The following is a 54,534-nucleotide window of genomic DNA, read 5'->3' as shown; positions in this document are numbered from 1 at the left end:
TGCGAGGGCGCGGCGTCCGCGAACCAGCGCCACTTGGCCATACCCTTTCAAGGGTTACGTTCGAGGGCGCCGGGCAGCCTTCTTCAATGTCGGTTTCGAATGACTACCTCTACGCCGTGAGTTGATCTGGCGCGAGGCTTTGGACCCATGAACGATCGATCCGGGTGCGATGCCGGTCCTGCTGTCGCGGGCGCGCGTGATCCGTCAGAAGGCCGAGCGGGCGACCGATGACCGAGACGATCGAAGCCTATATCTTCTACGAGATCGCGGCGCTGCTGGTCCTCGCCGCAGCTGCGGGCTTCGTGGGTCTTCTCCTGCGCCAGCCGCTGATCGTAAGTTTCATCGCGGTGGGTATCCTCGCCGGGCCGTCGGTTCTCGATATCGCGCAGTCGGATGAACAGATCGATCTCTTGGCGGAGCTCGGCATCGCACTCTTGCTGTTCCTGGTCGGGCTGAAACTCGATTTCGCGCTGGTGCGCACGCTGGGTCCCGTCGCGCTGATGACGGGGCTGGGGCAGGTGCTTTTCACCACCGTGTTCGGCTTCCTGATCGGGCTCGCGCTCGGCCTCGATCCGGTGACGAGCATCTATGTCGCCATCGCGCTCACCTTCTCATCCACGATCATCATCGTGAAGCTGCTGTCGGACAAGCGCGAGATCGACTCGCTGCACGGGCGGATCGCGCTGGGTTTCCTGATCGTGCAGGACATCGTCGTGGTGCTCGCCATGATCGTGCTGTCGGGGCTTGGGGCCGGGACGGCGGGCGGTGGCGGGGTCGCGGACGTACTGCTGGTCTTCGCGTACGGTATTGCGATGCTGATTGCCGTGGCGTTCTTCATCCGCTATGTCGCGAACCCGCTGGTGGAGCAGCTGTCGCGCGCGCCGGAGCTTCTGGTGTCCTTCGCCATCGGCTGGGCGGCGCTGCTCGCCGCGGTCGGGCATTATCTCGGTTTCGGCAAGGAACTGGGCGGGCTGCTCGCCGGTGTCTCCCTCGCGTCGACCCCGTTTCGGGAGGCGATCGCGGCGCGGCTTGCGTCGCTACGGGACTTCCTTCTGCTCTTCTTCTTCATCGCGCTGGGTGCGGCGCTCGACCTCTCGATCCTTGGCGCGAGCGTCGGCCCGGCCATCGTGCTGGCGCTCTTCGTGTTGATCGGCAACCCGCTGATCGTACTGACGATCATGGGCGCGATGGGGTATCGCAAGCGCATCGGCTTCCTCGCCGGGCTGACGGTGGCGCAGATCAGTGAGTTCTCCCTGATCTTCATGGCGATGGGGGTGGCGCTCGGCCATGTGGCGGACGAGGCGTTGGGCCTCGTCACGCTGGTCGGGCTCATCACCATCGCGGCGTCCACCTACATGATCACCTACTCTCACCAGCTCTACGATCGGTTGGAGCCGATGCTGGGCGTGTTCGAGCGCCGCGTCGATCGGGTGGAAGAGCAGGGCGCACCTGCCAGCAGGCATCACGACGTGATCGTGGTCGGTCTCGGGCGCTACGGCCTCGGCATCGCGCTGGAGCTGCGGGAGGCCGGGCGGCACGTGCTGGGCGTCGACTTCAGCCCGGTCGCGGTGCGCCATGCTCGCAGGATGGGCTTCGATACCGTCTTCGGCGATGCGACCGATCCGGAATTCCTCGCACATCTACCTCTTTCGCATGCTGGCTGGATCGTCTCCGCCGTGCCGGAGCACGATACCGGCGTCACCCATGACGATCCGCGCCGGTCGCTGCTGCGCTCGGTGAGGGACCTTGGCTACAGTGGCCGCGTTGCGATGGCGGCGCATCATGACGACGCGGCCGAGCGCTTGCGTCAGGACGGGGCGGACCTCGTCCTGTTGCCCTATGCCGACGCCGCCGCCCAGGCCGCGGCGATGATCCGGTCCAATGCGCAGTCTGGGCATGAGGACGTGGCCGACCCCGAGGGGCAGAAGGAGTTCGCGACGTGACCGATACCGGGCTCCGGCCCCTCAACCATGTGGTCGCCATCTGCGGGGGGAGCGAAGCGGATCGGGGTCTGCTCGCCGCCGCAGCCGGGTTTGCCGAACGCAACGGCGCGCGCCTCACTCTCCTGTCCGTGATCGAGCCCCCGGCCGAGGCCAAGGCCGCCGCGCGCGCCGCAGGGGTCTCGCTCGATGTCGCGCTGGAGCGGCTGGCGGAGGAGCGTCGCGCGCACATCCGGTCCTTCCTGCCACGCGACCTCGATCCCCGGATCGAGATCCGCACCGGCCGCCGCTTCGTGGAGGTCGTTCAGTTCGCCATCGCGGAGCAGGCCGACTTCGTGCTGAAGACGGCCGAACCGCTCGCCGGCCTCCAGCGGTTCCTGTTTTCGAGCACTGATCACCACCTGCTGCGCAAGTGCCCGTGCCCGGTCTGGCTGCTCCAGCCGGATGCCTCGACCACCCAACGCCGTATCGTTGCCGCCGTCGATGTGGACACGCAGGGGGCGGAGGAGCCCGGCACCTTGTCCGGCCTCAACCGCAGTGTCCTGGATGCGGCCCTGCGGATCGCCTCCGGCCCCGACACCACCGTCGACGCGTTGCACGCCTGGGATGCGGCGGGCGAAGATCTGATCCGCCGCTGGTCCGACGATCCGCATGCGCAGGCCGCGGCGCAGGACTACGCGGCGACGGCCCAGAACCGGCGGGCCGGGGCGCTCGGCGATCTTGTCGATGAGGCGGCGGCACGCGCAGCGGCCTCCGGTCTGACTGCGCCCCGTGTGCTGCCCCGCCTCGAACGGGGTGGCGCGCGCCGCATCATCCCGGAATGGCTCGGAAAGGTGGAGGCCGAGACGCTGGTCATCGGTACCGTGGCGCGGACGGGCGTGCTGGGGGTGATCATCGGCAACACCTCCGAAGACATCCTCAACAGCGTCGCGTGCTCGGTCGTCGCGGTGAAGCCGCCGGGCTTCGTCTCTCCCATTGCGCCGCTGCCGTCGTCTGCCGGGACGCCGTCTCGCTGAAGCTCGTCCCGGTTATCGGAATGCGACGGACAGAGGGCCCGCCTGTCGCCGGGCTGCCGGATCCAGATGTGCTTACGGCCGGACGAGATCGGACATGTCCACCTCGACCTGCTCGGACAGATCGCTGAGGCTGTCATGCAGCAGCTGCAGCGCGTAGTGTGGATTGTGGACATGCGCGCCGGTGTCCTTTGCGACGAACTGGTAGTTGTAGGCCGCCCGCAACAGCCGCGGGGTCCAGCTCTGATAGCGGTTGGGAAACGCCGCTTCGGCCTCCGACGCGGTGCCGTCACTATCGGTATCCGTGAAGAAATAGGGGAAGCTGTCGGCATAGACGACCGGCGTGCCCACGACCTCCGCCGCATAGACGCCGATGGCTTCGCCCAGCCGTGCATGAAGCGTGGCGATCGGGTCGGCGATCCCTTCCGTGACATTGCCATCGCCGTCGAAGTCGAGGGGCGACAGACGGATTTCCGAGAATGTCTCGGCCCCCTGGTGACAGACGGTGCAGTTGTCGATGCTCACCACCTCTAGCGAGTGCGGCCGATGGCAATCCGTGCACTGCGCGAAGTCGGGCACGTGGGTGAATGGACCACGGTAGTCGCGGCCCTCGTACTCGTAGCCGCCCTGCACGGCGGAGCCCAACAGCGTCGCGGCCGCGGGTGCATAGTGGACATTGATGAACCTCAGGTCGGGGGAGACGTCATCCTCGGCCATACCCTCAACGGCAGCGGCGACAGTCGTTGTCGCGGCACGGCCCTGGTGACACACGGAGCATACCGCGGAGGCTCCAAGACCGTCGATCATGGCGCCGGACACGAAAGGCACGGTCTGCAACGCCTCGGCCGCGTCGCTGTGACAGGCGGAGCATTCGACCACCTCGCCGATGGGTACGGGATGATCGAGCGCCCCGACGAGGTCGCGGGTTCCGCTCAGGTAATCGGTCACGCCCGTCGTCGAGTGGCAGACGGCGCAGGTGCCCGGGATCTCGCCCTCGTCGTTCCAGTGGGTGAAGGCTCCGGTCGAGCCGTCAGCATGAGGTGACGCGAGCCATGCCTCGGTGATCTCCTCGAGCGTGGGCCCGGTCTGTTCCTGCTGCGCGAAGGCAGCGCCTCCGAAAAGCAGCACGGCGCAAAACCACAGGGATGTTCGTTTGAAGGGCAACATCTCAACTCCATCCGAGCGTTCCGGGATGCAGCAAGGGTCGTCGAGACCTCCCAAGCCGTTCTTGACAAAGATCAATCGCCGGGACGGCAGGCCGTCTAGTCTGCCTCTCAGCCGGTTCTGCGTCGCTCCGTACTGGGGCGCCGCAGGCGTTTCCTTGGGGGCTGAACGGATTTGGCAAGGACGCATTTCAGGATAAGAACGGGCTTGGCTGCGGAGAAATCGCGCCTGCAGCCTGGGGCCGGGATCAGCAAACTGCGCCCGTCCCGTGCCGCTCTCCTCGGCAGCGACCACCTGGGTATTCGGCCCCGGTTCGAGGTTGAGGTCGGCGACAGGGTCGCGGCTGGCCACGTCCTGTTCCGCGATCGCAAGCATGAGGAAATCGCCTTCGTCGCTCCGCTTGGTGGACGGGTCGCTGCCATCGAGCTTGGCCCTCGCCGCACCCTGTCGAGCCTCGTCGTGGAGAGCGACGGCCTGGAGCCCCCGCGGGAGCACCCGGCGCAGGTCGAGGCGAGTACCGATGATGCGGCGCGACGCGCGCTGTTGGGCTCCGGCTTGTGGCCCGCCTTCCGCACGCGCCCGTTCGGATACGTTCCGGCCCCGCAGGACCAGCCCGCTGCCATCGTCGTCAACGCCGTGAGGGTGTCGGGCGAGGCGCCCGATCCGCGAACCGTCATCGCGCGGCGTTCGGAGCAGTTTGTCGAGGGCATGCAGCGTCTGACGCAGCTCACCCGCCGCCTGGTCTACCTTTGCCGCGAAGCGGGGGATGCGGTCCTCCCGGCGCCTGACGAGCGGATCGAGGAGCGGGTCTTCACCGGTACGGCGGCGGCGGGTCTGTCCGGGACGCAGATCAACAGGCTGCACCGTGCCGGAGCGGAGCGCGTTGTCTGGAGCGTGGGCTATCAGGACGTCATCGCCATCGGTCATTTCTTCCGGACGGGCACTCCGCTCGGCACGAGGATCGTCTCGGTGGCGGGTCCCCTGGCCAGCGCGTCAGCGCTGATCGAGACCTGTATCGGAGCCAACCTTCACGAGGTCGCCGCAGGAGTGCTGTCTCATGGTCGCGCCTGCCGACTCCTGTCCGGCGGAGGACAATCTGGCAGCGAGTCAGCCTATCTGAGCCGCTTCGATGACCAGATCACGGTGGCTGCACCCGACCGGGCCGTTGGTCGGTGGCGTCCCAGGGGTTACCCGGCGATTACCCCCACCGCTAACCTTGACCGCGCGCTGGCTCTCGACATCCACGCCGTTCCGCTGATGCGGGCGCTCAGCATCGGAGACGTCGAAACGGCAGAACGGCTCGGCTGCCTGGAACTGGTCGAAGAGGACGTCGTGGCGCTCAACGGGCTCTGCACGAGCGGGGCCGATTATCCACGCCTCTTGCGAGAGGTTCTGGACCAGCTCGCGCGCGAGGCCGCATGATCCGCCTCCACCAAGGCGGCGTCACGGCCGTCACGATCCTTCAGAGCATCGCGCTCCTGCCGCCGCTAGGCGTCGTCCTGATGGTGGAGGGCGCGCCGCAGATTGCTCTCCTTTTCGCGGCGGTCATCGTGGCGTTGCTCTGGGAAGGCCTCTTCGGGTTCCTGCGGAGGAGACCGGCCACGGCACATGGCCTCACCACCGCGCTGATCGTCGCGATCGTAGTCCCCGTGGGCCTGCCTCTCTGGCAGCTTGCAGTGGCGCTGTCCCTCGGCGTGATCCTCGCCGAACTGATCTTCGGCGGGCGCGGCTTCGGTTTCCTCAGTGCCGCGACCGTCTCGCTGTCGCTCCTACTCTTCTCCTTTCCGCAGACGGTGCTGCGCCCGGTCACGGCGGACCTTGCGCTCGCGACGCTGCTTGGTGCGCTCCTGCTCTTGGCGTTCGGGCTTCTCTCGTGGCGGGCCGCAGTCGGTTTCATTGCAGCGCTGGTTGCGTTGCTCGCTTTGACGGGCTCGCCGGTCGACATCACGGCGACCCTCGTTGCGGTCTCCGTCGGTCTGGTCTTCCTCGTCTGCGATCCCTTCGCCGCCGCGAGCACCAATCCCGGCCGCTGGCTCTACGGCGCGCTGGCGGGTGGGCTGGCCGTCGTCTTCTCCGCCGGAGCAGCAGCCCCGCCAATGGCGGCGCTCGTCTCCGCCGCGCTCTTCGCCAGTATCACAGCTCCCCTCATCGACCACCTCGTGATCCTCGCCGATGCCGAACGACGGAGGCGCTGCCTTGGCTGACACACCCGCCCCCCAATCCGGCAAGGACGACCGCCTGCGCGTCTTCGGCGTTGCCATTGCAGTGGCACTCACGTGCGCGATCGTCGTCTCGGTGAGCTCCGTCCTCCTGCGGCCCTACCAGGAGGCGCATCTGGAAGCCGAACGCGAGGCGCGCATGGCCGCCATGCTCGACGCGCTGCCGGGTATGCGCGAGATCATGGAGGAGGCCGGCGTCGACAGCCTCAGCACTCGCATCGTCGATCTCGAAACCGGTCGCTTCGAGCCCGAGATGGACCCGGCGAGCTTCCACCAGCAGGCGGCTGCGAACGATCCGGACAGGAACGTCGCCATCCCGTCCGAGCTCGACGTGGCCGACCTGCGCACCCGCGCCCGCCACGCCCCCGTCCACTTCCTCGACCGGGATGGTGAGCTGCTGCTTGTCGTCCTGCCCGTAAGCGGCACGGGCTACCAGTCGACGATCCGGGCGATGCTCGCGCTGGAAGCGGATCTCAACACCATCGCCGCGCTCACGATCACCGAACAGGCCGAGACTCCGGGCCTCGGCGCCCGGGTCGAGGACCCCGCGTGGCTCGCCCAATGGCCGGGGAAGGAGATTGCGGACGAGAGCGGCGCCATCGAGATCTCCGTCGTCCGTGGTCAGGCGAGCGGGCCTCATCAGATCGACGGCCTCACCGGCGCGACCCGCACCTCGAACGGGGTCGGCAACATGCTGCGCTACTGGATGGGAGATCATGGCTTCGGCCCGTTCCTCGACAGGTTGGCCGAGGAGGGGCTCTGACGATGGCATCGCTCCTGCGCCACGTGACCGGCCCGGTGATCGACAACAACCCGATCACGCTGCAGATTCTCGGCATCTGTTCCGCGCTGGCCGTCACCACGTCGCTGTCGACGGCGCTGACCATGTCGGCCGCGCTGACCGTCGTGCTCTGCCTGTCCTCCGGCATCATCAGCCTGATCCGGAACTACATTCCGGGCGTCATCCGGCTGATCATCCAGATCATCATCATCGCCTCGCTGGTGATCGTGATCGACCAGTTCCTGCGCGCCTTCGCGTTTCAGATCAGCCGGGAGCTGTCGATCTTCGTTGGCCTGATCGTGACCAACTGCCTCGTCATGGGCCGGGCCGAGGCCTTCGCCATGTGGAACCCGCCCGTGCCCTCGATCCTCGATGCGCTCGGCAACGGGCTTGGCTACAGCACGATCCTGATCCTCGTCGGCACCATCCGGGAGCTGCTCGGGAGCGGCACGCTGCTCGGCTATACGATCCTCGTTCCGGCCTCCGAAGGTGGCTGGTTCGAACCGCTCGGCCTGATGCAGCTCGCTCCCAGCGCCTTCTTCATCATCGGCTTTCTGATCTGGGCGATCCGCACCCGCTGGTCTGCCCAGATCGAACGCCCGGCCTTCGCCCTCAAGACCGGGCGGGCCGCGCGATGACGGACTTGTTGCTGACATCCGTGTTCGAGCAGAACCTCGCGCTCTCCTTCTTCCTCGGCATCTGCACGTTCCTCGCCGTCTCGCAGCGGTTCGAGACCGCGCTGGGCCTCGGCCTCGCGCTGATCGTCGTGCAGACCATCACGGTGCCGGTCAACAACCTGATCCTGAATGGTTTCCTCGTCGAAGGTGCCTGGGCCTGGCTCGGCCTGCCCGAGATCGACCTGACCTTCCTCAATCTCATCGCCTTCATCGGCGTCATTGCGGCGATGGTGCAGATCCTGGAGATGACGCTCGACCGGTTTGCCCCTGCGCTCTACCGCGCGCTCGGCATCTTCCTGCCGCTCATCACCGTGAACTGCGCCGTCCTCGGCGGCAGCCTCTTCATGGCGGAGCGGCAGTACAGCTTCGCGCAATCCGTCGTCTATGGCTTCGGCGGAGGACTCGGCTGGGCGCTCGCCATCATCTGCTTCGCCGCCATCCGCGAACGGCTGAAATACAGCGACATCCCCGAGGGGTTGCAGGGCCTTGGCAGCGCATTCCTCGTCACCGGGCTCATGTCGCTTGGCTTCGCGGCCTTTGCGGGAGTGGCGCCGTGACCGAGATCCTGTTCGGCAGCTTCGTCGTCGTGGCGCTGGTCCTGACCCTGAGCGCGGTCGTGATGCTTGCCCGCGCGCTGCTGATGCCCGCGGAGCCGGCGACGCTCACCGTCAATGGAGCGATGGCAATCGACACGGTGACCGGCGAGAAGCTTCTCTCCGCGCTGAAGGATAACGGCGTGCTCGTCCCGTCAGCCTGCGCAGGGGCGGGGACCTGCGGCCTCTGCCGGGTGCAGGTGACCGAGGGCGCGCCCGCCACCCTGCCGGTCGAGGCCGCGAAGTTCACCAAGGCGGAGATCAGGGACGGGTTTCACCTCGCCTGCCAAGTGGTTCTGCGAAACGACATGGCCGTTCAGGTTCCGGAAGACCTGATAGGTGCCGAGAGCTACGTGACCACGGTCCTCTCCACCCGGGCATTGACCCCCCTGATCCGGGAGATCGTGCTTCAGGTGCCGATGGAAATGGAGCCGGATGTCTTTGCCGGTTCCTTCATCGAGGTGACCGCGCCGCCCTACAGCTTGAACTACGCCGATCTCGATATACCCGAGGCTTTCGCCGAGGTCTGGGAGCCGCTGCGTGGTCTGCGGGTGAGCAGCGATGAGGAGGTTACCCGCGCCTATTCGATCTCGAACCGTGCTGAGGATACCGAAGCCAAGTGGTTCGTGCTGAACATCCGGCTCGCGCTGCCGCCACCATCGAGCCTGGATGCACCGCCCGGTTTCGTCTCCTCCTGGCTGTTCGCGCTTCGCCCGGGCGACGAGGTCCGGGTCGCGGGACCGTTCGGCAGCTTCCGCGCGCGCGACACTGAGCGGGAGATGGTCTTCATAGGCGGCGGTGTCGGCATGGCACCCCTACGGGCGCTGATCCACGAGCAGCTCGCCGATCCTGCATCCAACCGGAAGATGAGCCTGTGGTACGGCGCGCGGGGCCAGGCGGAACTGTTCTACGCCGACGAGATGGATGCACTCGCGGCGGAGCATGATCGCTTCTCCTGGACGGTCGCGTTCTCCGATCCCGGACCATCCGACACCCGCGAGGCGCCGACAGGGTTCATCCATGTCGTCGCCTTCGAAACCTATCTCCGCGATCACCCCGCGCCCGAGGCGTGCGAGTACTACCTCTGCGGGCCGCCCCTGATGATCCGCGCCGTCCTCGCCATGCTCGATGATCTGGGCGTAGAGCGCGACAGCATCTTCCTCGACGATTTCGGAGTGTAGGACATGGAGCTCAGCAGACGTCAGACCCTCCTCGGTGCCGTGGCCACGGGCGCGCTGGCGCTGATGGGAACGGATGTGCAGGCCGCGCAGGTGCTCGAAGGGCGCGCGTTCGGCAGTACATGGCGCATCATGCTCGCCGATGTGGCGGACGGGGCCGGATTCCTGCAAACCGTCGAGGACGTCCTGTCCGACGTAGACCGTGCGATGTCTCCATATCGCGTCGATTCCGATCTCTCGCGTTTCAACGTCACTCGTACTGTAGACTGGCAAATAGTCTCCGGCCCGACCGCGCACGTAGCGGCCGGGGCCCTGCGCATTGCGGCGCAAACTCGGGGCGCCTTCGATCCCACCGTGGGGCCGCTCGTCGGGCGCTACGGTTTTGGGCCGATCACCGGGGAACTCGGCTCCTATCGCGACCTCAATGTCCGAGGCGATGCGATCCGAAAGGCGCGGCCGGGTCTGACGCTGGATCTTTGCGGGATCGCGAAGGGACACGCGCTCGACCGCGTCGTTGCCGCATTGCGGGATTTCGGGCACCGAAATGCCCTGGTCGAGATCGGGGGGGAAGTGCGTGCGCTGGGTGGCCGGGCAGATGGCGGGCCATGGCAGGTTGCGCTTCTCGATCCGACCGCCGGAGCGCCTTCCGTTCACCGGATCATCGCTCCCGGCGAGCTTGCACTCGCGACATCGGGTCCGTCCCATAACGGCCTGCGAACCGGCCGTCTGAGCGCAAGCCACATCATCGACCCGATGCGGCGGGAGATGGCGGGCCCAGCTCTCCTCTCCGTATCCGTTCTCGCGGAAACGGGGACGGAGGCGGATGCGCTTGCAACCGCGTTCTGTGCGGCCGGAGCAGAGGCGGGCATCGAGATGGCAGAGGAGGCCGGCATCGCCGCGCTGTTCCTGCTCGCCACGGACGATGCGCCGCGGGAGGTCATGACAGGCGCCTTCGCAAACTACGTGATCGTTTGAGGTGCCGATGGAAACCGTCCTGCTCACCGTGATCGTGATCCTCCTCGCCATGGGGGGCATGGCGATCGGCATCATCGCCGGGCGCGCGCCGATCAAGGGCTCGTGCGGCGGCCTCGCCTGCGTGAAGGGCGTCGATTGCGGTATCTGCAAAGGCCGACGAACCGCCGCTGCGAACGAGGAGGCATGATGGCCGGTATCCCCCTCGTCTCCGAATACATGACCACCGAACTCGTCACGCTCACCCCCGAGTTGGAGATCAACCACGCGATGGGCGTGCTGCTGGACAACGACATCTCCGGCGCGCCCGTCGTCGACGAGACCGGCGCGATGGTCGGCATCCTGACGCAGAAGGACTGCCTGAACGCGGCGATCGAGGCGAGCTACTACCGCGACTGGGGCGGCATCGTCTCGAAGTACATGTCGCGCGATGTCGAGACGCTGCCCGCCGGGATGGACATGCTCGCTGCCGCGAGCGCCTTCCTCCGCAGCCGCTACCGGCGGTTTCCGGTGATCGAGAACGGTCGCCTCGTGGGACAGATCAGCCGGGCGGATGCCCTGCGCGCGCTTCGCGATAGCTGGCCCTGAGGCGGGCGCGCGGTCCGTCGCTCCTGTGTTGTGAACGAGCTGGCGGAAAGGTTCGCATCAAAGAGTCGTGGGCGGGATGAGGCCGCCATGGTTCCGGCAGGCACTTGGCCATGGAAAGGGTGACGCTCCTGAACACACCGCTTCGGGCGGAGGGGAAGATGGCGGACCATCTCTCGCCCGCGTCGTGCTTACGTCCGTAAGGTTTTGGCGTCCCCACGTGAGTGGCCCGCCGCCGAGACGCGTGACGAGCAGATCGGCCACCAATCGCATCGTCCGCCCGTTATCGTTCGTGAAGGGATGGATGACGACCAGGCGATCGTTCAGGCGGACAGAGGCGATGCACCGGCCTGGCAGAAGGTGGCTTCCTCAGTCTCTTGGAAAGCTGCACTACAAGATCGAGCGCTGAAACCCACCAAAATACTGGAATCAAACATAGAATTCTTCAGACATGAGGCGTCTCCACTCGGTCTAATCCTCATGCTGCTACGCTGAAGAGGTTGTGTTGCTGACGGCGGTTGCGCTCTCCCCCATAGCCAATTTGAGCTAAGATAATCCAATTAGATCAAAATAAAGCTAAGTCAAATCGATAAATTATATTATAATTACTATAAAGAGGCAATAAATTTAGCTTCGGGTTCAAATAAACTACGCAATCGGTAGACTCCATAATTATCCAGGGTCGAAGTGATCGGCTGAGTCAATTTAATGTTGAATTATTCATTTGTTTGCGAATATCGGAATATCGGAATATCGGAATATCGGAATATCGGAATATCGGAATATCGGAATATCGGAATATCGGAATATCGGAATATCGGAATATCGGAATATCGGCAGTGGCAGTTGAGGCTACTATTAGATAGTACGTAAATTCTCATCGTGATTTTTTTGATAATGTAGGTACTGCATTGGGGATTGGGCAAGTAATTACGCCAGGTAAAATTAATCATGGAGCCGAAATAAGTGGGCCTAGTTTTTTCAAATGAAAGATCTAATTAAATAAAATCGATTACTGTAGGTGATGGTTTAATTGCAATAATATTGCATTACGTGGTCAAATTATTCTGTTTTTTGATCGCGGTTACTTTTTTGGTGAGCTGTTCATTTCTCTGCTCATCGTCTCTCCTGCGCCAAGAAGACTTCTCCTGAGCGCTTCTACAGGATGGCTTGAAAGGCGCTCTGGTCTCGAAGCTGTCTTCCTTTGATCAACATCCTTGCTGATCAAAGGACGAGCGGTGCTTTTGTCCTGTTCCTGCCGTTCATAATGCAATGGCGGTCCATCGCTACGATCTGTCGATGCTGCCGTTCGCCGTAAGCTCGTGACCGTCTGGCGGAACGCCCTTCGCGCCGCGGACGATCCTGACGATCACATTCTTCAACGAGTGAGCTGCCTCCGAAGGATCAGCTACGGGATCGGAAGCTGATCCATGACCTGGCGAAACGCGTTTCGGGCCCAGCGGGTGTCGCCCGTTGCGCGATGGGTGGCGGCAGCGCCGCGCAGGAGCACGACGTAGAGATCGGCGAGCGCCGCGGCATCCGTGCCCTTGCGAAGGGCACCGTCTTCGACCGCCTTCGCGATCCGGGCTTCGAGTGCTGCTCGCGGCCGTTCCAGCGCCGCGCGCGCGTCGTCGACCTGAGGCGCGTCGTTTCCGCCCAGATCGAAACAGGCCTGCGCGGTCATGCAGCCCGGCGGGATCTGCGGATCCTCGAGTTGATCCAGGAACCGGTCGAAGAAACCGGTCAGAGCGATCCGGATGTCGGGATCCTCAAGGCTCTCGCGCAGCCGCGCGCCGAAGACCGCGCCATAGCGGTCCATGGCTTCATGGTAGAGACCGGCCTTGTCGCCGAACGCGTTGTAGAGGCTGGAGCTGCTCAGGCCCGTCGCCGCACGCAGCGCCGGGACCGTCGCGCCGTGCCAGCCCTCCGTCCAGAAGACGCGCATCGCCGCGTCGAGCACCTCGCCCTCGTCGAACACCTTTTTTCGCGGCACGTGCTTCGCTCCCTTGAATACTGGATAGGGCATTCCAGATAGTAACTGGAACAAGCAATCCAATACGTCGATCCCGGCGCCCAGGCAAGCGCTTCACGCTGCATGAAAGGACCGAAGACATGAACCGCCGCCAATTCGTCGCCGCTACGGCCGCCGCTACCCTTGCTGCACCGTTCGTCCGGTCGGCCGCTGCGCAAACCGCTGGGCTCGCCGGGCCGACACAGGCCACCGCGGGCGTGATCGACATCTCCGAACGGGTGACGGGCTACACGGTCGACTCCGTGCGCAACCATTCGATCAACGCCTATTTCGTGAAAGGCCCTCAGGGGACGGTCGCGATCGACACCCTGTGGCGCATCCCGGAGGCGCGGGAGGCCCTGGACGGCTTCCCGGCGCTCACCGGACGCCCCACCGAAGACATATCCGCCATCCTCATCACCCACATGCACAGCGACCATTACGGCGGGCTGGAGACATACCGCGCGGCATCCGGTGGCGCACCCGCCTTCGCGACCCGGACGGTGCATCGCGTCATCGCGAACGACGAGCACGGCTTCTATGCCAACCGGATCGAGGATTTCGGGGCCGACATTCCGGCAAATATCCCCGTGCCTGAGCCCGGCCTTGCAGACGGCGTGCCGTTCGAAAGCGGCGGTCTCCTGATCGAGCCGACGGTGCTGCGCGGCAACGAGGCGCTGGAGACGACGCTCCTCTACCTGCCCGAAGAGCGCGTGCTGTTCACGGCCGACTTCGTGAACAACCGGACCACGCCGGTCTTCTACCAGGGTGAGATCGACAACTGGATCACCCAGCTCAAGGGCCTGCGTACGCGCTTTCCGGAAGCGGAGACCATCGCACCGGGCCACGGGCCGGTCGGCGACTTCGACGAACTGGTCCGCGACGAGATCGCCTATCTGGAGACCTTCAGGTCTCTCGTGGAGGATGAACTGGAGCGCGGCGGAGGTGCTGTCACCGCTGCGGGTACGCAACGCATCAAGGACCGGATCGTCGACGCCTTCCCGGACTGGCGCACCTCGGCCGGCGTGCCGAGCCGGAACCGGCTGATCGAACTCAACATCGACTGGACCCTGCGCGGCTGGCGGATCGAAGGACCGGGCGCCGGTAGCCCGGCCGAGTTCAGGGAGGGGTGAGGATATCGAGCGTCAGCGGGGCAAATGCGGGCTCCATGCCGACCTCCGATGCGGCCTTGGTAAAGCTAGATCTTCTGCGAAGAGTGAAAAAGTCATGTCGATTGAAGGCTGGCATTCTCTGGCTGCGGAAAAGGAAAACTCAAAGACCGGAATGGCCCCCGATCTGCAGAGTAGTTCTTCGAGGGAAGTTGATCGCTTGCTGCAGCTAGAGCTCAGCGATTGGAGGGGTCCATTTCATCTCTCAGCCAGTCTCCGATCAGACTGATCGAGAGCGTCGCCAACACCGTCACAAGCCCGGGCAGCACCGCGATCCACCACGCCGTCAGCAGGTAGGCGCGGCCTTCGCCCAGTATCTGGCCCAGGCTTGTGAGCGGGGGGCGGATGCCGAGGCCCAGGAAGCTGAGGGACGTCTCCACAAGGATCGTCTGGGGGAAGTTCAGGGTAATCTGGACGATCAGGATCGCAGCGATGTTGGGCAGGATGTGGCGAGTGTACAGATGCCATTCGGAGGCGCCAAAGGCGGAGATGGCCCTGGCATAGCCTTGCTCGCGCGCGGCGAGAGCGGATGCTCTGGCAAGGCGCGCGAAGACCTCCCAGCCGTAGAGGCCGAGGACGGCGACGAAAAGGATCAGGCTGTTGCCGAGGAAGGCCAGAACGGCGAGGGCGATCATCATGAACGGCAGCGCGGCCTGCACATCGACCAGCATCAGGACGGCTTCTCCGACCGCTCCGCGCAGACTGGCGGCAAGGAGGCCGAGGGCGGTGCCGACGACGGCGCCGATGATCGTGCCCAGGATGGCAAGGCCGAGGCTGATCTGAGCGGCCTTCAGAAGCCTTGAGAGCAGGTCCCGACCCAGTTGGTCTGTGCCCAGCGGGTGCGCCCAGTCTCCCCCCAGAAAGACCGGCGGGGCGAAGCGGTTGAGCAGGTTCTGTGCCCGGTAGTCGTGGGGCGCCAGCAGGTCGGCGAAGATCGCGCAAAGGATCAGCAGGCCGATGGCCGCGATGGCGATCCGGATGGTGAGGGGCGGGCGGGTCACGTGCGCCTCGTCTGCAGCGCTCGGACCCGCGGGTCGAGCAGACCATAGGTCAGGTCGACAATCAGGTTCACGGTGATCATCACGCAGGCGCTCAGGATCAGGAAGGCCAGCACGACCGCGAGGTCCCGATCGGATACGGCGCTGACCAGCACGCGGCCGAGGCCGGGCCAGGCGAAGACGGTTTCGACGACGATTGTCCCGACGATGACGTCTCCGAAGCGGAAGCCGAGGATGGTGACCACCGGGATCGCGGCATTGGGCCAGACATGCGCCCGCATGAGCCGCAGGGCAGGCACGCCACGTGCCCGTGCCGCGATCATGTAGGGCTGGTTCAACACCTCGAGCACCGCGGATCGGGTAAAGCGGGCGATGGTCGCGGCGTTATGTGTGCCGAGCGTCAACGCGGGCAGGACGAGGTGCGCCCACGTGCCATGCCCACTCGATGGCAGGACCCGCCATACCATGGCGAAGAGGATGATGAGCACGATGCCGAGGAAGAAATTCGGTGTCGCATAGCCGAGGACGGCGAGGGTCATGATGCCGCGGTCGATGGCCGAGTTGCGGTAGAGCGCGGCGATGAACCCGAAGGTGATCCCGGTGACGATCGCGAAGGCGAGGGCCACGAGCGCCAGCTGCAGGGTGGCGGGGAGCGCTTCCGTAATGATGTCGGCGGCGGGGCGGCGGTCCGCATAGGAAATGCCGAAATCGCCTTGGGCGAGGCTGCTGAGATAACTGAGGTAACGTTCTCCCAAGGGGCGATTGAGGCCGAACCGCTCTTCGTAGGCTTCGATCACCGCGGCGGGCGCTTCGGGACCGGCGAGGGTTTCGGCCGGATTGCCCGTGACGGAGAGAACGACGAAGGCCAGCGTCACGACGATCCAGACGGTAAGCACCGCGCGGAGGAGCTTGATGGCGGCAAGGCGGATCATGCCGGACGGAACTCCCGCAGGTAGATGTGACGCCCGATGCGGCGGCGATGGAGGGTTCCGGCTCTCGAGGCAAAGGTCTCGTCTTCCGGATCTGCCGGGCTTTGACCGAAGGCTTCGGTCAGCACCCGGCCCGACATTTCCGGTGCGTCGAGGCCGAGGAGATGGAGGATCGTCGGGGCGACATCAATGACGCCGCACGGCAGGTCGCTGGTGGTCTGGCGGATGCCCGGACCATGGAGGCCCAGCACCGTGTTCGTCTCGAACCGGTGCAGGCCGCCATGGGTGCTGCCCTTCTCCTTCAGCTCGGATCCGACGAAGCGCGTCGTGCCGGGGATCCCGTGGGGGCCGGGGGCGTCGGTGCTGGCGAGGGTGTAAAGGAGATCGGGCGTGCGAGGATGGTCGTTCAGGATCAGGGCGCGGTCGAAGGTTCCGGCGAGCGCGTCCTTGGTGAAGATCGCGCCGCACCAGTCCTGCTCCTGCAGAAATGCGGCAAGATCGGCGATGTCGCCGCTCGCGCCCCCGACCTGAAGCGCCGCGCCGGAGGGGCCGACGGCGGTTGGGGCGAGGTCGAAGCCGGCAGCGCGCAAGTGATCTTCCGCGGCCAGGTGCTCGGCTGTGTTTACGTGACCGTGGTCGGAGGCGACGACGATCCGGCTGTCGGGCGCTGCCTCGACAATCCGCGCGAGTTGGGCATCGACGGCCTGCATGGCGGTGATCGAGCGGGGAGAGCCGAGGCCCGCATAGTGGAACGTGTAGTCGGGATCGCCGAACCACAGGATCGCCACGTCGGGGGCGATCTCTGGCAGGACATAGTCAACGAAGATGTCGCCCAGCCGTTCGGTCAGCGCCGTCGCGGGCAGGTCGATCCCGGGCGGGGGGCCGAAGCGATCATGGATGGCGCAGGCCTCGGGTCGCGGGCGGGAGCTCTCCCAATCGCGAAGGCAGAGGCTGAGGCCACCATTGGTTGCGACGCGCGGATTGAGCATCCGCGTCGTGCCGCCCGACGCGGTGGTGAGCACCGCCAGGCGCTTGCCGTGGCGGGCAAGGATATCGCCCAGGCTGTCGGGCTCGACGAACCGATCGGCGTAGGCCCGCATCGCGGCCTCGACGTCAGGGATCATGCCGGTGTGGACCAGCCGGTCGGGGAAGACGGCGGGGTCGAAGAACTGGTTCGCCACGATCCCTGTCCGCGCCGGCACGCAGCCCGACGCCATGGCCGCCGAATTGACCCGCGTCATCGTCGGGAAGACGGAGCGGGCATCCGGGAAATCGGCCCCTTCGCGCAACAGGCGGGCGAGGGTCGGCGTGTTGGCGTCGGTCGCCATGTCCCGGCGCAGACCGTCGAAGACGACGAGGATGATCATGGAAGGCCTTTCAGTCATGGGCGGTAAAGTGGCAGGCGGCGCGATGAGATCGGCCGCGCAGCTTTGGGGTCACGGTACGGCAGACCTCCTGCGCGTAGGGACAGCGCGGGGCAAGGCGGCAGCCGGGGGTGGGATCGATCGGGCTTGCCGGTTCGCCCCCCAGCATCGGCGGGGAAGGGCGGCCGCCCGGATCGGGCCGCGGGATCGCCGACAGCAGACCTTGCGTGTAAGGGTGGCGCGGGGCGGTGAGGACCTGACCCACCGGACCTTCCTCGACGATCTCGCCAAGGTACATGACCGCGACACGCTGGCAGAGCTCGGCAACGGTTCCGATGTCGTGCGAGATGAAGATCAGGCCCATTTGTCGATCCGTCCTGAGGCGGTCCAGCAGGGCGGTGACAGCGCGGGCGACGGGGGCATCAAGTGCCGCGACCGGCTCATCACAGATCAGCACGCGTGGCGCGAGGCTCAGGGCGCGCGCGATCACAACCCGCTGCGCCTGCCCGCCGGAGAGCTGGCCTGGCAAGCGGTCGGCAAGCTCCGCCGGCAGCTCCACCTGCGCCATCAGGTTTGCCAAGCGGGCTTCGTGATCCGCTGCGCTGCCGATCCCGTGGATGACCAGCGGCTCGATGATCTGGCGGCCGACACGCATCCGCGGGTCCAGGCTGTCGAGCGGGTTCTGGTAAATCGTCTGGATGACCCGTATCCGTGGCCCCTCGGGGCGGACCACCGAGCCGGAGGTCGGCCGGTCCAGCCCCTGCACGAGCCGACCAAGGGTCGACTTGCCGCAGCCGGATTCTCCAACGATCCCAAGGGCCTCGCCCTCACTTAATGTCAGCGACACACCGTCCAGGGCGTGAAGGGTCCGGGTCCGGTCAAACAGATGCGCGCGGGGAAGCGGGAAGTGTCGCGTCAGATCGGTGGCGGTGACCAGCGTCATGGGCCGGCCTTTAAAAGAGGCGGCGGGGCGAGCGTGGGTAGCGGAAAGCTTCGCGCTTCCGAGACGATCTTTCGGGTCACCTCCCGGCTCGGTGCGGTGAAGATATCCCGGGTCGCGCCCGCCTCGATCACCTGTCCCTGATCGAGAACCACGACCGTCTCCACCATTTCCGCGATGACGCCCATGTCATGCGTCACGAGCAGCAGCGCCGTGCCGTGCTCGGCCTGAAGCTGCCTGAGCAGATGCAGGATCTGGGCCTGCGTCGTTACGTCGAGCGCGGTGGTCGGCTCATCGGCGATCAGCAGGTCGGGCTGGGCCGCCAGCGCCATCGCGATCATGACGCGCTGGCACATGCCGCCTGACAGCTCGTGCGGATACGCGGCGAGGCGACGGGCCGCGTCAGGGATGCCCACCGTTTCAAGCTGCGCCACCGCCTCGTTCCGCGCCGCGCGACCGGTCAGGCGACGGTGGAGCCAAAGGACCTCCGTCATCTGCCGTCCGATCTTGTGCACAGGGTTCAGGGCACGCGTGGGGTTCTGGAAGATCATCGCGATGCGTCCGCCGCGAAGGGGACGCATCTGCCGCGCCGTCAGGGACAGCAGATCGCATCCGTCGAAGGTGATCCGGCCGGTGACGTCAGCGGCATCGGGCAGCAGCCGGGCGATGGCGTGACAGGTCACCGACTTGCCGCTGCCCGACGCGCCGACGAGGCCCATCGTGCCGCCCGGAGCCAGGGCAAAGGACGCGTCCTGCACGATGGGACCTTGCCCGAAACCGACAGTGAGGTGATCGACCGAAAGCAGCATGGCGGATGACCGGGGGCGGGCGGCCCCCGGTCCTCAAGAGGTCAGCTGTCGCTGCCGATCTGGAAGTTGTCGGCCCGGAAATCCATGAAGAATAGGCTGTAGGGCGTCCACTCGATGTCGTCGCGCATGATGAAGGTGACGACCGGGTTGTAGAGGATCGTCATCGGGGCCTCATCCTCGAAGATATCGAGCATCCGCTGGAACTTCGCCTTGCGCTCGGCCACGTCGGAGGTCGTGAACATCTCGCCCGCCAGCGTGTTGAATTCCTCGGGCGGCGTGAAGAAGCCGTAGCGGGTCTGGATCGCGGCATCCGGACCCCAGTTGGCCATGATCGCGCCGGTCGGGTCGGGCAGGCGATAGGTATTGGACCACGCGTAGATCTGCGCGCCCTCATCGCGGACGGCGGTGAAGTTCTCGACGAACTCCAATTCGACGGTAATGCCGGCAGCGCGCCACATCTCCTGCAGAATCTGGGCCGCTTCCTGACCGTTCAGGTAGTAGTCTGGGATCAGACGGAACGAGATCGGGCTGCCGTCGTAGCCCGAGGCCGCGACAAGCTCCTGCGCCCGCTCGAGGTCGAAGGTGAAACCTTCGCGATCCGCCTCATACATATCCCCGAAGGAGGCCAGCTGATGGCCGTTCGGGGTGTAGTTCTCGTCGTTCCACAGAGCCTGCCGCAGCAGATCGCGATCGATTGCGTAGCTGAGCGCCTGCCGCAGCTCCCTGGACGCGAGTACCGGGTCGGCCTGGCTGAAAACAAGCACGTGGGAGTTGTCGAGCACGACCGAAGCCGACTTGATGTCGTCATACTGCTCCACGACGCCCATCTGATCTGTCGGGATATCGACCGCCATGTCGTACTCGCCGCTGACGACACCGGCGACGCGCGCGGCAACCTCGGGTACCTCGCGGAACGTGATGGACGCCGCGGCGGGGGCATCGCCCCAGTAGGCATCGTGGCGCTCCAGTCGGATGAAATCGTTGTTGCGGTACCCGGCGGCGGCGTAGGGACCTGTGCCGACAGGTGCCCAATTCATCTGCTCGGTTGCCGCCTCCATCCACTCGGCGAAGGGGCGGTCGTCGGCCAGCGCGGTCCAGGCCTCATCGCAGACCAGGAAGGCCGTATAGGAGCTCAGCCGTGCTTCGAAAATCGGATCGGCGACGGTGGTGGTGAAGCGGACGGTGTAGTCATCCACGGCCTCGACGCTTTCGAGATGGCCAAAGTAGATCCGGCCTGCGGAATAGAAGCTGTCCTCACCCCAGAGCCGCTCGGGCGAGAAGGTGAAGAGGACGTCTTCCGCATTGAACGGCGTGCCGTCGTGGCAGGTGACCCCCTGGCGCAACGTGACCTCCAGGACATTCGGTTCCGGGCGCGTCCAGCTTTCGGCGAGGCCGGGTTCGAGCGTGACGCCAACCTCAGGCACGTCGCGGAAGTTTCGGCGGATCAGCGTGTCGTAGATCGAGTAGTAGACGCGGACGTCCACGTTACCGGTTCGGTCAGCCGGGTCGAGGCTGCGAGCCAGGCGGTTGACCGCGATGTCGATGTCCGTCGCGTCCTGGGCAATCGCGGGAAGGGCGGTCAACAGCACGGCGGCGCCGGTTCCGGAGAGAAGGAGATGTCTGAGCATTGGGCAGTCCTTTCTTGGCAGGGGGGACTAAGATCCGAACCGTTTCTTGACGGCTGCGTATCGTTGGAGGGCGCGCATCGACTGACCCTCATCAATGGCGGCAAGATGGAGGATGATGGCGTTGACGATGGTCATCGGGACGGTCAGCGACTGGACCTCGCCGGCCCCGCCGCGCGATGCCGACAGATGCAGATCGGGCTTCACCGTGAGCCGCCCGCCGCCGAGATCGGTGATCGCGATGGTCCTTGCCCCCATCTCTGCGGCTTCGGCCATCAGGTCTTCCGTCTGACGGCGCGGCTGGCGGAACGAGAAGAGGCACAGCACGTCGTCCTGCGTCATCTGGGCCAGCCGCTCCGGCAGCAGAATACCCGCGTCGGCCAGATCCACCGCGTCATAGCCGGATCGGGTCAATCTCAGGGTCATGAGCTGCGCGAGGGCCGCCCCATGCCCGCGGGCGAAGACGAAGATGCGCCGGGCGCTCCGCAGAACCCTTGCCACCTCGCGTATGTCATCGTCGGACAGCGTTTCGCCGAGTTGCCGTAACGCGTTGACCTCGCTCTCGATGGCCGCGGCAAGCAGTCCTTCGCCCTGGCTCTTCGTCAACCTCGCTGCCATGCGCGCACTCGGATCGGCAAAGTCTTCACCGCCTCGGATGAGGCTGTCGCGCAGGAAGGCCTTGAACTCCGGGTAGCCCCCGAAGCCCAACCGCTTTGCGAGTCGAACTGCGGACGCGGGATGCACCCCGGCGCGCGCCGAGACCTCCCGGCCATTCTCCATCGCGGCGCGTACCGGATCGTCCGACAGCACCTCAAGCAGCCGGGTATCGACCCCGGTCAGCTTGTCTGCGTTGTCGGCGATGAGATCTCGCAGGGGCTGCAGCATGGATGCTCCGAAACGTTGCTGTGCCGCTTCGTGCATCTGCAACGCAAAGTGCAGGTGACGGAGATATGAAATTTTTGCTGCAGACAGTCAGTGAAACGCACGATGCATGGATTGCTTCGGCATCCTCATCTGGAACGCTGAGCTCGACAGAGTCATGCGCCGCGGCTGCTACGGCATGGATCACACCATGCAAAGCATGCCGCCGATTCTGTCAGGGTATCCGTCTCAACAGCCTGTTTTGCGTGATCAATTGAAGCCGCAGGGCCAGTTCGAAATGCCCTGCAATGATAAGGCGCAAACCAGCCGGCGCCGACGTGAACCCGTTTTACAACGTCGGCCGGGGTTTTGCTTTTGGGGAGGGGACGAGGCATTCCCAGACACCGGAAAGGTTTACGCTGTAATTCCCCCACACACGTAGAGCCAAGCGGAACAAGGCATCACAAACGTAGCCGCGAGAATGCGCGCTTCACTCGACAGACTAACACATGCTCACCAGGCAAAACACTCGACGCGCTAGAGTGGCAGATTGTCCATCTACCAATTTACCCACCGAAGAACGGCCATTAGCAGCGCCAGCAATCCCAGCGATCTGTGCCAATTTAAGTAGGTGTTTGTGTTAGTTCAGACAAAGCAGACGATCCTGACCTTTGCTACAACGTACACTCAGGCCGTTTTCGTTTGGGTACACCTGTCCTTCCCCCCTAGAACTGGGCCATTACATTGGCCGCGAGAGGGGGATTGGGCATGGCGAGGAAGCGACATTCAGACGAAGACATCTTGAAGCTGCTGCGTGAGATCGAGCTGAAGCTGACGGCGGGCGATGACGTGGCCACTGCATGCCGCGGCGTCGGGATCAGCGACGCGACATACTACAACTGGCGGAAACGGTTTGGCGGGATGGGCCGGTCGCAGCTGTCGGAGATGAAGAGTTTGGAGAAAGAGAACGCCCGACTGAAGAAGATCGTCGCCGAGCTCGAACTGGACAAGCTCATACTCAAGGAAAGCCTGAACCACCTAAAGCCCAGGGCCTGACCACAGAGGAGCTTCGTCAGGCCGTCCTTCACACACGCCAGAAGCTTGCCACGTCTGAGCGGCGGACCTGCCGGGTGATTGGCCTGGCGCGGAGCTCCCTGCAATATCAGCCAACACAGAGAGACGATGATGCGCTACGGTTGGCTCTGATCCGGTTGGCGAAGCAGTACGGGCGATATGGCTACCGCAAGATCACGGAGCTGCTTCACATGGAAGGCTGGCGGGTCAATCACAAGAAGGTCGAGCGGCTCTGGCGTGAGGAAGGATTGCAGCTTCCGCAGCGGCACAAAAAGCGCAAGCGGCTCTACCACAAGGGCAGCTCGATCATCCGGCTTCGGCCCACGCACCCGAACCATGTTTGGGCAATAGACTTCGTGCATGACAAGCTCAGCAATGGGCGCAGTTACAAGATGCTGACGGTTCTCGACGAGTTCACGCGGCAGGCCTTGGCTGTTGTGGTCCGCACCAAGATGGGTGCCGACGAAGTTCTCGAAGCACTCTATCCGCTCCTGCTGCGCCACGGTTCCCCGGAGTATATCCGGTCCGATAACGGACCCGAGTTCGCAGCAGAGGCGATGCAGGGCTGGCTTCGGCGTGTTGGGATCAAGCCCATCCGCATCTACCCAGGATCACCCTGGGAGAACGGATACAACGAGCGCTTCAATGGGACATTACGGCGAGAGGTTCTCAATGCGGAGTGGTTCACGACGACCAAGCAAGCTCAGATCGTCATCAATCACTGGCTCAGGCAGTACAATCACACCCGACCGCATCAGGCACTCAACATGCGCCCACCCGTTCCTGAAACAATATTAGAGAAACCCCTGATCAGTGGCCCAGACACAGGGGGCTAGACAGGTCTCCGCGGATGGCGTCAACTTGTACGTCTATCGCAAGCTGACAGAGGACCTTCGCGACCAGAGCGAGCGGATCTCCGAGGACCGGCTGATGTGGCTGGCGTCCCAGGCCGGCAACGTGGTAAGATCGCAATCATGGCTTAGAACAGGCTGGAGTAGCGGTTCGAGGCGTCCCTGCGCGACCGCGTCTGAGTGACCTTTATCACCTACCTGAGTACGCACAAAGGCTGGCTGCACTCTGCTTCATAATCGACCTGCTCTATCTTCGCGTTGTGGGCTGGTCGGCGCAATATAATATGGCAACTTACCAGTCTCTTCTAACGGCTGCCCCGCGGCGCGAACCGACGGACCGGGTTACAGTGCCTTCAGACCACGGCTCACGGTTCACGAGCCGTGCATGGCAGTCTTGCCTCCGGCAAAACGGTCTCGAACCGAGCTTGAGCCAACACGGAAGCTGCTACGACAACGCCGAGAGCTTCTTCCAGCTGCTAAAGCGCCAACGCATTCGGTCCCGAACCTACCAGACCAGCGATGCTGCCCAGCCTTATTTCATCGAGTACTTCGAGTTGTTCTAAAATCTGAATCCCAAGCACATTAAAACGGCCTGCTGTCGCAGGTTGATAATTAAAACAGGTGGCGGAAACCAGAAAGAGGCAAGTATCTAGGGGGCTAAGGGCGCGTCGCTTTAAGAAATCGTGAGCCCGCTTTAGGGTAGGGCGCTTCGAGCCGATATCTATCGGTTGCCCACCGAGCATCTGTCCAGTAAGCCGCGCTTTAAGTAACTCTCCCGCAAACGGTGATCTATCCTCCCGGGCAAGGCCATGTTTTTCGAAATCGGGACGCTCTTTCATGAACTGGAACGACCTTCGCTTCTTCCTCGCCGTGTCCCGGTCGGGGAGCCTGTCAGAGGCCGCGCGCCAGATCGGCACGTCGCCCTCCCGCGTGTCCCGCCGGATCGAGGCGCTGGAGGCCGCACTGGGCATTCCGCTCTTCCTGCGCAGTCCCGACGGCTATCGCCTCACGGATCAGGGCGCCGAGTTCGTGCCGCGGGCCGAGCAGGTGGAAACCGCCGCCCTCTCGCTCTCGGGCAAGGCGGCCTTCTGCGCCGGTATCGCCGGTCGCGTGCGGCTGGCGACGGCGGAGAACCTCGCGACGCGCCTGCTCGCCCCTGCGCTGCCCGGCTTCCTGCAGGCGCACCCCAACCTGACGCTGGAGCTCGTCACGGGCGTGAGATCCCTCGACCTCGCCCGCTACGACGCGGATCTCGCGCTGCGGCTGGTGCGGCCGACCTCGGCGGAGACGCGCATCCGCAAGCTCGGGCACATGGCCTGCGCGGTCTACATCGCCGTCGACGCGGATCCGCCGGGCTTCGTGTGCTGGTCGGCGGAGATGGGGGATCTGCCCGTCGCCCGGGCCGTGACCGCGATGAAGTCACCGGTCGCGATCGTATCCAACAGCCTGGCGGCCCACCATGAGCTCGCCGCGGCGGGCGCCGTCCGGGCCGTCCTGCCCTGCTTCATCGGGGATGCCGACCCGAGGCTGCGGCGGATCGGCGGCATTGTCGAAAGCGCGGGTCAGGACATCTGGCTCGCGATCAACAAGGACGTCGCCGCCTCCGCTCGCATCCGCGCGGTGGCCGACTTCGTCGTCGACGTGGTCACCCGGAACGCCCTGCAGCTGGCACCCGGCCCTACCGCTTCACCGGCTGGCGCCGCGGCCACTCCTCATCCAGCTTGAGCGCCTTGCGCCCCCGCAGCCGCACGCGCTGGTCGAGGCGCTGCGGCCAGTCGCCGAACCACGCCGGCCACCCTTCGGGCCAGAAGTCGGAGGGAAAGCCGAGCGGCGTTCGGCTCGCGTGGTCGAGACGCGTCATCACCGCCTCATCGAGCTCAAGGCTCACGGCCTGCAGGTTGTCGGCGATGTGAGCCGCGGACCGCGCCCCGATGATCGGGATGTGCCGCGGCGAGCGGGCGCGCAGCCACGCGATCGCGATCTGGGCCGGTGACGTGCCGAGTTCCTTGGCCATTGCCACGACGTCCTGCGCGACGGCCAAGCTGTGCTCGCTCTTGTACTTGTTGAAGTGGCCGACCGCGCCCGTGGCGACCCGTCCGGACGTGTCGCCCGCCAGCGTCTTGCCGGTCAGGACGCCACCACCCAGCGGCGACCAGTCGAGGATGGAGAGGCCCAGCGCCTCGGCCATCGGGATCAGCTCCCGGTCGGCGTCGCGCTGCGCGAGGTTGTACTCGATCTGGATCGCGGCGGGCCGGGCGATGTGCATGACCTCGGCCAGCGCATCGGCGCGCGACACCAGCCAGGCGGGAAAGTCCGAGAGCCCGAAATGCAGGACCTTGCCCTGCCGGATCGCATCCTCCATCGCGCGCAGCGTCTCCTCCACCGGCGTGAAGCCGTCCCACATGTGGGCGTAGTAGAGGTCGACATAGTCGGTCCCCAGACGCTTCAGACTGGCATCGAGCGCGGTCATCAGAGTCTTGCGACCGTTGCCGAAGGCGTTGGCGTTCTCGGGATCAGTGCTGATCGTGTACTTCGTCGCGATCACGAAGCGGTCGCGCTGATCGGCGATGAAGCTGCCCAAATAGCTCTCGCTCGTCCCGCCGGTATAGGCATTCGCGGTGTCGATGAAATTGCCCCCGGCGTCGACGAAGGCGTCGAAGATCCGGCGGCTCTCCACTTCATCCGCGCCCCAGCCCCACTCCGTCCCGAAGGTCATGGCGCCGAGGCAGAGCTCCGAGACCTTGAGACCGGTGTTCCCGACAAATGTATACTTCATGTCAAAGACCCTCCTGACTGGATCGGGGGCAGATGACAGGTTGCGGGAGCTTCTCGCAAGCGGTGAGAGACTCCCGAAAATAGTAAGCCGCTTCGCGAAAACGGAAGGGTGATCTCTCAGAGGGCGGTTCTCCTCAACGCGACATGTACGAAGCCGACGGCTTTGAAGGTATTCTAGGCAGCCATAGCAGTCGCCGAAGCAGAAACCACAAGGCCCGAGGGACCCAGCATGGGACACCGCCCGCTCCTCCAAGCCGCCCTGCTGATGCTCGCCGCCCTTCTCGCGCCGGGTGCCGAGGCGCAGACCACCTCCCGGCCCGATACCGGCCTCGATCGCGCGCGGGCCGGCGCATTCGACGCGCAGGCCACCATCCGTTGTGCGCAGGAGGTTGGGGAGGCGCTCGGCGACTGTGCCGCCGGTGTGGCGCACGGCGAATGGGGCCACGCGACGGTCGTCGTCACGTTTCCCAACGGCTTCCGGCGCATACTGTTCTTCGCGGAAGGCACGTTCGACCGCGGCAATCCGACCATGTCGGGTGTCGGCACGGATACCTCGTGGAGCCTTACCGACGGCGTTCATGTGATCCGCGTGGACGACCAGCGCTTCGAGATCCCCGACGCATTCGTCTTCCCGGATGAGGTGCCGCGCCGCTCGTGAGCGGCGCGACGATGTCATAATCAGCCGCCGGGCGTCAGCTTGTGGATCATGCCCTCATCGACAGCGGTGTAGAGGCTGCCATCGGGTCCCATGACGACGGATCGGAAGCGTCCCGGCTCCATAGGCAGCGTCATCTCCGTCACGTCCTCCACATCCGTGTTGTCCGCGTTGAACTGGATCACGTCGATCCGCTGGCCGATGGGCGTGCCGCCGAAGCCGATGCCCATGATGCCGACGACCATCGCGCCATCCCAATCGCCCCAAGCGTCGCCCTCAAGGAACGCGGCGGAGGAGGTGCCCTGCGACCAGCCGTTGTTGTTCCAGACCGGCGGCATGGCATCAGGGTAGGTGTCGAAGTCGGTCATCGGCATGAAGGCCGCGCGCTCGTAGCGGTTCATGCCGCCTTCCTGATTGGGACTGTAGCCGCAGTAGCCGTCCGGGCAGTCACCACGACCGGCCATGTTCGGGCGCGGATCCCAGCCGGCATTGCCGCCATTCTCCAGGATCGTGATCTCGTCCGAATGCCAGGGGCCGTGCTCGGCGGTGATCGCCGCACCCGTCTCCGGATGGAAGGCGATGCCCTGCACGTTGCGATGGCCGTAGGTGTAGGTCCGCGGGTCGAAGCCGTCGGGCGGGCTGTTCTCGGCGATCGCGTTGCCGTCCGTGTCGATCCGCAGCACCTTGGAGCCCATCATCGTCGGGCTCTGCGGCACCTCGCCATTGTGCGTATCGCCCGTGGTGAGGAACAGGTGCCCGTTCGCATCGAACCGCACCCGGCCGCCATTATGCGCGCCCGGACCGCCGAAGGGGTGATCGGACGCCGCCATCTTGTAGGGCACGTCGTCCACGATGTCGGTCCGGTCGGCGACGGCGGTGAAGTCGTCGTTCACCGTGAAGCGCATCAGGCGGTTGGTGTGCGGGTCCGACATGTTCGAGGTCGAGTAGACGTAGATGCGCCGGTTCGCCTCGAACTCGGGATCGAAGGCGACGCCCATCATGCCCGCCTGTCCCTCGCAGAACAGGTCCGCTCCGTTGCCGGCGAAACCATCGGTCTCCCCCACGCCGTAGAGCGCGTTGACCGTGCCGTCCGGCATCCGGACCGACAGGCCCCGGCATTTCTCGGTGAAGAGCATCGTGCCGTCGTCGAGGAACGCCATGTCCCAGGGGTTCTCCAGCCCCTCGAGCACGACCTCGTGCTGCAGGCTGGTGGTGTTCATCCCGTTCTGCGCGACGGCAGGAACGGAGACGAGACTGCTCGCTGCAAGAAGCGATCCAAGTAAGCGAACAGATTTCAGGGGTGGTCGATAAGTCATTAGGTCCTCCCAAGCTACGGTCCTTTCTGGACCGGTCATAGTTGGCCGTTGCTATCCGACTCCCTGAATCTATCTGAGCGGGGACGTTTACCAAAGAATTTTGCTGGAACCAGGTCTGGCGGGCGACCGGGCGCGGCTCGTCGCCTCAGAATGTCTCGCTGATATAGGCGACGATGTCGGCGATGTCCTGGTCCGAGAAGTCCTCGACCAGTGGCCACATCAGGGCGGAGTTCGGACCGATCCTCTCCCCGGCGCGATACTGCGCGAGCCGTTCGATGAGGTATTCGGACTCATTGCCCGCAAGCTTCGGAAAGCTCGCCATGCCGGCGCCCGTGGGCCCATGGCAGTTTCTGCAGACCGACTGGTAGACGTTCTCGCCCGCGGTCGCGTCACCGGCGATTTCAGCGATCGCATCGTTCTGCGGCAGGGCGGGGGTCGTGCAGAGAAACGCGGCGCTCAGGGCGGTCGCGAATACCTGAGTGTTCCCGCAAAAGATCCGCAATCCCTGGCTCCATCGTCTGTTTTTATACTGCAGAGCGGAGGAACAGCTTGTCGCAGTTGCTAGAACCGATCAAGGGGCATTGCTAGTCGTCGAGGGTAATCTCAATCGTATCGATATGAAGTTTATGGCCAGCAGCTTGCAGTCGCGAAGAAACTTACGCCGGTGTTTTGAGCAAGCCACCCCGAGTACGAGACTGTACCAGTACTCACGTTTGAAACCGCCAAGGCTTGCATCTGGTCGTCCAGCGGTTCAGCTCAGCCGACTGCGTATCGCCTATTAGAGCGTCGCGACCAGGAGCAAAACGCCCCCCAGACCCGCGTACACAGCACAGGGTCGTGCCGTCATGCGAAGGACGTCGCCCTCGCGTCCCACGAGGCCGACCGTGGCACTGCCCGCGATGATGTTGTGGGGCGCGACGACGTTGCCGATGGCCGCTCCAAAGCTCTGCGCGGCTGCCATCGTTTCGGGGGCCAGTGATAGTCTGGATGCCGTCGAGAGCTGCAACTCGGAGAACAGGATATTCGACGCCGTCGCCGAGCCCGTGATGAACGTGCCCAGAACCCCGATCAACGGTGCGAGGAGCGGCCAGACCGGACCGATCCCCGCAGCCGCGATCGCGAGCGTTCCGATCATCCCGGAGTGCACCATGAGCCTCGACAGAGCCAGCATGACGAGCAGCGCGAGCGCCACCGAAACGAGGCGCCCAAGGGCTGCTCCCACCGCACCTGCAACGAGCTCGCCGCGCCGCGTTGCGAGCGCGCCGACGAGCAGGCCCAGAAACAGCATCGTGCCCGGATGATAGAGGGGCTGAAACGAGCCAGTGAAGGTCTCCGCAAAGGTCCAGGACAGTGCGAAGCCGCTGAGAGCGTCCTGCAGCGGCGAGATCAACCGCGTCGCGAGCACCAGCAGCAGGATGACGAGATAAGGCGCGAGATCGGGCACAAGCTCTCGCAGGTTCAGCTCTGAGGAGGGGAAACGACGACGCAACATGGTGACGAAAGCCACCGTACCGATCAGGGCTCCGCCCAACGTCGGCAGTTCCGGTCCCGCAAGGAACGCCAGCGAAATCGAAGGTACGAAAAAGCAGAGGGCCGCGAGCCCCGCCCAGCCGATATCCGACCGACTGAGCGGACCCGAACCCGCAAGGCGCACCATGAGCAACAGCAGGACCGGGCCGGTGATCGCTTGCAGCATCGCCACCCGCACAGCGATGTCGGTGGCGGCAAGACCCGTGACCTCAAGCTGCGCAAGGACGGGCGTTCCGACGGCGCCGAAGGACACGCCAGCGGCATGACCCAGCAGGGCCAGCGTCACCGCCTTCAGCGGAGTGTATCCGAGACCGACCAGCAGCGGCGCGGCAAGGGCCACGGGTGTGCCGAACCCGGCAGCGCCCTCCATGAACAGGCCGAAGAACCACGCGATCAGAATGGCCTGGATCCGCTGCTCGTCGGCGAGGGCCGCAAGCGTGTCGCGGATCCGTTCGATGGCGCCCGCTCGCCGCTGGAACTCGTAGATCGCGAGCGCAGGCAGAATGATCCAGAGGATCGTCGCGGTGGAGTGTGCGGCCTCGGCCAGTACGCCCAGCCCCGCCGTCAACTCACTGCCGGCAGCTACGTTGTCCAGCCGAAACACCGTCACGGCAAGGCCCGCCGCAACGAGAAGGCCCATCAATCCCGCAACAACGGCGGATCTGCGCAAAAGGCCCATGCCCAGCAGGATGACCAGCAGCGGCGTGGCAGCCAGCAGCGCGGACATCGGCGTCAGTCACCCGATGCGGCGCGCACCGGATGGAGCGGAGCGCCGTCCCGCTCGAAGGTCGTTATGTTGGCCATCGTCGTCTCCGCAATCGCGGTAAGCGCCTCTTCAGTGAAGAAGGCCTGATGCCCGGTGATCAGCACGTTCGAAAAGGTCAGGAGCCGCGCGAAGACATCGTCGGGAATGAAGGTTTGGGAGAGATCCTCGAAAAAGAGATCGGCTTCCTCCTCATAAACGTCGAGCCCGACGCTGCCGATCGCTCCGCTCTTCAGCCCCCGGATCAGGGCGCGAGTGTCCACCACCGCTCCGCGGCTGGTGTTGATCAGCATGACCCCGGGTTTCATCTTGGCCACGGTCTCTTCATTGATCAGGTGGTGGGTGTCCGGCGTCAGCGGGCATTGCAGGGTAATCACGTCGCTCGCCCCGAGGAGTTCATTGAGCTCGACATATCGCGCGCCAAGCTCGGTACAGGCGTCATTCGGATATGGATCATAGGCGAGGAGCGCGCAGCCAAAGCCCTTTAGGATCCGACACACGACCTCACCGATCTGCCCGGTTCCGACCACACCTACCGTCTTGCCCTGCAGATCGAAGCCCAGGAGCCCTTCCAGCGCGAAGTTGCCTTCGCGCACACGGTTATAAGCCCGGTGGAGCTTGCGGTTGAGGCCGAGGATCAGCGCCACGGTATGCTCGGCCACAGCATGAGGCGAATAGGCCGGGACACGGGCAACGTAGACCCCGGCAGCCTCCGCCGCCGCAAGGTCGACATGGTTGAATCCGGCCGACCGCAACGCGATGAGCCGCGTGCCGGCCTCGGCCAGCGCCGCGATCACGTCGGCGCTGAGGTCGTCATTCACAAAGGCACAAACGACATCTGCCCCTGCAGCAAGCGGCGCCGTCTCGAGCGACAGCCGAACCTCGAAGAACGCCAGTTCGTGCGCCCCTTGGTTGGCCTTTTCGAGGTACGTGCGGTCGTAGGGTTTCGTGCTGAAAACGGCGATGCGCATGGGGGGTCTTTGGTGTCCCTGAAGACTGGCTTTTGTTCGTGTTGTGCCGCCGCGGCACGATGCGCTGCGACGTCCACCAGTGACATTTGGCTCCCGAACCGGGTGGCGGCAAGAGCTCTACTAGCAGTGCATCGCACCATTTTTGTTCAGCTTTCTTGGAGCCGAGCTTCGAGAGACGACAGAAGTGCCCAAGGGCGATGCTGCAAGGGCTGAGCGGACAACTCGGCTTCAGCCTCAAAGCGTCGTCACACGGGCAAGTAGGGCCGGAGCCAACGCGATGAGATGCATCGCTCGATCATCGAACCTCAAGCGGTTCTGGCCGGCCGTCGGCCTCCCGGTTTTGCGGCAAGGACCAGATACGTCGCGCCCGCAATCACGATCGGCGTCAGGATCCGCTGCGCGCCGAGGCGCTCACCCAGCAAAGCCACTCCGATCAGGACGCCGAGATAGACGACCGCCCCGGCGGAGCTCAGTGTCACGGGCATCGCGAAAGCCCTTCCCAGCATAAGCGCAAACGGCGTCACGGATACCGCACCAAAGATCAGTGACATGCCTGCCATCTCCGGCGCTGGACGGCAGACGGCCACCTTGACGTATACGGTCGAGGCCGCGTAGTAGAGCGTCGCTTCGAAGATCGCCAGTTGGCCCACCACGTCCGCGCAAAGTCCGGAGAGTGCCTGCGGTCCGACCAGCAGCGCGCCACCGGAGAGGACGTAGCCTCCCCCCGAACCGGCGTCCTCAGCGGCTCCTCTGGCAAGCCAGCATCAGCGAGGACGATGGTCACGACGGGCGTATCCCGTAAGGATCGCAGCCAGCGTATTGTCGCCCGAAATCTCGCTACAGGTGGTCAGAAGGAACGGAAAAGTGCTCCCAGTATACCGGTAATGGCATGGTCGATCCGCGCCCCGCGCGCCTGACAGCCGCTGACCCGGCGCCTGAACGACGGCGAAGATCGCCACCACCCCGATCATCATGAGCTTGGCGATGAGGACCATCAGGCTCAGCGCCTCTACTCCGATCTCGATAACAGCATAAAACGAGCTCCACACCAGCGCGAGGGCAAGCCAAAAGACTATATCGAAGATGCTTGCCTTTTGTTAGATCATGCGCGACCTCTTTGCTGCGAATTCGACGGCGCAGGGCGCTTAGAAGTGAGTAGCAATAAGCTGGGTAAGTTAGCCACTACATGCTGGCAAGCGATCCGTCTACGGTACAGGACTGCAACGTGAACTATGAACCCGAAATATTCGACCACTGCTCCCTGCTACTGGCCTGAGAGATGAGAAGCCCTGCATTGCCATTTGTCGCTCTTTGCTTCGTTGTTTGGGTCAGCCGAGGACGTCAGGCGACGGGGGGTGTAATCCTTCTGACGTGGCAAACGGGCTACAGGCTAAACAGAGATTGTAACTGATTTGCGCAGCTTCTAGAAATTGTGGAGCACTGAGGTCAGCTAAATTATAGATGCAAAATCATGATTTTCATATATTTATTGAATATTACATTCGGGCGCAAATAATTACGGATATCGAAAGCTAAGCAATCAACAGGAGTGGGTTGGTTTTGGTTTCTCAAGTGGGTGAAATACTCTGCATGTCAGCGGCAGTCGATAGATTACTAGAATTTTTCGGTAGGCCTTATCGAGAGCGCGCTTATCTTCTAGATTTCAAATGGCAAAGCGCTCGCAGACAGTTCGTCCAAGAGAAACGGCGTTTTCACGTTTTACAAGTTATCTGGCTGAGCGCATTTTTTTCTGCAATCCCGTCTCTGTAGGACAGGAGTGCCGAGTGGGGAATATCTCTGTAAATCAGGGCCTTCGTAGCTCTGCGGCTGGGATGCCGGGCGCTTATTGGCGTCTGACCGGCGCGTAAACGCGGTTTAGTGTATTCTGTTTCCGGCTAGTACTGTCGAGATGCCGGACGAGATTGCGTTTTTCCCGGACAGGATTTCCGTTTTCCGGATGAGATTGCTGTTATCCTGGATAACGCGTGCAGGTTTGATCAGCGGCTGTGCCGTTACGGCGGATCGGTGGTCGTCATGGAGGGGCCGTGTCGCAGGTGCTCTGCGCGATGTGCGTCCGATTAAGCAACTCGACGGAGCGCCGCCTTCTGAAGCAATCTGAAACAAAACGTGAGATTGTGCTCGGGGCCAAAGCAGAATTTTAGGACCGTTTAAGAGGTCTTTCGAAGCCATTTCGAAACAGCTTCGACCGTTTGAGAATTTTGGAATCCTCAAAACCGTAGGCACGATCGCGCTGCAGTTCGCGCGAGACATCACAATGGGCCTTGGTCTGCTTGCCGACGGTCCCTTGTCCTTCCCCCCTAGAACTGGGCCATTACATTGGCCGCGAGAGGGGGATTGGGCATGGCGAGGAAGCGACATTCAGACGAAGACATCTTGAAGCTGCTGCGTGAGATCGAGCTGAAGCTGACGGCGGGCGATGACGTGGCCACTGCATGCCGCGGCGTCGGGATCAGCGACGCGACATACTACAACTGGCGGAAACGGTTTGGCGGGATGGGCCGGTCGCAGCTGTCGGAGATGAAGAGTTTGGAGAAAGAGAACGCCCGACTGAAGAAGATCGTCGCCGAGCTCGAACTGGACAAGCTCATACTCAAGGAAAGCCTGAACCACCTAAAGCCCAGGGCCTGACCACAGAGGAGCTTCGTCAGGCCGTCCTTCACACACGCCAGAAGCTTGCCACGTCTGAGCGGCGGACCTGCCGGGTGATTGGCCTGGCGCGGAGCTCCCTGCAATATCAGCCAACACAGAGAGACGATGATGCGCTACGGTTGGCTCTGATCCGGTTGGCGAAGCAGTACGGGCGATATGGCTACCGCAAGATCACGGAGCTGCTTCACATGGAAGGCTGGCGGGTCAATCACAAGAAGGTCGAGCGGCTCTGGCGTGAGGAAGGATTGCAGCTTCCGCAGCGGCACAAAAAGCGCAAGCGGCTCTACCACAAGGGCAGCTCGATCATCCGGCTTCGGCCCACGCACCCGAACCATGTTTGGGCAATAGACTTCGTGCATGACAAGCTCAGCAATGGGCGCAGTTACAAGATGCTGACGGTTCTCGACGAGTTCACGCGGCAGGCCTTGGCTGTTGTGGTCCGCACCAAGATGGGTGCCGACGAAGTTCTCGAAGCACTCTATCCGCTCCTGCTGCGCCACGGTTCCCCGGAGTATATCCGGTCCGATAACGGACCCGAGTTCGCAGCAGAGGCGATGCAGGGCTGGCTTCGGCGTGTTGGGATCAAGCCCATCCGCATCTACCCAGGATCACCCTGGGAGAACGGATACAACGAGCGCTTCAATGGGACATTACGGCGAGAGGTTCTCAATGCGGAGTGGTTCACGACGACCAAGCAAGCTCAGATCGTCATCAATCACTGGCTCAGGCAGTACAATCACACCCGACCGCATCAGGCACTCAACATGCGCCCACCCGTTCCTGAAACAATATTAGAGAAACCCCTGATCAGTGGCCCAGACACAGGGGGCTAGACACCTCCTCTCGCGGCGCGAGGTGCGCTACAGGGCTTCAGGCTGTGATCCCGGACATATCGGGGACGTACACATGCGCAGCTCAGTTGAGGGAGGGGTCAATCTATCCACCAGCAAGCGTCGCCCTCGGTGCCGGTGAAGCTCTCGATCACCCTACCAGCGACGATTCCCAGTGTCTGGCGGTGTAGTTGATCGCGACTTCATTATGCACCCAGTCGTTGCGAGCATCGTTGAAGTAGCTGTCGGCGTCGAGAGCACAACAGCCAGCCGAAAGGTCGCATGGCGTCCGAGCCAAAAGCGGAGTGAAGACCGGCCTAAGAACGGGTGGTCAGACTGCACCAAAAAGACGATAAGTCTATTTCCATACAAAGCAATAATAGCTAGATAATTAAAGTGATTGAGATGGGGCCCAGCGGGCGAAATAAGTATAGTGTTTTTAGGTCGCCTGGGCGCTCAAGTCTGTTGTGCGAGATCTTAACCTTATCGCTGCTATCGCACCCGAGGCACTAATCCCTCAAGCCCTCGTTCCAATATGACTAGAAATTGGGGCTACACAGATTTTCGATCCTGGTGCACAGCACAAGACTTCTATGAACGGAGCAGGCGCGGCGTTTCACATCGACTGGACGCCGACAATACCGGGATCGCTTATGAAGCATTGGGATGATGGCGACGCGCCAACGTCCACAAGAATCTTGAATTGAGGCGGAATGTATCCGCTTCAACTCAACAGATGTTCTCCAGCTTCCACACCATCGACACGAGCGTCGTAAAAGACTGATGCGGTATCGAAGCTACGGTTAAGCGACCGAAGTGATCTTCAGCTGTGCGAAGCCTGCAGGCGACTGACTTCGATACTTGCCAAGAAGCGTCAGCTGGGGCGCCATCAATCCTCGGGGCTGGTCAAGATGTCTATGACGTAGCCGGCGTTTACATAGGCGACGCGGTCGAAGAGGCGATCCTGGCAGGTTGGATCCGCAAACTCGACCTCCGCATAAAGCGGAGAAAAGCCGTCCGTTGCGAGCTCATAAATTGCCCGTCCCCACGCTCCCACAATTTCTTCCCCTTAAGAAGTCTTACCTGATCGTCAGACAGGGCGTAGACGCTGTGTGTGCCATCCTCGGTTGGATAGGTCAGGCGGCGTCCGCGGCGGAAACAGAGGGCCTCGCTTTCGTCGCGAGTAGCGGATGGGAGGTAGTGAACGCTGTCGCCCATAGGATCCTCAATGGCATGGTTGTTTTCGTGATTATGATTAAGATGTCGGATAGGGAGAGTTTCAGCTTTAAGTTGATGAGTTTAGTGGCCTGTACAAATCACGAATTAAGTAGTTTCGGTAAACATTTTTTTAAAAAAATTAATCTGTAGGTTGTATTTATTCTCCTTCCGGATACTGGTAGTTTTATTTGATTAACATCATTCATCTCAGGGCAGATTGTCACGACGTTCTCGCGATCGGTGGGCGAGCGGGTTCAGCTTCGACTTGGCACTGGTGCGACTCGGTAGATAGCGAGTAAGAGGCGGCTGCATGGCGCCTCCGGGTAGCCGAGCTGATTGGTCCGGCGGACAAAGCACTTTCAGACCAATATTTTCCAATCGCTGCGAGAGCAGACCGAAAAACATGCTCGTCCGTAGCATGTGCACCCACATGTAGCAGGAGCCTTTCGTTGGGATCTGAGGCAGTCTTACGATGAACGTTTGCAGGCAATTTCGGTATGGCTGCAATGGGCTACCATGACATATTGGGAGTGTCGTGATCTCTTCCGGATCTCAGGGCGACCGGTGCGATCGTGAAGCGCAAGCCTGAGGCCCCGCTCGCTTAGATCATGTAGAAGGCGTCAGCAGCCTGGAACAGGTCGAAGCTGCTGGCAGCTCGATCGTAGAGCGCCGAGAAGTCATCTACGATCTCGCTGACGCCGACATGTGCGTTGAAATCACTGGCCTTGGCCTGCGGCTTGCCATTGGAGCCAAACAATATCTCAAGGCTACTCCAGTCGTGGTGCCCGAAGCGATCCATGATCTGCATGGATGTCAGGTCGCCGTTCCCGTCAGCGTGGGCAATTACGAATTCGCCGGTCGAGAGCATTGCATAAACGTCGTAATCCGATCCAGCATCGCGAATGGATAGGAACTCTTCATAGAAGAACTCACTAGAGGACGGTACGAGCGAGATGTAGCTTGCCTCACCCTGCTCGAGCCAGATCTCTGCCGTGGATCCGTCGTCGAACTTCACGACCACACCGTCTTCATCTACGGTCATCGTATTCCACTGATGAACATCGTCAGTGTCTGCAAACATCTTCGTGTCGAGGTTGCCGTTCTCGCCTTGGGTGACCTCTACCCCGTCCGCGAACTGAAACGAAGCCTCCAGAACGGTATCTTCGAGACTCTCGCGCTCAGCTGTTTCCCACACGAATTCGTCGCTCGAATCGATAAAGCTTTCCAGGATGATATCGTCATCCAGTTGCGTGACGGCCTCGAGGCGAACAGCTCCGGTGTATCCATCGATAGCACCCCAAGCGGTACCAACCTTTTGCAGATCAAGAACCTGCAACTCATAAGCAACCGTGAATTCGATCTCGATGTCTGGACCACCTGGGCGAAGGATCGCTACATCCTCGGTCCAGTAGATGGCATTGCTTCTCTGGTCTTCCGGATCGCCATCTGTCGTGAGGCCCTCGACGCCGAACGTCTCGTATTCGGCGAAGAGGTCGTCCGTCAGAAAGCGAATGCTTTCAACATTCGGCATCGCATCTTTGGACATGAATATGTGAGTTGCGTCGTCTCCGTCAAAAACAGTGAACTCGACGGCCGGGAGCCCTCCAATGAAGTCGAGACCCTCGGTGACGACATGGGTGCCTCCGACGCGCTCGGAGAGCATCTCGAAGGTGTAGCCTGCAAAGCGCCACTGTGAGTCGCCCTCGCCGGTGAACAGGCTAGTCTTGTTTCGCTGCTGTACGGCCCAGACCGCTGCCTTGTCGTAGCCGAGTATGGCCATCTGCTCAACAAACTCGACGAGACCAGCGGTCTGTGACAGGCCATAGTCACGGAGGTGAAGGTTGGACGTATTAGAAGAGGACGCGATATTCCATTCGGAGAGATAGAGGTCAGCTGTGATGCCGATCCGCTCCCAGTCGGCTGCCAGATCGGCTCGTATCTTGAGATGGTTTGCGACGCTCTCCGTGCGCCACGGATATGAGTGCGTTACGAGGAGGTCGACATCGGCTCCGCCTGAGGTCGCGGCAAAGCCTGCCATGATATCGTTGTTGTCGTGCTCTCGGCGGCCGGCCTGGACAGCAACAAGCGCTCGGCCGTCGGAGGTGGCGTGGATCTCGGTGGCGAAGCGTCCAGCGATGTCTCCATAGATATACGCATTAAACGACACAGAGGAGTAATCGCTCTGCTTCGTGTAGTATTCATTTCCGATCTCGATGACATACTCGCCGACGTCACCATACTGGCCGGCCTCAAGGCGCTCAATAAAGGTTCCAAGCTCACTTACACCGCGCTGCGGATCGTCAGCGTATTTCTTAGTTGGAACGACGATGTGCAGAGGGAGACCATGTTGGCCTGCATAGGCGATGTAGGCGCTTAGCCCGTCAAATGTCCCGGCTTCCGAAATTGGAACGGCATCCGGATCCAGCAGATCGAAGTACTTTTCTGTCACCTCACCGCCCGGATAGCGAATATGAGTGACGTGAAGGTTCGGGAGATTAGCGCCATAGGTGCCCTCGAACGAGTCCTTACTGACAATAAAGTTTGCACCGAAAAGATCTTCATTCACATAATATGTATGATCATCTTCATCGATCTGTACCTTAATCGTAGACGACATAGCACACTGCTCCCATCAGATGGGAGAGCAACATCGCAGCTTTGCTTTCGTTTCAGATAGTGAAAAGCCAAGATGATAAAATTATTTGTTTAACCATAAGGCTCTTATTCACCATCAAGCACTTTTGCTGCAGCTTAAGGTGCGCTGCGGTATCATTTTGATGAAGTTCGGATAATGCCGCTGCGCGCAGCCTTTGAAATCTGCTGCCGCTAGACCCGTCATGGACAGCTCTGCTACCCGGAAGCTAGCTCGCTTCGAGTTAGAGTTTTCGGCTTGCATCTTGGCTGGGAAGAAGCTGTGGGAGCGTGGGGAAGGCGCGAACTACAAATTCGCAGCAGACGGCTTTCCTCACTTTTATGCAGAGGCCGAGTGTGTGGATCCGATTTGCAAGTGGCGCGTGGTCTATGATGTTTTGATGAACCCAGAGGATGTATGGATTTCTAGAAGACGCCCTTTTACAAGCATCGAGGTCAGCTGCCTGTAGGCTTGGCTTATCTGAACATCACGTTGTGCGTCTGGCTTTGGCTTCGACGGCAAATCAAGTCCATCGCATGTCCGGATCGATCATGTCGCTGCTGACTAGGACCCCCAGCTGAAGCGGAGCGTACCCGCTTCAGCTGGGGGTCCTATTGTACGTTAGCTCGTCGTAATCACCTCAAGGCCTCTCAGGTGATACCGTAATTGTCGGCGCCAGGTCGATAGTGTCCGTCCCCCCTTAGAACTGTCCTTCCCCCCTAGAACTGGGCCATTACATTGGCCGCGAGAGGGGGATTGGGCATGGCGAGGAAGCGACATTCAGACGAAGACATCTTGAAGCTGCTGCGTGAGATCGAGCTGAAGCTGACGGCGGGCGATGACGTGGCCACTGCATGCCGCGGCGTCGGGATCAGCGACGCGACATACTACAACTGGCGGAAACGGTTTGGCGGGATGGGCCGGTCGCAGCTGTCGGAGATGAAGAGTTTGGAGAAAGAGAACGCCCGACTGAAGAAGATCGTCGCCGAGCTCGAACTGGACAAGCTCATACTCAAGGAAAGCCTGAACCACCTAAAGCCCAGGGCCTGACCACAGAGGAGCTTCGTCAGGCCGTCCTTCACACACGCCAGAAGCTTGCCACGTCTGAGCGGCGGACCTGCCGGGTGATTGGCCTGGCGCGGAGCTCCCTGCAATATCAGCCAACACAGAGAGACGATGATGCGCTACGGTTGGCTCTGATCCGGTTGGCGAAGCAGTACGGGTGTCTAGCCCCCTGTGTCTGGGCCACTGATCAGGGGTTTCTCTAATATTGTTTCAGGAACGGGTGGGCGCATGTTGAGTGCCTGATGCGGTCGGGTGTGATTGTACTGCCTGAGCCAGTGATTGATGACGATCTGAGCTTGCTTGGTCGTCGTGAACCACTCCGCATTGAGAACCTCTCGCCGTAATGTCCCATTGAAGCGCTCGTTGTATCCGTTCTCCCAGGGTGATCCTGGGTAGATGCGGATGGGCTTGATCCCAACACGCCGAAGCCAGCCCTGCATCGCCTCTGCTGCGAACTCGGGTCCGTTATCGGACCGGATATACTCCGGGGAACCGTGGCGCAGCAGGAGCGGATAGAGTGCTTCGAGAACTTCGTCGGCACCCATCTTGGTGCGGACCACAACAGCCAAGGCCTGCCGCGTGAACTCGTCGAGAACCGTCAGCATCTTGTAACTGCGCCCATTGCTGAGCTTGTCATGCACGAAGTCTATTGCCCAAACATGGTTCGGGTGCGTGGGCCGAAGCCGGATGATCGAGCTGCCCTTGTGGTAGAGCCGCTTGCGCTTTTTGTGCCGCTGCGGAAGCTGCAATCCTTCCTCACGCCAGAGCCGCTCGACCTTCTTGTGATTGACCCGCCAGCCTTCCATGTGAAGCAGCTCCGTGATCTTGCGGTAGCCATATCGCCCGTACTGCTTCGCCAACCGGATCAGAGCCAACCGTAGCGCATCATCGTCTCTCTGTGTTGGCTGATATTGCAGGGAGCTCCGCGCCAGGCCAATCACCCGGCAGGTCCGCCGCTCAGACGTGGCAAGCTTCTGGCGTGTGTGAAGGACGGCCTGACGAAGCTCCTCTGTGGTCAGGCCCTGGGCTTTAGGTGGTTCAGGCTTTCCTTGAGTATGAGCTTGTCCAGTTCGAGCTCGGCGACGATCTTCTTCAGTCGGGCGTTCTCTTTCTCCAAACTCTTCATCTCCGACAGCTGCGACCGGCCCATCCCGCCAAACCGTTTCCGCCAGTTGTAGTATGTCGCGTCGCTGATCCCGACGCCGCGGCATGCAGTGGCCACGTCATCGCCCGCCGTCAGCTTCAGCTCGATCTCACGCAGCAGCTTCAAGATGTCTTCGTCTGAATGTCGCTTCCTCGCCATGCCCAATCCCCCTCTCGCGGCCAATGTAATGGCCCAGTTCTAGGGGGGAAGGACACACGGAGCTGCTTCACATGGAAGGCTGGCGGGTCAATCACAAGAAGGTCGAGCGGCTCTGGCGTGAGGAAGGATTGCAGCTTCCGCAGCGGCACAAAAAGCGCAAGCGGCTCTACCACAAGGGCAGCTCGATCATCCGGCTTCGGCCCACGCACCCGAACCATGTTTGGGCAATAGACTTCGTGCATGACAAGCTCAGCAATGGGCGCAGTTACAAGATGCTGACGGTTCTCGACGAGTTCACGCGGCAGGCCTTGGCTGTTGTGGTCCGCACCAAGATGGGTGCCGACGAAGTTCTCGAAGCACTCTATCCGCTCCTGCTGCGCCACGGTTCCCCGGAGTATATCCGGTCCGATAACGGACCCGAGTTCGCAGCAGAGGCGATGCAGGGCTGGCTTCGGCGTGTTGGGATCAAGCCCATCCGCATCTACCCAGGATCACCCTGGGAGAACGGATACAACGAGCGCTTCAATGGGACATTACGGCGAGAGGTTCTCAATGCGGAGTGGTTCACGACGACCAAGCAAGCTCAGATCGTCATCAATCACTGGCTCAGGCAGTACAATCACACCCGACCGCATCAGGCACTCAACATGCGCCCACCCGTTCCTGAAACAATATTAGAGAAACCCCTGATCAGTGGTCCAGACACAGGGGGCTAGACAGGTCTCCGCTATGCTCATTGTTTCAGCCAGCCCAGATCAGCCCGATTGGTTCGGGTTGCGTTTCTCTGGGCGGGCGGAAGGAATGTGTGTAGTGGTCACCATCGAACCCGTTCGAGATCCGAGAAGCGTGCCACAAATGTTGTTTTGTGCGGACGTGGATGCTACATCTTCGACATGCCTCGCCTCTCGATCGACATCACCCCGGAAGAGCACCAGAAGCTCAAGGCCATCGCTGCTCTCAGAGGGCAGAGCATCAAAGAGTTCGTCCTCAAGCGAACCCTCGGTGACGTCCCTGCGCTCGAGAACATGACTGAGGACGAGGCGTTCGGCGCGCTGACCGACTTTCTGAGGCCGCGGATCGACCAGGCCCGCCGAGGGGAGCTGTCCACGAAGTCGGTTGCCGACATCCGTCGCGAGGCGCGCGCGCAAGCGGGACGGTAGCGGCACCGGATGAAGACCTACGATCTCACCCTCGCGGCGGAAGAGGACCTGCGAGGCATCTGGGACTACACCTTCGGAAGGTGGGGGCTCGACCAGGCCGACACGTACCTGGATCGGATCGAGGCGTGCTGCGCGGCAATCGGCGACGGAAGCGCCCGGGAGAAAGCGAACGACGCACTGCCCGAGGATGTACGGGTCCTTCGCTGCGAGCACCATTACATCTTCTGGATCACCGGCGACCGGTCGATCGTCATCGCGATCCTCCATGAACGGATGGACCTCGTGGCCCGGTTGAAGGACCGTCTGTGACGCCCGACGCCTTCATCCGCACCTGGTCGGGCAATCCGCTCTCGGAGCGATCCTCCGCGCAGGCGCATTTCATCGCGCTCTGCGGACTTCTGGGGGTCGAGCCGCCGTCGCCTACGACGGCCGGCCGCTTCGAGTTCGAGAAGGGCGCGGCCAAGACCACCGGCGGGGACGGCTGGGCGGACGTCTGGCTCAAGGACGCGTTCGCCTGGGAGTACAAGAAGGCGAAGGCCGATCTCGACGCGGCCTATGCGCAGGTCCAGCGCTACGCGCCCGCGCTCGACAACCCGCCGCTGCTGATCGTCTCGGACACGCAAGAGATCGTCATCCGCACCGCCTTCACCGGCGCCGTGCAGGAGCGGCACGACATCGCCATCGAGGATCTGCGGGGCGCGGACGCCCGCGACCTACTGCGCCGCGCCTTTCAGGAGCCGCGCAGCTTCCGCCCCCGCCGCACGCGCGCCGACCTGACCGAGGACGCCGCCGCCACGTTCGCCGACCTCGCGCTGCGGCTCCGCCAGGCCGGGCACGACGCCCCCGTCGTGGCCCATTTCGTCAACCGCCTCGTCTTCTGCATGTTCGCCGAGGACGTGCGCCTGCTGCCCGAGAAGATGTTCGAGAAGATGGTCTTCGCCTCGGACCCCGGCACCTTCGAGGAGAACTGCCGGACCCTCTTCGCGGCGATGGCGCACCGGGGCGGGCGGGTGGGCTTCACGCCGATCCCCTGGTTCAACGGCGGGCTCTTCGACGACGACGCGGCCCTGCCCGTGGACGCGGGCGACATCGCGATGCTCCGCAAGGCCGCCAAGATGGACTGGAGTCAGATCGACGCCTCCCTCCTCGGCACGCTCTTCGAGCGGGGGCTCGATCCGGGCAAGCGCAGCCAGCTCGGCGCGCACTACACCGACGCGGCCAAGATCATGCAGATCGTGGAGCCCGTCGTCCTGCGCCCGCTCAAGACGGAGTGGGACGCCGCCCGCGCCACCATCGCCGCCGCCCTAGAGGAAGAGCGCGCCGCCAGCGCCGAGGCCGCCACCACGCGGGCGGCCGCCAAGGCGGGGGCGGCGACGCGCCGGGCGAACCGCGCGCACGACCGGGCGACGCGCGCGCATCTGGGCTTCCTGGAGCGGCTGCGCGGGGTGCGGGTGCTCGACCCGGCCTGCGGGTCGGGCAACTTCCTCAACCTGACGCTGACGGCGCTGAAGGACCTCGAGCACCGGGCGAACCTCGATGCCGAGGCGATGGGCCTGCCCCGCCCGGCCCCCTCGGTCGGCCCCGAATGCGTGGTGGGGATCGAGCTGAGCCCCTATGCCGCCGAGCTGGCGCGCGTCTCGACCTGGATCGCCGAGATCCAGTGGATGCGCCGCAACGGGTTCGAGGCGTCGACCGACCCGATCCTGAAGCCCTTGGGCACCATCGAATGCCGCGACGCGGTGCTGGCCGGTGACGGCACGCCCGCCGAATGGCCCGAGGCCGAGTTCATCGTCGGCAACCCGCCGTTCCTGGGCAACAAGCGCATGATCGCCGAGCTGGGCGAGGACTACGCCAAGGCCCTGCGCGCGGCCTGGCCGGACGTGCCGGGGGGCGTGGACCTCGTGGCCTACTGGGTCGCGTCGGCGTGGCGCGCGGTCGAAGCGGGGCGGACGCGCCGCGTCGGGCTGGTGACGACCAACTCGATCCGGGGCGGGGCCAACCGCTCGGTGCTGGCCGCCCCGGCCGAGGCGGGCGCGATCTTCGAGGCCTGGTCCGACGAGCCGTGGACGGTGGCCGGCGCCGCGGTGCGGGTGTCGATGGTGATGCTGGCATCGCCAGGGGAGGCGACGCCCGAGAGCGGCGCGGAAACGCCCCGTTTGGATGGCCGCGAGGTCGACCGCATCGCGGCGGACCTGACGGCGGGATTGGACCTGACGGGGGCGTTTAGGTTGGAGGAGAATGAGCGGGTCTGTTTCCAGGGGGTCAAGTTTGTCGGCAGGTTCGACGTAACGCGTGAACTCGCGGCTGATTGGCTCAAAGCTCCTAAAAATCCCAACGGCCGTCCGAACAGCGACGTTATCCGCCGATACGTTACTGGCAACGATCTGACAAAGCAGCGTCCGGCTGAACGTTGGGTGATCGATTTTGAAGCAGACCGAACGGCTGATGAAGCCTCATTCTACGAAGGCCCCTTTGAACGCATTCTATCCGAAGTGAAGCGGGGGCGAGACACCAATAGCCGCAAATCACGCCGTGAAAACTGGTGGAAACACGGGGAACTGAATAGGGGCATGCGTTCCGCTCTCGGGGATCTCGATCGCTTTATCGTCACGGCGGAGGTCTCGAAGCACCGCGCTTTTCTCTGGCTGGATCATGGGATGCTCATAACCGGCTCGATCTACGCCATCGCCCGCGACGACGACACCACCTTCGGCATCCTCCATTCCCGCTTTCACGAGGCGTGGTCGCTCCGTATGGGCACCTTCCTCGGCAAGGGGAACGATCCCCGCTACACCCCCTCCACCACCTTCGAGACCTTCCCCTTCCCCGAGGGCCTCACCCCCGACATTCCCGCCGCCAACTACGCGGGCGACCCCCGCGCGCAGGCCATCGCCGACGCGGCGGCGGACCTGAACCACAAGCGCGAGGCGTGGCTGAACCCGCCCGACCTCGTCCGCCGCGTCCCCGAGGTGGTCGAGGGCTATCCCGACCGCCTGCTCCCCATCGACGACACGGCGGCGAAGGAGCTGAAGAAACGCACCCTCACCAACCTCTACAACGCCCGGCCCGCCTGGCTCGCCGGCCTCCACGCCCGCCTCGACGCCGCCGTGGCCGCCGCCTACGGCTGGCCCGAGGACATCGCCGAGGACGATGCGCTCGCGCGCCTGCTGGAGTTGAATCGAGAACGTTCCGGCCAATAATTGATCCCGCCGTTGAAGCCGACAGGCGCTCGAATTGGCACGTGCAGCGAAGGTCCGCTTCCCGCCCTTTCCGCACTAGACTTCTCGCGCGCGCGAAGCGGTAGTGTTCATGCCTGCATGAACGCAAGCGCGTCGCCCAGCTTCGGACCGGGCACCATTCGGTAGCGGCGGTGGAATGGTCTCCGCCGCAGCCGAAAGGAGCCCAAGATGACGAACGCCACAAAGCCCGACGAGCTGCCAACGACCCAGACAGCGAAGAAGCCGACGCCGACGAGGGAGAGCCAAGCAACTGAGCTGCGGCAAATGCTTGCGCGCCGCAATGGTGCCACCATCACGCAGCTGCAAGAGCGCTTCGGCTGGCAGCCGCATAGTGCGCGCGCGGCAATCTCAATGCTGAGGAAAAGTGGCGAACACGTGGAGCGGGTCGCCACTCCGAAGGGTTCTGTTTATCGTCTTCGCAAAGCGCCCGATGGCGCCGGGTCCGAGGCATGACGGTGCCCACGGAGATGCAGCCCACCCTCGACGCGATCGAGCGTTTCGACAGATCGGACTGCCTGGCGGAGTGGCGACGGATGTTTGGGGCGGAACCTCCTCCTTACCTGTCCGTGTCGTTCATGCGTCGCGTCTTGCTCTGGAAACGGCAATGCGACCTCGATGGGGATGTGTCCTCGAATACCTGGCGCACTCTGGAGCGGATCGCGGATGGGAGGCGCGTTGCATCCCACCCGAAGCCTGGCACCGAGTTGATCCGCGAATGGAATGGCCGGACATATCGGGTTCGTGTGACGGAGCATGGCTTCGAGATGGAGGGCGCGCGGTATCGCTCGCTCTCCGCCGTCGCGAAGCGGATCACCGGTGCGCATTGGTCGGGGCCGCGCTTCTTCGGGCTGGCCTGATGCGCCGGATCCGATGTGCGATCTACACCCGCAAGAGCTCTGAGGAGGGGCTGGAGCAAGACTTCAACTCCCTTGATGCCCAGCGGGAGGCCTGCGAGGCCTATGTGGCGAGCCAGCGCCACGAGGGTTGGGAACTGGTCCCCGAGCGCTTCGATGATGGGGGGATCTCGGGTGGTCATCTCGATCGCCCCGCTCTGACCCGCCTGCTGCGCGCGGTCGAGGCGCGGCAGATTGACCAGATCGTTGTCTACAAGGTCGACAGGCTGACCCGCGCGCTGGCCGACTTCGCAAAGCTCGTCGAGCGACTCGACGCGGTGGAGGCCTCCTTCGTCTCCGTCACGCAGAGCTTCAACACCTCGACCAGCATGGGGCGGCTGACGCTGAACGTGCTCCTGTCCTTCGCGCAGTTCGAGCGGGAAGTCACGGCAGAGCGGATTCGCGACAAGATCGCGGCTTCGAAGAAGAGGGGCCTGTGGATGGGCAGCATCCCACCGCTCGGCTATCGACCCGATGGGCGGACCCTCGCGATCGACCCCGAGGAAGCCCAAGTCGTTGAGGCGCTCTATGGTCTCTATCGCAACCTGGGTTGTCTGAGCCGCGTGCAGGCGGAGGCGGCGCGGCCTGAGGACGCGGCCTCGGACGGGCGAGGATGGCGAACGAGACGGTGGACGGCCCTTTGGGCGGGCGCACATCCATCACATCCTGACCAACCCGGTCTATGCCGGTCGCATCCGCCATAAGGCAGCGGTCTATGCGGGACAGCACCCGGCGATCATCCGCCCTGACGACTGGGATGCGATGCAGCTAAAGCTGCAAAGCGACGGGCGGAAGGCGAGGGGGGGCGCAACGCAGGACCCGGCCATCGCCTTTGATCGGGAAGCTCTTTGATGAGACCGGAGATCGTCTGACGCCGTCTCATACGCAGAAGGCCGGCAAGCACCTGCGCTACTATGTGTCCGCCCGCTTGCTGAAGCCGCGCCATGCAGGCCCTCGGGACGGCTGGCGGCTGCCGGCGTCGGAGCTTGAGCGCCTGCTGGTCGAGTTGCTGAACGATACGCTCTCGGATCCATCGTTTGGCCCGCGCAGCCTTGGGGCAGGGGACGCCGACGCCCTGCAGACAGCACGGTCGCGGCTCCTCGACAGGGTTGCGGCGGTCCGGGCCAATGAGGCTTGCGCCTTCGATCTGATCGAACGGGTCGATCTTGCGCGCGGAACGATCCGCATGCGGCTCTCTGCGGGCGCCTATGCTGCGATCACTGGATGTAGGGAACAGGAGATCGTCGCCGACGCCCTCGTGATCCACGCCCCGTTCACCGACCGCAAGCGCGGCGTCGAGACCAAGCTCTATCTCGGTGCGCCGCTCCCGGAGCATGACCACACGCTGATCCGCAACATCGTCACCGCCCGCCGCTGGCTCGATGACCTGACCACGGGCATGTCCTTCGCCGCCATCGCCGCGCGGGAAGGCACGTCGAAGCGGCGGGTGAAGGACCTCGTCGATCTCGCGATGCTGTCGCCCCGGCTTCTGGACCGGATCGCTGCCGGCGAACGGCCGGACGGGCTTGCCACGGATGCCCTGATCAAGCAGGGCTTCCCGGCGCGGTGGAGCGAGCAGGAGCGGCAGTTCCTACGCAGCTGACCGGCCGCCATGGCCGCCGACCTCCCAAACTCGGATCGAGGATTTCCGGAAGAGAGACATGGCCCCGCAGTCGGCGCAGTTCCCGGACGCTTGATCGTCTCGGTCCAGCCAGCGCGTCGCCAAGTACCTGACTTCGCGCCGGAAAACCCGGAAACCTCGCGTTGTCTCAAGAAGAGTGGGTAACCTGGCTGGGGTGGTAGGATTCGAACCTACGATACACGGTACCAAAAACCGCTGCCTTACCACTTGGCTACACCCCAACCGGTGCGGTGTGTCTTAGTCAGGCGCGCGGGGGGCTGCAAGGGGGAATCGTATGGTTGCGTCGCGATTCCGCCCGGTCGAAGCTGGCCGCCAAAACCGGAGGGAAAAGGCCCATGCAAGGCTACCAGTTCGAGACCGTGGCGAAGCTCATCGTCGGCCCCGGAAAGACCGCGGAGATCGGCGCTCTCCTGGCCGCGCGGGGTGTGCGGAGGGTCGGGCTCGTCACCGACCGGACGGTGCGGGAGCTGGGGCTGATCGACGAGACGCTGGCGGGGATCGAGGCCGCGGGGCTTGCCGTCACCATCTATGATGGCACGTTGCCCGATCCGACGACGCTGATGCTCGACGAGGCGTGCGGCGTGCTTGCCGAGTGCGACGGGATCACGGGCGTGGGCGGCGGCTCCTCCCTCGATATCGCGAAGCTCGTGGCGGTGCGCCTCGCCGGGGACCAGCCGCTGGCGGAGATGTTCGGGGTCGGGAACGTGCGCGGCGTGCGGCTGCCGCTGGTGCTGGCGCCGACCACGGCGGGGACCGGGTCGGAGGTCACGCCGATCTCGATCCTGACCACCGAGACGGAGGAGAAGATGGGCGTCGTCAGCCCGCAGCTCCTGCCGGATGCGGCGGTGCTCGATGCGCGGCTGACGCTGGGCCTGCCCGCGGCGGTGACGGCGGCGACCGGGATCGACGCGATGGTCCACGCGATCGAGGCCTATACGTCGAAGCACCGCAAGAACCCGATCTCCGACGCGCTGGCGCGGGAGGCGCTACGGCTGCTCGGTGCCAACATCGAGCGGGTTTGCGCGGTGCCCGATGACGTGGCGGCGCGCGAGGCGATGCTGCTCGGCTCCTGCCTCGCCGGGCAGGCTTTCGCGAACGCGCCGGTGGCGGCGGTCCACGCGCTCGCTTATCCGCTGGGCGGGCGGTTCCATGTGCCGCATGGGCTGTCGAACTGCCTAGTGCTGCCCGAGGTGCTCGCCTTCAACCAACCCGCGGCGGGGGAGATGTATGCGGAGCTCGCGCCGCTCGCCTTCGGGCCGGGCGTGCCGCTGGCCGAGGGCTTCCGGGCGCTGGCCGGGCGGCTCGGCGTGCCGACGCGGCTGCGCGAGGTGGGGGTGAGCCACAACCACCTGCCGCAACTCGCCGAGGACGCGATGAAGCAGACGCGGCTTTTGGTAAACAACCCCAGGGAGGTCACGCTGGAGGACGCGCGGGCGATCTACGAGGCAGTGTTGTAGAGACGTCGCTTGTTCCTTGTGTCGAGCGATCCCGGATCAGGTCCGGGACGGTCCCAAGGGGCAACCGCCCCGGCCCCCGCGCCGGGGCCGCAGGGATGCAGAAAGTGGCTTTCACGAAAAGTGTCATCCTCAGGCTCCGACCCGAGGATCTCCGAATGCCGCAGATGCTCCAGTCAAGCCGGAGCACGACGGGGCTCAACAGGGCCCTCCCGCCCGGCGGCACCGCCAGGCCGCGCCCGCCCCGGGCTCCGCCCGTTCTCGCCTCAAACGCTCCATCGGAGCGTTTGCGAGACGGCGCTCACCCTCCACCCGGAGGGCGCGTTGGCGATTTCGTTCATCGAGTGAGCGGCATGGATGCTTGAAGGCGCGCGCTCAGCGGTGAGGTCCCGCAAACGCCCTCCAGGTCGGGCACGGCCCTCCGCTCGAAGATCCTCAGTTTCGCAGATACCTGAACAGGCTCGCCGCCAGCCATCCCAGCGACAGCGCCAGCGCCACGGATAGCAGCCCGTAGATCAGCGGGCGTTCCTGGGCGAGGCGGAAGGTCCAGTCCTCGATGCCGCTCTTGCGCACCGCGATCTGCGTCTCGAAGGTGGAGATCACGGCCTTGTCGCGGGTCAGGAACACGCGGGCAAGGTAGTCGCCCTCCACCAGGTTGGCCGGCAGGCGGACGGAGACGTCGAAGAGCGTCTCGTCGGTCAGGCGCACCGCACCGGGAAGCTCGCGGTAGAGCCCCTCCTGTGTGCGCTGGCGGATGACCGCCTCGCGAAAGGCCGGCGTATCCTCGATATCGGCAGGCGCGTCGCGCAGCACCACCTGCCACTCCAGCCCGATGCGGTGGCGCATCTGGTCCGTGTGGCTCAGCATCTCCCGCAGCGCCACGGTCGAGGCGTTGGCGTAGAAGTAGGGCGCGCGGTCCACCACCACCGTGTCGCGGTTCACCCAGACGCCCGCCACCCGCGCCTTGCGCCGCACCGTCACCGGATCGACAGGCCCGACGATGGAGACGAGGACCTGCAGCGGCCCGGCATCCGCGGGCGGCGGGGCGTCGCGCTTGACCGCGCCGAAGACGAAGATCTCCGACCCTTCGAAGAAGGCGGTGATCGAGACCTGGTTCTGGCTGAGGCCCGCCACGATCTCCTCCCCCCGCGCCGGGGTCAGCAGGAGCATCAGGAGAAGGGCGAGACGGATCATGCCGACGTGATCGTGTAGAGATCGGCAGGCATGACGACGAGGTCATAGGCGAGCTTGAGACACACGACCAGCACCAGCCCGGCCAGCAGGATGCGCACCTGCTCCGCCCGCAGCTTCACCGCGATCTGCGCGCCGATCTGTGCGCCCACGACGCCGCCGAGCAGCAGGATCAGCGCCAGCAGCGTGTCCACCGTGTAGTTCTGCGTCGCGTGCATCACCGTGGTGAAGGCGGTCACGAACATGATCTGGAAGAGCGAGGTCCCGATCACCACTGCCGTGGGCATGCCCAGGAGATAGATCATCGCCGGCACCATGATGAAGCCGCCGCCGACCCCCATGATTGCCGCGAGAATGCCGACGAAGAGCCCGACGCCGAAAGGCGGGATGGCGGAGATGTAGAGGTTCGACGTCCGGAACCGCATCTTCAGCGGCAGGCCATGCACCCAGCCATGCCGCTTGCGCCGCCGTACCGGCTGGTTGCGCTGGGTGCGCCGCAGCGCCTGCAGGCTCTCGACGAACATCAAGGAACCGATGATACCGAGGAAGATGACGTAGCTCAGCGTCACCATCAGCTCGATCTGCCCGATCTCGCTGAGCCTGCGGAAGATGTCGACGCCGATGGCCGACCCCACGATGCCGCCGGCCAGCAGCACGCAGCCCATCCGTACGTCCACCGTGCGCCGCCGCAGATGCGCCAAGGCGCCCGAAAGGCTGAGCCCGGTGATCTGCGGCGCCTGTGTCGCCACGGCTACGGCGGGCGGGATCCCGATGAAGATCAGCAACGGTGTGAGGAGAAACCCGCCCCCCACGCCGAACATCCCCGACAGCACCCCGACCAGACCGCCCAATCCCAACAGGAGGAAGAGGTTGATCGAAACCTCGGCGATCGGGAGATAAAGCTGCATGGGTGCCCTTTCGCGGGCGCGGAACGGATGTTGCTGCGCATCTTGGCCGCTCCCGCTGCAGCGCACAAGTCAGCGGCGCAGAACCTCCTGCTCGATCGAGAACATGTTGCGCGGCAGATCCATGTTCTGCTCCATCGAGGCGAGCTGGATCGTTGTTCTCTGACCTTGCGGATTCGTAGTCACCCATTGCGTCAGCGCGAGCGGGTTCTCGGAGAACACCATCTCCAGCGTGCCGCTGTCCGGATCGTCGGGATCGACGGCGACCAGCGTGGTCTGGTTGGGCGATTTGCGGATGCGCTGCACCGCCCCGGTGTTCAACAGATCGATGCGGTCGCGCAGGATGAGGTTCAGCGGCGTGCGCCCGACCGGATAGCGGTGCGGATCGTCATTTGAGTTGCGATCGACCACGGCGACCCAGGTGCCGTCGGCCACGATCACGTGCGGGTGCGGCGCGTCGTACTCGAACTTCATCAGCCCGGGCTTCCTGAGCCAGTACTGGCCTGCGGATTGCGATCCGTCGGAGTTGAACTGCACGAAGCGACCCTGCGCCGAGCGCATGGCATTGAGATAGGCGTCGATCCGTTCGAGCTCGGCCGCGCCCTGCGCCCGGCCTGCCGTCGCGAGGCCGGTTGCACCAAGGGCCCCGAGGCCCGCGATGAAGAAGCGTCTTTCCATGACAGCTATATGCGCGAGTGTCGCAGTCGGTTCCACGCCCCATCGCTCACCTTCGCGGGAGCAGGGCCACCGCTCGGATTTACCAAGAAAGGCAAAATGCATATCAATTTTGAGCGCATAATGTACAAAACTGTTGCATCTGCGGGGCGAACTTTTCCGGAACGCGGCCGTAGATTGTGCGACGATGATGTGAACACTCCGTGAACGGGATCATGGACGGGGCTTGGGTGGAGTCTCCCTTCAGATCTGGACCGTTCGCTCATCGTTCATGTGTTGGAGCGGGCGCGTCTGCGCCTGGAATGTGGGGTACAATATGCGTTTTCTTGTTTGCGTCGCGCTGGTCGCGGCCTCCTTGGGTGTGTCTGCGAGTGCTGATTCCGTGCGTGTCCGTGGAACTATCGACTCACAAGATTTACAAAGGGTTCAGAACGCCGACGACGGCGCACGGATTTATCTGCGATCGCTCGGGGGCAGCGTTGCTTACGCTGACGACATCGCGGCCGAGGCCAACGATCGCAACATGACCGTCGTCGTGCGCGGGTCGCGCGACAATGCATCGGCCACATGTCGGATCGTCATGCTCGCCTGGCGGGTCACCTATGACCGTGGGGCGCATTGTGGCTTCCACGTCGGGCGCTCGGCATTGACGGGGCAGAGTACGCGGGCCGACATGACCCGCAACCTAATGGAACTCGACCCGTCGGGGCAGCTTCTGACGCTCTACAGCTCCCGGGCCGGAGCCTTCAATCCGAGTGGCCGGGTCATCGTGTGGTTGCCGGTCGAGCAACTCATGGCGATCAAGAACAGCCAGCCGCGCCGCCAGGTCCAACGCCGCTCGCACTTGCTGCCGGACGGTTTCGACCAGTGGCTGCGGCGGTAGCCGCGCCAGCCGGGATGCCATATGGAAGACGGGGGCTCTGCACGTGGGGCCCCTTGTTGCATGAAGGATAGCGGCTGATGGCAGGATGCCATCTATGAACCACGAAGGGCAGCAGTCACCCGGCATGGACCAGCTGATGAGGGGGACCGAGACACGGAGGTTCTCGGTCCTGGAGCAGACCGACGACCGGCTGGTGCTGTCCAGCAAGCCGTTTCTGCTCAGGATCGCCGTTCCGGTATTCCTCAGCCCCTTCCTGCTGATCCTGGTGTTTCTCCTGATCGCGCGCCTCGACGGTGGCCCAGTGCCGATGGGCGGTTATGTCGAGTTCGCGCTTGTCCTGCTGCCGGTCATGGCCGGTTTCGCCGTCGTCATCACAGCGGTCCTGCTGCTGACCTCGCCATACAAGCTCTACGAGTTCGACGTCCCCGAGGACGTCGTCCGGTACTCGCAGGGGCATTTTCCCGGGCGCCCTGCACAGATCGCCGTGCTCCGACTTTCGGAGCTTGGTGATCTGCACATTCGACGCGAGACGTTCAGGTTCGTGAGACACGGCCCAGTCCCGGCATCGTTCATATTCACAAGCACTCCCGAAGCCACCTTCGTGCTGCCGACGCGCAATCAGGATGACGAAGCCGTCGCGTTCGTGAAATGGATCGAGGCCGGGAAACGAAGGGCTCGGAACTCTGTCGCAGAGTAGTCTACCGCAGGTGCGCGGCTGCGCCATGTGGGTGGCGGAGCGACGGCGAACGGAGGTGCTCTGATGATAACGAGGCAAGCCGCTCCGGACGAAGCGGACGCCGTTGCGTCCATAGCCCGCGCTTCGCGCGCGCACTTCCTGCCCTACCTGCCCGTGTTGCACTCCCCTGAAGAAGACAGGGCGCATTTCCGGGGCAGGGTGTTCTCCAAGTGCGAGGTCTGGGTGGCCGAGGGCGAAGCCGGGCCGATCGGTTTCTGCGCCTTCCGAGAGGGCTGGATCGACCATCTCTACCTCCTTCCGCCCTATGTCGGCAG

Annotated in this window: 52 protein-coding genes and 1 tRNA gene (1 of these 53 cut by a window edge); 31 read left to right on the top strand and 22 right to left on the bottom strand. The window is 63.5% G+C overall.

All coding sequences use genetic code 11. The features are described from left to right. Positions 1-227 precede the first annotated feature (227 nt). Complete coding sequence (locus tag I0K15_RS04180; RefSeq protein ID WP_196104167.1) at positions 228-1,943, top strand: cation:proton antiporter; 1,716 nt, start codon at positions 228-230, stop codon at positions 1,941-1,943. Continuing rightward, a complete protein-coding gene (locus I0K15_RS04175; protein ID WP_196104166.1) occupies positions 1,940-2,956 on the top strand; it encodes a universal stress protein in 1,017 nt (338 codons plus the stop codon). Before I0K15_RS04180 ends, I0K15_RS04175 begins: the two co-directional genes overlap by 4 nt. A gap of 72 nt (positions 2,957-3,028) precedes the next feature. On the opposite strand, the gene I0K15_RS04170 is transcribed toward I0K15_RS04175, so the two are convergent. Further along, on the bottom strand, positions 3,029-4,081 hold the full coding sequence (locus I0K15_RS04170) for a polyheme membrane-associated cytochrome C (RefSeq protein WP_230374286.1): 1,053 nt from the start codon (positions 4,079-4,081) through the stop codon (positions 3,029-3,031). A 243-nt stretch (positions 4,082-4,324) separates the two neighbouring features. Between I0K15_RS04170 and I0K15_RS04165 the strand changes: the two genes are divergently transcribed. The 9 genes from I0K15_RS04165 to I0K15_RS04125 are packed head-to-tail and all read left to right on the top strand — an operon-like array spanning position 4,325 to position 11,125. Beyond that, the gene (locus I0K15_RS04165) at positions 4,325-5,539 is read left to right on the top strand and encodes a hypothetical protein (RefSeq protein ID WP_196104165.1); all 1,215 of its coding nucleotides are present in this window, start codon (positions 4,325-4,327) and stop codon (positions 5,537-5,539) included. Then, positions 5,536-6,321 carry an RnfABCDGE type electron transport complex subunit D gene (locus I0K15_RS04160; protein ID WP_196104164.1) on the top strand — a complete coding sequence of 262 codons (786 nt, stop codon included), beginning with the start codon at positions 5,536-5,538 and terminating at the stop codon, positions 6,319-6,321. The genes I0K15_RS04165 and I0K15_RS04160 overlap by 4 nt, the downstream gene beginning before the upstream one ends. Further along, positions 6,314-7,099: an NADH:ubiquinone reductase (Na(+)-transporting) subunit C gene (gene nqrC / locus I0K15_RS04155; protein WP_230374285.1), complete on the top strand. Its 786-nt coding sequence runs from the start codon at positions 6,314-6,316 to the stop codon at positions 7,097-7,099. The genes I0K15_RS04160 and nqrC overlap by 8 nt, the downstream gene beginning before the upstream one ends. A 2-nt stretch (positions 7,100-7,101) precedes the next feature. Beyond that, on the top strand, positions 7,102-7,755 hold the full coding sequence (locus tag I0K15_RS04150) for an NADH:ubiquinone reductase (Na(+)-transporting) subunit D (protein ID WP_196104162.1): 654 nt from the start codon (positions 7,102-7,104) through the stop codon (positions 7,753-7,755). Then, positions 7,752-8,351: an NADH:ubiquinone reductase (Na(+)-transporting) subunit E gene (gene nqrE, locus I0K15_RS04145; RefSeq protein WP_196104161.1), complete on the top strand. Its 600-nt coding sequence runs from the start codon at positions 7,752-7,754 to the stop codon at positions 8,349-8,351. Before I0K15_RS04150 ends, nqrE begins: the two co-directional genes overlap by 4 nt. Then, a complete protein-coding gene (nqrF, locus tag I0K15_RS04140) occupies positions 8,348-9,568 on the top strand; it encodes an NADH:ubiquinone reductase (Na(+)-transporting) subunit F (RefSeq protein WP_196104160.1) in 1,221 nt (406 codons plus the stop codon). The genes nqrE and nqrF overlap by 4 nt, the downstream gene beginning before the upstream one ends. A gap of 3 nt (positions 9,569-9,571) precedes the next feature. Beyond that, the gene (locus I0K15_RS04135; RefSeq protein ID WP_196104159.1) at positions 9,572-10,540 is read left to right on the top strand and encodes an FAD:protein FMN transferase; all 969 of its coding nucleotides are present in this window, start codon (positions 9,572-9,574) and stop codon (positions 10,538-10,540) included. A gap of 7 nt (positions 10,541-10,547) precedes the next feature. After that, on the top strand, positions 10,548-10,727 hold the full coding sequence (locus I0K15_RS04130) for a hypothetical protein (protein ID WP_196104158.1): 180 nt from the start codon (positions 10,548-10,550) through the stop codon (positions 10,725-10,727). Continuing rightward, positions 10,727-11,125 (top strand): CBS domain-containing protein, encoded by a 399-nt coding sequence (locus I0K15_RS04125; RefSeq protein WP_196104157.1) that lies wholly within the window; start codon positions 10,727-10,729, stop codon positions 11,123-11,125. The genes I0K15_RS04130 and I0K15_RS04125 overlap by 1 nt, the downstream gene beginning before the upstream one ends. 1,405 nt (positions 11,126-12,530) lie before the next feature. Here I0K15_RS04125 and I0K15_RS04115 read toward each other — a convergent pair. Further along, entirely contained in the window at positions 12,531-13,115 is a 585-nt protein-coding gene (locus tag I0K15_RS04115) for a TetR/AcrR family transcriptional regulator (protein WP_196104156.1), read from the bottom strand. Positions 13,116-13,234: 119 nt separating this feature from the next. Here I0K15_RS04115 and I0K15_RS04110 point away from each other — a divergent pair, with 119 nt between their 5' ends. After that, positions 13,235-14,266: an MBL fold metallo-hydrolase gene (locus tag I0K15_RS04110; protein ID WP_196104155.1), complete on the top strand. Its 1,032-nt coding sequence runs from the start codon at positions 13,235-13,237 to the stop codon at positions 14,264-14,266. 212 nt (positions 14,267-14,478) lie between these two features. Here the strand turns inward: I0K15_RS04110 and I0K15_RS04105 are convergent, their stop codons facing one another. The 7 genes from I0K15_RS04105 to I0K15_RS04075 are packed head-to-tail and all read right to left on the bottom strand — an operon-like array spanning position 14,479 to position 21,852. Continuing rightward, positions 14,479-15,303 (bottom strand): ABC transporter permease, encoded by an 825-nt coding sequence (locus I0K15_RS04105; protein ID WP_196104154.1) that lies wholly within the window; start codon positions 15,301-15,303, stop codon positions 14,479-14,481. Further along, complete coding sequence (locus I0K15_RS04100; RefSeq protein ID WP_196104153.1) at positions 15,300-16,232, bottom strand: ABC transporter permease; 933 nt, start codon at positions 16,230-16,232, stop codon at positions 15,300-15,302. The genes I0K15_RS04105 and I0K15_RS04100 overlap by 4 nt, the downstream gene beginning before the upstream one ends. Then, the gene (locus I0K15_RS04095; RefSeq protein ID WP_196104152.1) at positions 16,229-17,596 is read right to left on the bottom strand and encodes an alkaline phosphatase family protein; all 1,368 of its coding nucleotides are present in this window, start codon (positions 17,594-17,596) and stop codon (positions 16,229-16,231) included. The genes I0K15_RS04100 and I0K15_RS04095 overlap by 4 nt, the downstream gene beginning before the upstream one ends. Before the next feature lie 10 nt (positions 17,597-17,606). Continuing rightward, positions 17,607-18,536, bottom strand: a complete 930-nt coding sequence (locus I0K15_RS04090; protein WP_196104151.1) for an ABC transporter ATP-binding protein — start codon at positions 18,534-18,536, stop codon at positions 17,607-17,609. Next, a complete protein-coding gene (locus I0K15_RS04085) occupies positions 18,533-19,342 on the bottom strand; it encodes an ATP-binding cassette domain-containing protein (protein WP_196104150.1) in 810 nt (269 codons plus the stop codon). Before I0K15_RS04085 ends, I0K15_RS04090 begins: the two co-directional genes overlap by 4 nt. 41 nt (positions 19,343-19,383) lie before the next feature. Further along, positions 19,384-20,970 carry an ABC transporter substrate-binding protein gene (locus I0K15_RS04080; protein WP_196104149.1) on the bottom strand — a complete coding sequence of 529 codons (1,587 nt, stop codon included), beginning with the start codon at positions 20,968-20,970 and terminating at the stop codon, positions 19,384-19,386. A gap of 27 nt (positions 20,971-20,997) precedes the next feature. After that, positions 20,998-21,852: a MurR/RpiR family transcriptional regulator gene (locus I0K15_RS04075; protein WP_196104148.1), complete on the bottom strand. Its 855-nt coding sequence runs from the start codon at positions 21,850-21,852 to the stop codon at positions 20,998-21,000. Positions 21,853-22,596: 744 nt separating this feature from the next. On the opposite strand from I0K15_RS04075, the gene I0K15_RS04070 reads away from it, so the two are divergent. Together I0K15_RS04070 and I0K15_RS21250 are read left to right on the top strand one after the other, a co-directional pair. Beyond that, positions 22,597-23,738, top strand: a protein-coding gene (locus tag I0K15_RS04070) for an IS3 family transposase (RefSeq protein WP_422393987.1) whose coding sequence is annotated in 2 segments (ribosomal slippage) — positions 22,597-22,857 and positions 22,860-23,738 — 1,140 coding nt in all. Because the reading frame shifts where the segments join, the coding sequence is not laid out codon by codon here. A gap of 191 nt (positions 23,739-23,929) precedes the next feature. Next, positions 23,930-24,316 carry a DDE-type integrase/transposase/recombinase gene (locus tag I0K15_RS21250; protein WP_196105357.1) on the top strand — a complete coding sequence of 129 codons (387 nt, stop codon included), beginning with the start codon at positions 23,930-23,932 and terminating at the stop codon, positions 24,314-24,316. Here I0K15_RS21250 and I0K15_RS04060 read toward each other — a convergent pair. Then, positions 24,230-24,592 carry a hypothetical protein gene (locus I0K15_RS04060; protein WP_196104147.1) on the bottom strand — a complete coding sequence of 121 codons (363 nt, stop codon included), beginning with the start codon at positions 24,590-24,592 and terminating at the stop codon, positions 24,230-24,232. The genes I0K15_RS21250 and I0K15_RS04060 overlap by 87 nt on opposite strands. On the opposite strand from I0K15_RS04060, the gene I0K15_RS04055 reads away from it, so the two are divergent. After that, entirely contained in the window at positions 24,591-25,478 is an 888-nt protein-coding gene (locus I0K15_RS04055; protein WP_196104146.1) for a LysR family transcriptional regulator, read from the top strand. The genes I0K15_RS04060 and I0K15_RS04055 overlap by 2 nt on opposite strands. Here the strand turns inward: I0K15_RS04055 and I0K15_RS04050 are convergent. Beyond that, the gene (locus tag I0K15_RS04050; RefSeq protein ID WP_196104145.1) at positions 25,432-26,529 is read right to left on the bottom strand and encodes an aldo/keto reductase; all 1,098 of its coding nucleotides are present in this window, start codon (positions 26,527-26,529) and stop codon (positions 25,432-25,434) included. The two genes, I0K15_RS04055 and I0K15_RS04050, sit on opposite strands and share 47 nt — an antisense overlap. A gap of 228 nt (positions 26,530-26,757) precedes the next feature. On the opposite strand from I0K15_RS04050, the gene I0K15_RS04045 reads away from it, so the two are divergent. Next, positions 26,758-27,186, top strand: coding sequence for a hypothetical protein (locus I0K15_RS04045; protein WP_196104144.1), 429 nt, complete (start codon positions 26,758-26,760; stop codon positions 27,184-27,186). Positions 27,187-27,206: 20 nt separating this feature from the next. Here I0K15_RS04045 and I0K15_RS04040 read toward each other — a convergent pair whose 3' ends face one another. The 5 genes from I0K15_RS04040 to I0K15_RS04020 all read right to left on the bottom strand — a co-directional run bounded on the left by I0K15_RS04040 (position 27,207) and on the right by I0K15_RS04020 (position 32,413). Further along, on the bottom strand, positions 27,207-28,403 hold the full coding sequence (locus tag I0K15_RS04040; protein WP_230374284.1) for a PQQ-dependent sugar dehydrogenase: 1,197 nt from the start codon (positions 28,401-28,403) through the stop codon (positions 27,207-27,209). Between the two features lie 241 nt (positions 28,404-28,644). After that, entirely contained in the window at positions 28,645-29,001 is a 357-nt protein-coding gene (locus tag I0K15_RS04035) for a c-type cytochrome (RefSeq protein WP_230374283.1), read from the bottom strand. A gap of 276 nt (positions 29,002-29,277) precedes the next feature. Next, complete coding sequence (locus I0K15_RS04030) at positions 29,278-30,756, bottom strand: L-lactate permease (protein ID WP_196104142.1); 1,479 nt, start codon at positions 30,754-30,756, stop codon at positions 29,278-29,280. Between the two features lie 5 nt (positions 30,757-30,761). Then, positions 30,762-31,763 carry a 2-hydroxyacid dehydrogenase gene (locus tag I0K15_RS04025; RefSeq protein WP_196104141.1) on the bottom strand — a complete coding sequence of 334 codons (1,002 nt, stop codon included), beginning with the start codon at positions 31,761-31,763 and terminating at the stop codon, positions 30,762-30,764. Positions 31,764-32,068: 305 nt separating this feature from the next. Then, positions 32,069-32,413, bottom strand: coding sequence for a hypothetical protein (locus I0K15_RS04020; RefSeq protein ID WP_196104140.1), 345 nt, complete (start codon positions 32,411-32,413; stop codon positions 32,069-32,071). A gap of 1,711 nt (positions 32,414-34,124) precedes the next feature. On the opposite strand from I0K15_RS04020, the gene I0K15_RS04015 reads away from it, so the two are divergent. Then, positions 34,125-35,266, top strand: a protein-coding gene (locus I0K15_RS04015; RefSeq protein WP_422393987.1) for an IS3 family transposase whose coding sequence is annotated in 2 segments (ribosomal slippage) — positions 34,125-34,385 and positions 34,388-35,266 — 1,140 coding nt in all. Because the reading frame shifts where the segments join, the coding sequence is not laid out codon by codon here. Between the two features lie 1,816 nt (positions 35,267-37,082). Here I0K15_RS04015 and I0K15_RS04010 read toward each other — a convergent pair. After that, positions 37,083-39,098: a hypothetical protein gene (locus tag I0K15_RS04010; RefSeq protein ID WP_196104139.1), complete on the bottom strand. Its 2,016-nt coding sequence runs from the start codon at positions 39,096-39,098 to the stop codon at positions 37,083-37,085. 810 nt (positions 39,099-39,908) lie between these two features. On the opposite strand from I0K15_RS04010, the gene I0K15_RS04005 reads away from it, so the two are divergent. Beyond that, positions 39,909-40,163: a transposase gene (locus I0K15_RS04005; protein WP_196103179.1), complete on the top strand. Its 255-nt coding sequence runs from the start codon at positions 39,909-39,911 to the stop codon at positions 40,161-40,163. A gap of 176 nt (positions 40,164-40,339) precedes the next feature. Here the strand turns inward: I0K15_RS04005 and I0K15_RS04000 are convergent. Then, positions 40,340-41,481 (bottom strand): IS3 family transposase gene (locus I0K15_RS04000; RefSeq protein WP_422393987.1). Its coding sequence is split into 2 segments (ribosomal slippage): positions 40,340-41,218 and positions 41,221-41,481, totalling 1,140 coding nucleotides; the frame shifts between segments, so codons are not numbered across the junction. Between the two features lie 71 nt (positions 41,482-41,552). Between I0K15_RS04000 and I0K15_RS03995 the strand changes: the two genes are divergently transcribed. The 9 genes from I0K15_RS03995 (at position 41,553) to I0K15_RS20995 (ending at position 48,376) form a co-directional block, all read left to right on the top strand. Next, entirely contained in the window at positions 41,553-42,197 is a 645-nt protein-coding gene (locus I0K15_RS03995; RefSeq protein WP_196104138.1) for an IS3 family transposase, read from the top strand. A gap of 177 nt (positions 42,198-42,374) precedes the next feature. Next, entirely contained in the window at positions 42,375-42,641 is a 267-nt protein-coding gene (locus tag I0K15_RS03990) for an antitoxin (protein ID WP_196104137.1), read from the top strand. Positions 42,642-42,650: 9 nt separating this feature from the next. After that, positions 42,651-42,950 (top strand): type II toxin-antitoxin system RelE/ParE family toxin, encoded by a 300-nt coding sequence (locus I0K15_RS03985; RefSeq protein WP_196104136.1) that lies wholly within the window; start codon positions 42,651-42,653, stop codon positions 42,948-42,950. After that, complete coding sequence (locus I0K15_RS03980; protein WP_196104135.1) at positions 42,947-45,841, top strand: class I SAM-dependent DNA methyltransferase; 2,895 nt, start codon at positions 42,947-42,949, stop codon at positions 45,839-45,841. The genes I0K15_RS03985 and I0K15_RS03980 overlap by 4 nt, the downstream gene beginning before the upstream one ends. 207 nt (positions 45,842-46,048) lie before the next feature. Beyond that, a complete protein-coding gene (locus tag I0K15_RS03975) occupies positions 46,049-46,333 on the top strand; it encodes a DUF3489 domain-containing protein (RefSeq protein ID WP_196104134.1) in 285 nt (94 codons plus the stop codon). Continuing rightward, entirely contained in the window at positions 46,330-46,737 is a 408-nt protein-coding gene (locus tag I0K15_RS03970) for a DUF2924 domain-containing protein (protein ID WP_196104133.1), read from the top strand. The genes I0K15_RS03975 and I0K15_RS03970 overlap by 4 nt, the downstream gene beginning before the upstream one ends. Next, the gene (locus I0K15_RS21005) at positions 46,737-47,477 is read left to right on the top strand and encodes a recombinase family protein (RefSeq protein WP_230374282.1); all 741 of its coding nucleotides are present in this window, start codon (positions 46,737-46,739) and stop codon (positions 47,475-47,477) included. The genes I0K15_RS03970 and I0K15_RS21005 overlap by 1 nt, the downstream gene beginning before the upstream one ends. After that, entirely contained in the window at positions 47,359-47,625 is a 267-nt protein-coding gene (locus tag I0K15_RS21000) for a recombinase family protein (protein WP_338420771.1), read from the top strand. Before I0K15_RS21005 ends, I0K15_RS21000 begins: the two co-directional genes overlap by 119 nt. A gap of 64 nt (positions 47,626-47,689) precedes the next feature. After that, positions 47,690-48,376 (top strand): hypothetical protein, encoded by a 687-nt coding sequence (locus tag I0K15_RS20995; protein ID WP_230374281.1) that lies wholly within the window; start codon positions 47,690-47,692, stop codon positions 48,374-48,376. 185 nt (positions 48,377-48,561) lie between these two features. Here the strand turns inward: I0K15_RS20995 and I0K15_RS03960 are convergent. Next, a tRNA-Gln gene (locus I0K15_RS03960) sits at positions 48,562-48,636 on the bottom strand. A gap of 114 nt (positions 48,637-48,750) precedes the next feature. Between I0K15_RS03960 and I0K15_RS03955 the strand changes: the two genes are divergently transcribed. Next, positions 48,751-49,872, top strand: coding sequence for an iron-containing alcohol dehydrogenase (locus I0K15_RS03955; RefSeq protein ID WP_196104132.1), 1,122 nt, complete (start codon positions 48,751-48,753; stop codon positions 49,870-49,872). Positions 49,873-50,304: 432 nt separating this feature from the next. Here the strand turns inward: I0K15_RS03955 and I0K15_RS03950 are convergent, their stop codons facing one another. The 3 genes from I0K15_RS03950 to I0K15_RS03940 all read right to left on the bottom strand — a co-directional run bounded on the left by I0K15_RS03950 (position 50,305) and on the right by I0K15_RS03940 (position 52,643). Next, the gene (locus I0K15_RS03950; protein ID WP_196104131.1) at positions 50,305-51,063 is read right to left on the bottom strand and encodes a TIGR02186 family protein; all 759 of its coding nucleotides are present in this window, start codon (positions 51,061-51,063) and stop codon (positions 50,305-50,307) included. Continuing rightward, complete coding sequence (locus tag I0K15_RS03945) at positions 51,060-51,968, bottom strand: sulfite exporter TauE/SafE family protein (protein WP_196104130.1); 909 nt, start codon at positions 51,966-51,968, stop codon at positions 51,060-51,062. The genes I0K15_RS03950 and I0K15_RS03945 overlap by 4 nt, the downstream gene beginning before the upstream one ends. Positions 51,969-52,037: 69 nt before the next feature. Next, the gene (locus I0K15_RS03940) at positions 52,038-52,643 is read right to left on the bottom strand and encodes a LolA family protein (protein WP_196104129.1); all 606 of its coding nucleotides are present in this window, start codon (positions 52,641-52,643) and stop codon (positions 52,038-52,040) included. A gap of 313 nt (positions 52,644-52,956) precedes the next feature. Here I0K15_RS03940 and I0K15_RS03935 point away from each other — a divergent pair, with 313 nt between their 5' ends. The 3 genes from I0K15_RS03935 to I0K15_RS03925 form a co-directional block, all read left to right on the top strand. Continuing rightward, positions 52,957-53,523, top strand: a complete 567-nt coding sequence (locus I0K15_RS03935; protein ID WP_196104128.1) for a hypothetical protein — start codon at positions 52,957-52,959, stop codon at positions 53,521-53,523. A gap of 124 nt (positions 53,524-53,647) precedes the next feature. Next, positions 53,648-54,220 (top strand): hypothetical protein, encoded by a 573-nt coding sequence (locus I0K15_RS03930; protein WP_230374280.1) that lies wholly within the window; start codon positions 53,648-53,650, stop codon positions 54,218-54,220. Positions 54,221-54,283: 63 nt separating this feature from the next. Beyond that, positions 54,284-54,534, top strand: the 5' portion of a protein-coding gene (locus I0K15_RS03925) for a GNAT family N-acetyltransferase (protein ID WP_196104126.1). Its footprint extends 193 nt past the window's final position; the window shows 251 of its 444 coding nt (coding positions 1-251); it begins with the start codon at positions 54,284-54,286; its stop codon lies beyond the right edge, outside the window.

It is taken from the genome of Pontivivens ytuae (genome assembly GCF_015679265.1).
In the GTDB taxonomy this organism is placed as follows: Bacteria; Pseudomonadota; Alphaproteobacteria; order Rhodobacterales; family Rhodobacteraceae; genus Pontivivens; species Pontivivens ytuae.
This window is presented reverse-complemented; position numbering and strand designations above follow the sequence as displayed.

Bases quoted from the DNA above. Each gene is read 5' to 3' on its own strand.
- I0K15_RS03970 (WP_196104133.1), top strand. From the start codon at position 46,330: ATGACGGTGCCCACGGAGATGCAGCCCACCCTCGACGCGATCGAGCGT.
- I0K15_RS04160 (WP_196104164.1), top strand. From the start codon at position 5,536: ATGATCCGCCTCCACCAAGGCGGCGTCACGGCCGTCACGATCCTTCAG.
- I0K15_RS04130 (WP_196104158.1), top strand. From the start codon at position 10,548: ATGGAAACCGTCCTGCTCACCGTGATCGTGATCCTCCTCGCCATGGGG.
- I0K15_RS04060 (WP_196104147.1), bottom strand. From the start codon at position 24,592: ATGAAAGAGCGTCCCGATTTCGAAAAACATGGCCTTGCCCGGGAGGAT.
- I0K15_RS04075 (WP_196104148.1), bottom strand. From the start codon at position 21,852: ATGCTGCAGCCCCTGCGAGATCTCATCGCCGACAACGCAGACAAGCTG.
- I0K15_RS03940 (WP_196104129.1), bottom strand. From the start codon at position 52,643: ATGGAAAGACGCTTCTTCATCGCGGGCCTCGGGGCCCTTGGTGCAACC.
- I0K15_RS21005 (WP_230374282.1), top strand. From the start codon at position 46,737: ATGCGCCGGATCCGATGTGCGATCTACACCCGCAAGAGCTCTGAGGAG.
- I0K15_RS04055 (WP_196104146.1), top strand. From the start codon at position 24,591: ATGAACTGGAACGACCTTCGCTTCTTCCTCGCCGTGTCCCGGTCGGGG.
- I0K15_RS04045 (WP_196104144.1), top strand. From the start codon at position 26,758: ATGGGACACCGCCCGCTCCTCCAAGCCGCCCTGCTGATGCTCGCCGCC.
- I0K15_RS04030 (WP_196104142.1), bottom strand. From the start codon at position 30,756: ATGTCCGCGCTGCTGGCTGCCACGCCGCTGCTGGTCATCCTGCTGGGC.
- I0K15_RS04025 (WP_196104141.1), bottom strand. From the start codon at position 31,763: ATGCGCATCGCCGTTTTCAGCACGAAACCCTACGACCGCACGTACCTC.
- I0K15_RS03955 (WP_196104132.1), top strand. From the start codon at position 48,751: ATGCAAGGCTACCAGTTCGAGACCGTGGCGAAGCTCATCGTCGGCCCC.
- I0K15_RS03990 (WP_196104137.1), top strand. From the start codon at position 42,375: ATGCCTCGCCTCTCGATCGACATCACCCCGGAAGAGCACCAGAAGCTC.
- I0K15_RS04095 (WP_196104152.1), bottom strand. From the start codon at position 17,596: ATGATCATCCTCGTCGTCTTCGACGGTCTGCGCCGGGACATGGCGACC.
- I0K15_RS04010 (WP_196104139.1), bottom strand. From the start codon at position 39,098: ATGTCGTCTACGATTAAGGTACAGATCGATGAAGATGATCATACATAT.
- I0K15_RS03935 (WP_196104128.1), top strand. From the start codon at position 52,957: ATGCGTTTTCTTGTTTGCGTCGCGCTGGTCGCGGCCTCCTTGGGTGTG.
- I0K15_RS04050 (WP_196104145.1), bottom strand. From the start codon at position 26,529: ATGAAGTATACATTTGTCGGGAACACCGGTCTCAAGGTCTCGGAGCTC.
- I0K15_RS04135 (WP_196104159.1), top strand. From the start codon at position 9,572: ATGGAGCTCAGCAGACGTCAGACCCTCCTCGGTGCCGTGGCCACGGGC.
- nqrE (WP_196104161.1), top strand. From the start codon at position 7,752: ATGACGGACTTGTTGCTGACATCCGTGTTCGAGCAGAACCTCGCGCTC.
- I0K15_RS04110 (WP_196104155.1), top strand. From the start codon at position 13,235: ATGAACCGCCGCCAATTCGTCGCCGCTACGGCCGCCGCTACCCTTGCT.
- I0K15_RS03930 (WP_230374280.1), top strand. From the start codon at position 53,648: ATGGACCAGCTGATGAGGGGGACCGAGACACGGAGGTTCTCGGTCCTG.
- I0K15_RS03950 (WP_196104131.1), bottom strand. From the start codon at position 51,063: ATGATCCGTCTCGCCCTTCTCCTGATGCTCCTGCTGACCCCGGCGCGG.
- I0K15_RS04040 (WP_230374284.1), bottom strand. From the start codon at position 28,403: ATGAACACCACCAGCCTGCAGCACGAGGTCGTGCTCGAGGGGCTGGAG.
- I0K15_RS04090 (WP_196104151.1), bottom strand. From the start codon at position 18,536: ATGACGCTGGTCACCGCCACCGATCTGACGCGACACTTCCCGCTTCCC.
- I0K15_RS04085 (WP_196104150.1), bottom strand. From the start codon at position 19,342: ATGCTGCTTTCGGTCGATCACCTCACTGTCGGTTTCGGGCAAGGTCCC.
- I0K15_RS03985 (WP_196104136.1), top strand. From the start codon at position 42,651: ATGAAGACCTACGATCTCACCCTCGCGGCGGAAGAGGACCTGCGAGGC.
- I0K15_RS04080 (WP_196104149.1), bottom strand. From the start codon at position 20,970: ATGCTCAGACATCTCCTTCTCTCCGGAACCGGCGCCGCCGTGCTGTTG.
- I0K15_RS04100 (WP_196104153.1), bottom strand. From the start codon at position 16,232: ATGATCCGCCTTGCCGCCATCAAGCTCCTCCGCGCGGTGCTTACCGTC.
- I0K15_RS04125 (WP_196104157.1), top strand. From the start codon at position 10,727: ATGGCCGGTATCCCCCTCGTCTCCGAATACATGACCACCGAACTCGTC.
- I0K15_RS03945 (WP_196104130.1), bottom strand. From the start codon at position 51,968: ATGCAGCTTTATCTCCCGATCGCCGAGGTTTCGATCAACCTCTTCCTC.
- I0K15_RS03975 (WP_196104134.1), top strand. From the start codon at position 46,049: ATGACGAACGCCACAAAGCCCGACGAGCTGCCAACGACCCAGACAGCG.
- I0K15_RS03995 (WP_196104138.1), top strand. From the start codon at position 41,553: ATGGAAGGCTGGCGGGTCAATCACAAGAAGGTCGAGCGGCTCTGGCGT.
- I0K15_RS04180 (WP_196104167.1), top strand. From the start codon at position 228: ATGACCGAGACGATCGAAGCCTATATCTTCTACGAGATCGCGGCGCTG.
- I0K15_RS04150 (WP_196104162.1), top strand. From the start codon at position 7,102: ATGGCATCGCTCCTGCGCCACGTGACCGGCCCGGTGATCGACAACAAC.